This window comes from Streptomyces zingiberis (assembly GCF_012034935.1).
Classification (GTDB): domain Bacteria; phylum Actinomycetota; class Actinomycetes; order Streptomycetales; family Streptomycetaceae; genus Streptomyces; species Streptomyces zingiberis.
The window spans coordinates 115,343-170,685 of record NZ_JAATEN010000001.1; the positions used below are offsets into that span (position 1 = coordinate 115,343).

Here is a 55,343-nt window from a genome sequence, read left to right on the forward strand (position 1 = left end):
CCAGCCCGCGTGGTGCAGGATCCGGTCGATCACCCCGGCCGTGAAGCCCCACACGAGTGCCTCTCCGGCCAGGAAGGCCGGGCCCCGGTGGCCACTGGGGTGGACGGTGACCACCCGGTTGGCCGGGTCCGTGAGATGCGCCACGGGGACGGAGAACACCCGCGCCGTCTCGGCCGGGTCGACCGGGGCCACCGGCGACGGCTCCCGCCACCAGCCCAGCACCGGCGTCACGACGAAGTCACTCACCGGGATGTACAGCCGCGGCAGCACCCCGAAGATCCGCACCCCGTGGGGGTCGAGCCCGGTCTCCTCCTCCGCCTCCCGCAGCGCGGCCCGCAGCGGACCGTCGCCCTCCGGGTCCCCGTCCCCGGGGTCGACCGCGCCACCGGGGAAGGACGGCTGGCCGGCGTGCGAGCGGAGGCTGGTGGAACGTTCGATGAGCAGCAGCTCCGGGCCGCCCGGGGCACCCCCCTCGCCGGGCGCTCCGGGCGCGGCGGCGCCGCCTCCCTCGACGCGCCCCCCACCGGCCCCGTCGCCGAAGAGGACCAGCACGGCGGCGGGACGGCCGCCCGTCTCCGGGGGCAGGAACCGGCTGAGCTGGTGCGGCCGCACCGTCCGCGCCATCCGCGCCACCGGGTCGAGCCAGCCCGGGATCCCCTCCGCGGAGACGGCGGCACCGGTGAGGTCCCCGGGCCGGCCCACGGCGCCCCCGTCACCGGGGCCGCCCCCGGCCACCGGGCTCCCCGCGGTGCCGTAGCCGGGGTCCGCCCGGCCCGTCACTCCGCGCCCAGCGGCGGCGCGGGCGGTCCGGGGTAGTCGGCGGGGGGTTTCAGGCGCTGGCCGGGCTGCCCGCCCATCTCGTACTTGAGCAGCTTCCGCGCCTTCTCCGGGTCCGTCTCGCCCTCGCCGTAGGCCGGGCAGAGCTCCGCGATCGGGCAGGCACCGCAGGCCGGCTTGCGGGCGTGGCAGATCCGGCGGCCGTGGAAGATCACCCGGTGCGAGAGCATCGTCCACTCGCTCTTCGGGAAGAGCGAGGCGACCTCGGCCTCGACCTTCTCCGGGTCCTCCTGCTCCGTCCACTTCCAGCGGCGCACCAGCCGCCCGAAGTGGGTGTCCACGGTGATCCCCGGGACACCGAACGCGTTGCCCAGGACGACGTTGGCGGTCTTGCGCCCGACGCCGGGGAGGGTGACCAGGTCCTCCAGCCGGCCGGGCACCTCGCCGCCGAACCGGTCGCGGAGCGCCGCGGAGAGGCCGAGCAGCGACTTCGCCTTGGCGCGGAAGAAGCCGGTCGGCCGGATGATCTGCTCCAGCTCCTCGGGGTCGGCGGCCGCCAGATCCTCCGGGGTGGGGTAGGCGGCGAAGAGGCCCGGAGTGGTCTGGTTGACCCGCAGGTCGGTGGTCTGCGCGGAGAGAACGGTGGCCACCAGGAGCTGGAAGGGGTTCTCGAAGTCCAGCTCGGGGTGGGCGTACGAGTAAACCTCGCCCAGTTCCCGGTTGATCCGGCGGGCCCGGCGGACGAGGGCCAGACGCGACTCCGGCTTCGGCTGCTTCGCCGGCTTCGGCGCGGCCGCCCGCGCGGACGGCGCCGCGGCGGTACGGGCCCCTCGCGGGCTCCCGGTCTCCCCGGCCTTCCCGCTCGTCCCGTTCTCTCCGGTCGTCCCGGCCGGGGCGCCGGCACCGGCGCTCGTCGCGGCCTTCCGCCGGCGCGCGGGCCGCCGTTCGCCCACAGCGGAATCAGGCGCCTCTGTCACCCGTACGGCCCCCTTATCCTGTGCTCTCAAAGGCGTATTGGATACCCGGCCAGCCTACGGCCAGCCGCGACGGTCCGCTCCGGCCGCAAAGAATCAACCCCCAATCGGCCCCCTGCCGTATGGCTTGCGGCATCGATGCGCCACACTTGTGTTTGATCACACGGTTTTCGCCGTCCGGTATCAACGGCATCATGGGGACGACGGTCCCCTGAGCGTGTCGACAAGGAGAAACTCGTGGACGACGTTCTGCGGCGCGCCCCGTTGTTCGCGGCGCTCGACGAGGATCAGGCCGCTGAGCTGCGCGCCTCGATGACCGAGGCCTCCCTCGCACGGGGTGAGGCGCTGTTCCACGAGGGCGACCCGGGCGACCGCCTGTACGTCGTGACGGAGGGCAAGGTCAAACTGCACCGCACCTCCCCCGACGGCCGCGAGAACATGCTCGCCGTGCTCGGCCCCGGCGAGCTCATCGGTGAGCTGTCGCTCTTCGACCCGGGCCCCCGTACGGCCACGGCCACCGCGCTCACCGAGTGCAAACTGCTCGGCCTCGGCCACGGCGACCTCCAGCCCTGGCTGAACGTGCGCCCCGAGGTCTCGACCGCGCTGCTGCGCGCCATCGCGCGGCGGCTGCGCCGGACCAACGACACCATGTCCGACCTGGTCTTCTCCGATGTCCCGGGCCGCGTGGCCAAGGCGCTGCTGGATCTCTCCCGCCGCTTCGGCGTGCAGTCCGAGGAGGGCATCCACGTCGTCCACGACCTGACGCAGGAGGAACTGGCCCAGCTCGTGGGCGCCTCGCGGGAGACGGTCAACAAGGCGCTGGCGGACTTCGCGGGCCGCGGCTGGCTCCGCCTGGAGGCGCGCGCCGTGATCCTGCTGGACGTCGAGCGGCTCGCCCGCCGCTCGCGCTGACCCGGGAAGCCCGGCGCCCGGCCGCCCTCCGGCGCCGGGACCGCACCCGGCCCCTCCCCGACCCACGTCTCTCACCTGCGGGCCCTGCCCCCGTCGTCCCGGGGCGGGGCCCGTCGGCGTGCCGCGCCGCCGCCCCGGCCTCCCGGCCGCGCCGGTACCGCTCAGAGCAGCCCGCGCTCGCGCAGATACGCCAGCTGTGCCCGGACGGAGAGTTCGGCGGCGGGCCACAGGCTCCGGTCCACGTCGGCGTAGACGTGGGCCACGACCTCCGGCGCCGTCCGGTGTCCCGCCTCCACCGCCGTCTCGACCTGCGCCAGCCGGCTCGCCCGGTGGGCGAGGTAGAACTCCAGCGCTCCCCGCGCGTCGTCCAGCACGGGCCCGTGGCCGGGCAGCACGGTGTCCACCCCGTCGTCGACCGTCAGCGAGCGCAGCCGCCGCAGGGAGTCCAGATACTCGCCCAGCCTGCCGTCCGGGTGCGCGACCATCGTCGTGCCGCGGCCGAGGACGGTGTCCCCGGTGAGCACCGCCGCGTCGGCCGGGAGGTGGAAGGAGAGGGAGTCCGAGGTGTGCCCGGGGGTGGGGACGACGCGCAGCTCCAGCCCGCCGGTGGTGATCACGTCGCCCGCGGCGAGCCCTTCGTCCCCGAGTCGCAGCGCCGGGTCCAGGGCGCGCACCGCCGTGCCCGTCAGCTCGGCGAAGTGCGCCGCGCCTTCGGCGTGGTCGGCGTGGCCGTGGGTGAGGAGGGTCAGCGCGACGCGCTTCCCGGCCCGCTCGGCCACCGCCACCACCGCGGCGAGGTGGGACTCGTCCAGCGGCCCGGGGTCGATGACGACGGCGTGCGCGGAGTCCGGCTCGGCGACGATCCAGGTGTTGGTGCCGTCCAGCGTCATCGGCGAGGGGTTGGGCGCCAGGACGCACACGGCCCGTTCCGTGGCGGGGCCGGAGCGGACCGTTCCGCGCGGCTGTCCGGGCAGCGCCGCGGCGTCCGTCATGCCCCGGCCTCCTGACCGGGCGCGGGCGTCCCCTGCGGCCCCGCCGGGGGCGCCGGGACCGGTGCGGCCGCGGCGGGCCCGCGCGGGATGTACGTGGTGAACTCATCGTTCCCGGGCCACCGCAGCACGATCTCCCCCTCCCGCGGCTCGGCCCGGGCGAGCACCGGGGTCAGCTCCCGCCCGGCCGCCGCGGCCAGCGCCCCGGCCGCCGACCCGTAGGCGCTCAGCCGGCGCAGCGTCGCGACCGTCGGCGGCATCATCGACAGCTCGCCCCGGTCGAAGCCGGCGGCGGCCGCGGCCGGACGGATCCACACCGTGCGGTCCGCCTCGGAGGAGACCGCGCGCGTCCGCTGCCCCTCGGGGAGCGCGGCGGCGAAGAACCAGGTGTCGTAGCGGCGCGGTTCGAACTCGGGTGTGATCCAGCGGTCCCAGGGGGCCAGCAGATCACTGCGGAGCAGCAGTCCGCGCCGGGAGAGGAAGTCGGCGAAGGACAGCTCGCGGCTGACGAGCGCGGCCCGGTCGGCCTCCCAGTCCGGGCCGGTGGTGTCCGCCACCACCGTGCCGGGGCCGGGGCCGGCCAGCAGCACGCCCGACTCCTCGAAGGTCTCACGGACGGCCGCGCACACGACGGCCTGGGCACCGGTGTCGTCCGTGCCCAGCCACCGCGCCCAGGCGGCGCGGGAGGGTCCGGCCCAGCCGACGGGGCGCTCGTCACGGGCGTCCACCCCACCACCGGGGTAGGCGTAGGCGCCGCCGGCGAAGGCCATCGTGGTGCGCCGCCGGAGCATGTGCACCTCGGGTCCGCCGTCACCGTCGCGGAGCAGCAGGACCGTGGCCGCGCGGCGCGGCGTCACGGGCGTGAGCTCGCCGTCCACCAGGGCGCGGACGCGTTCGGGCCACTCGGGCGGGTACCACGGGGCATCGGTTGCGGACATGGCCGGATGCTATGCGCTCCCGGCCTCGTGTTCGAGGGCCCCGGGCCGCGGAGGCACCCCGCACGGACCGGCGGACCGCCCTGCCGTCACGGCGCCGGCCGCGCCGTCCGCCGGGGGCGCCGGGGTCCGGCCCCTCCCCCGGCGGCGGACGTCACGCGCCGGCACCGTCCGCGGCGTCGTCCTCGATCTCCACCTGGATCTCGACCTCGACGGGCGCGTCGAGCGGCAGCACCGCCACCCCGACCGCGCTCCGGGCGTGCACGCCCTTCTCACCCAGCGCCTGGCCCAGCAGCTCGCTGGCGCCGTTGACGACGCCCGGCTGGCCGGTGAAGTCCGGCGCGGAGGCGACGAATCCGACGACCTTGACCACCCGGGCCACCCGGTCGAGGTCCCCGACCACGGACTTGACCGCGGCCAGCGCGTTCAGCGCGCAGATCCGCGCCAGCTCCTTGGCCTCCTCCGCGGTGACCTCGGCGCCGACCTTGCCCGTCACCGGCAGGGTGCCCTCGACCAGCGGAACCTGGCCGGAGGTGTAGACGTAGCGGCCCGTCCGCAGGGCCGGGATGTACGCGGCGACCGGCGCGGCCACCCCCGGCAGCGTCAGGCCGAGTTCCGCGAGCCGGCTCTCGACGGCGCTCATGCCGTCTTCTCGCGCTTGAGGTAGGCCACCAGCTGCTCGGGGTTGGGCCCCGGCACGACCTGGACGAGCTCCCAGCCGTCCTCGCCCCAGGTGTCGAGGATCTGCTTGGTGGCGTGGACGAGCAGCGGCACGGTCGAGTATTCCCACTTGGTCATGGTGGTGACTGTAATGCCTGCGACACCCTCGCCCGTGCGTAGCCCGGGTCCCGACTGGTTAGGCTCCCAGGCATGAGCAGGCTCCACGTCGTCAGCGGTAAAGGCGGCACCGGGAAGACCACGGTCGCCGCGGCTCTCGCGCTGGCCCTGGCCGATCAGGGGCGGCGCACCCTGCTGGTCGAGGTGGAGGGCCGGCAGGGCATCGCGCAGCTCTTCGGCACGGAGGCGCTGCCCTACGAGGAGCGCAAGATCGCGGTCGGCCCGGGCGGCGGTGAGGTCTTCGCCCTCGCCGTGGACGCGGAGCGGGCTCTCCTCGACTACCTTCAGATGTTCTACAAACTCGGCGGCGCCGGCCGGGCGCTGAAGAAGCTCGGCGCCATCGACTTCGCCACCACCATCGCCCCGGGCCTGCGCGACGTCCTGCTGACGGGCAAGGTCTGCGAGGCGGTGCGCCGCCAGGGCCGGGACGGCCGGCCCGTGTACGACCACGTCGTCATGGACGCCCCGCCGACCGGCCGCATCACCCGCTTCCTCAACGTCAACGACGAGGTCGCGGGGCTGGCCCGGGTCGGCCCGGTGCACCACCAGGCGCAGGCCGTGATGCGGGTGCTGAAGTCCCCCGAGACGGCGGTCCACCTGGTGACGCTGCTGGAGGAGATGCCCGTCCAGGAGACGGTGGACGGGGTGGCGGAGCTGCGCGCCGCGTCGCTCCCGGTCGGCGGGATCTTCGTCAACATGGTCCGGCCGCCGCTGCTCGACGAGGACGACGTGCGCAGGGCCGCGGACGGCGAGCGGCAGGCCGTCACCCGCGCGTTCTCCCGGGCGGGTCTGGGCGGCGCCCGCCGCGGCGGCCCGGCCGAGCGGCTCGTCGGCCCGCTGCTGGACCAGGCGCGGGAGCACGTCGTACGGGTCCGGCTGGAGCAGGCGCAGCGCCGCGAGATAGCCGGGCTGGGGCTGCCGGCGCCGGAGCTGGAGTTCCTGGACGAGGGCGCCGACATCGCCGGGCTGTACCGGCTGGCCAAGGACATACGGAAGCAGGGAGTGCCGGGGGTGGCCGGATGAACGGCGGGCGACGACGGCCGGAGACGCCGGAGGGCGCCGGGGAAGCCGCGGGCGGCGCGCTCCCGGTGGCGCCCGCGGCCCCGGCGGCGCTGGACGGGGTGGCGCGGCTGGACACCGACGCCCTGCTGGACGACCCGGCCACGCGCATCGTCGTGTGCTGCGGCTCCGGCGGCGTCGGCAAGACGACGACGGCGGCGGCGCTGGGGGTGCGGGCGGCCGAGCGGGGCCGGCGGGTGGTCGTGCTGACCATCGACCCGGCCCGGCGGCTCGCCCAGTCCCTGGGGATCGCCTCACTGGACAACGTTCCGCGCCGGGTCGAGGGCATCACCGCCGCGGCGCCGGACGGATCCGGCGACGCCAGCGGTACCGACAACGGCGCCGAGGAATCCGCCGGGAGCCCTGGGACCGCTGACGGGCGGGGGCCCGGCGAACTCCACGCCATGATGCTGGACATGAAGCGCACCTTCGACGAGATCGTCGAGGCGCACGCCGACCCGGAGCGTGCCCGGGCTATCCTGGCGAACCCCTTCTACCAGTCGCTGTCCGCCGGTTTCGCGGGCACCCAGGAGTACATGGCCATGGAGAAACTGGGCCAGCTCCGGGCGCGGGACGAGTGGGATCTGATCATCGTGGACACCCCGCCGAGCCGTTCCGCGCTGGACTTCCTGGACGCGCCGAAGCGGCTGGGGTCCTTTCTCGACGGCACGTTCATCAAGGTGCTGATGACACCGGCGAAGGTCGGCGGCCGGGCCGGGATGAAGTTCCTCAACGCCTCGATGTCGATGATGACCGGGACCCTGAGCAAGCTGGTCGGCGGCCAGCTGCTGCGGGACGTACAGACGTTCGTGGCCGCGATGGACACCATGTTCGGGGGCTTCCGGACCCGGGCCGACGCCACCTACCGGCTGTTGCAGGCGCCCGGCACGGCCTTCCTGGTGGTGGCGGCGCCGGAACAGGACGCGCTGCGGGAGGCGGCGTACTTCGTCGAACGGCTCGCCGCCGAGCGGATGCCGCTGGCCGGTCTCGTCCTGAACCGGGTGCACGGCAGTGGTGCGGACCGGATCAGCGCCGAGCGGGCGCTGGCCGCCGCGGAGGAACTGGAAGCCGGGCTTCCCGACGGCCCCGACGACGGGCCCGCCACCGGCGGCGCCGAGTCCGCCGGCCCGTCCCCCACCTCGGCCGCTGCTTCCGGGGCCGCAGCTGCGGAGCACCGGTCCGTGGAGCACAGGCCGGTGGAGCACAGCTCCATGGACCGCACGGCCGACCAGCTCGCCGCGGGCCTGCTCCGGCTGCACGCGGAGCGCATGCGGACCCTCGACCGCGAGCGGCGCACGAGGGACCGTTTCACCGCGCTCCACCCGGAGGTCGCGGTGACGGAGGTGCCCGCGTTCCCCGGGGACGTCCACGACCTGGCGGGGCTGCGGGCCATCGGGGAACAGCTGGCGGACCGGGCGGATCAGCCCGCCGCCGCGTAGCTCCCGTAGCCGCTCTCGTACTCGTCGGGCTCGATCTCCACGGAGAGCAGGCCCGAGCTGCTCTGCTCGTACTCGGCGCGCGCCGTCTCCAGAAGGCGGCGCCACGAGGTGACCATCGGCCGCCGTCGCAGCAATGCCCTCCGTTCCCGTTCCGTCATGCCTCCCCAGACACCGAATTCGACACGGTTGTCCAGCGCGTCGGCGAGGCACTCCGTACGCACCGGACATCCGGTGCAGACTGCCTTGGCCCTGTTCTGGGCCGCGCCCTGAACGAACAGCTCATCCGGATCGGTCGTGCGGCAGGCGGCCTGCGCACTCCAGTCGGTTACCCAGCCCATGCTGGCGCCGTCCTCTCCCCAATCGAGGCTCCCCCACGGCGGCAGCGGCATATTCACCGTTGCCAGTTGAGGACGTTACGGAAGGTCGACAGAGCGCAACACCCCCAGCGGGCCCAATCTCGAATGGCCCGAAAGGACTATGCGTACGCGGCAGATCACCCAACGGAGTGACCCTGGGGCATCACGCAAGAAGCGGGTACAGCCGGGCAATTGGGGCGCGTCCCGGGGGAGGGGCCGGGAAAGGCGGACGGCATATGTCCGCAATGCCGCACCTATCCTGCCCGGCACGGCGAGGGGGAGCGCCCGCGCGGGACCAGGACGGCAGGACGGCAGGACCAAGGGGGGGGGAACCGTGCGTCCGAGCTTAGGCCAAGGGATGCGTACCTGTCCGGCGAATGAGAACGTAGGCTGCTTCCATGACGGACAAGCGCTCCGGCGGCGGCCGCCCGACCCCGCACTCGACCACACGGCAGGCCGCCAAGTTCCTCGGTGTCAGCCTGCTCTCCGGTGCCGTGCTGGCCGGCCTGGCGCTTCCGGCCGCCGGCGCACTGGGTCTGGCGGCGAAGGGGACGGCCCAGGGGTTCGAGGAACTCCCCGCCAACCTCAAGCGCCCCCCGCTGAGCCAGAAGACCAGCATCCTGGACGCCGAGGGCGGTCTCATCGCCAGCGTCTACTCGCGGGACCGGACGGTGGTGCCGCTCGACAAGGTCTCGCCGCACATGCGCAAGGCGATCGTGGCCATCGAGGACGCCCGGTTCTACGAGCACGGCGCCGTCGACCTCAAGGGCGTGCTCCGCGCCGTCAACCGCAACGCGCAGGCCGGCGAGGTCTCCGAGGGCGCGTCGACGCTGACCCAGCAGTACGTGAAGAACGTCTTCGTCGAGGAGGCGGGGAACGACAAGGAGAAGTTCCAGGCCGCCACCCAGCAGACCCTCGGCCGCAAGATCCAGGAGCTGAAGTACGCGATCCAGGTCGAGGAAGAACTGGGCAAGAAGAAGATCCTGGAGAACTACCTCAACATCACCTACTTCAGCCAGCAGGCCTACGGCGTCGAGGCCGCGGCGAAGCGTTACTTCAGCAAGTCCGCCAAGGACCTGGAGCTGGAGGAGGCCGCGCTGCTGGCCGGGATCGTCCAGTCGCCGAGCCGCTGGGACCCGATCCTCAACCCCGAGGCGGGGACCCAGCGGCGCAACACCGTGCTGGACCGGATGGCGCGGCAGGGGGACATCAGCACGGCGGAGGCGGCCGAGGCCAAGGAGAAGCCGCTGGGCCTGAAGGTCAGCAGACCGCAGAACGGCTGCATCACGGCGGTGAACGGCGCGGGCTTCTTCTGTGACTACGTCCGCGAGGTCTTCCTCGGCAGCGAGGAGTTCGGCAAGACCCGCGAGGCGCGCAACCAGCGGTGGAACGAGGGTGGGCTGACGATCCGCACCACCCTCGACCCGAAGTCGCAGAAGGCCGTGCAGGCCTCGATCAAGGAGCACGTCTACCAGGGCGACGAGGTGGCCGCCGCGATGTCCCTGGTCGAGCCGGGCACCGGCAAGATCCGCGGCATGGGCCAGTCCCGCCCGTACGGCATGGACACATCGAAGAACGAGAGCACGATCAACTTCTCCGTGGACGACGCCATGGGCGGCGGCGTGGGGTACCAGCCCGGCTCGACGTTCAAGCCGATCGTCGCGGCGGCGGCGATCGAGCGCGGCGTGAACCCGACGCGCTCCTACCCCTCCCCGTACGAGATGCAGTACCCGAGCCCCGTCCCCAAGTGCGAGGGACAGTGGTCGGAGCAGAACCCGCCCAAGGTCGCGAACGAGAACGAGAGCGAGGTCGGCCCGTACGGGATGCGGGAGGCCACCGCCAAGTCGGTCAACACCTACTACGTCTCGCTCATCAGTGACATCGGTATCTGCCCGGTGGTGGAACTGGCCGAGAAGATGGGCGCCACACCGGCCGCCGGCGGGAAGCTCAAGGAGGTGCCCTCCCTCACGCTGGGCGTCCAGGAGATGTCCCCGCTGACGATGGCCGCGGCCTACGCCACCTTCGCCAGCCGTGGCGTCTACTGCACGCCGGTCGCGATCGAGTCGATCAAGGACGCGAACGGCACGTCACTGAAGGTCCCGGAGGGCAAGTGCGCCCGGGCCATGAAGGAGCGCACCGCCGACACGATCAACACCCTGCTGAAGGGCGTCGTCGAGGACGGCACCGGCACCCAGGCCGGGCTGAGCGGCCGGCCGAGCGCGGGCAAGACCGGCACCACCGACTCCCGCTACGCCGCCTGGTTCGTGGGCTACACGCCCAACATGTCCGGAGCGGTCTGGGTCGGCGACCCGCAGCACAAGCGGAACATGGTCGACATCACCATCGGCGGCGACTACCACCCCAAGGTCTTCGGCGGCGGGGTGCCCGGCCCGATCTGGCGGGACGCGATGAGCGGCGCCCTGGCGGGCAAGGAAGCACCCGGCTTCACCGAGGTGCAGATCTCCGACCCGCCGAAGCCCGGCGGCAACGGCGGCGGCGACCGGGGCGGAGAGGGGAACGGCGGCCGGCCCGGGAACGGGAACGGCGGCGGTGGTGGTGGCGGCGGGAACGGCGGCGGCAGCCCGTTCCCGGACTTCAGCTTCCCGCCGGACGCCATCGGCGGAGGCGGCAACGGCGGGGGCTTCGGCGGGAACGGCGGCGGCAACGGCGGCTGGCGGCCGGGGAACCGCTGACCGGTCACCGCCAGGGGGCCTCACCGGCCCGGTCACCGGCCCGGCAGAGCCCTCCCCGGCGCGCGAACCAGGTGGTTCGCGCGCCGGGGAGGGCTCTTTCCCGTCTTCGGCATCCACGTGCCCGTGGGGAAGGGCGCCCGCCCGTCCGTGAGGCCGGCCCCCACCCCTGCGCGGCCGGAGCTCAGCCCGCCGCGAGACGCTTCTTGACCTGCGCGGCGACCCGTCCGCCCTCGGCCCGGCCCGCGACCTTCGGGTTCACGATCTTCATCACGGCGCCCATGGCGCGCGGGCCCTCGGCCCCACCGGCCACGGCCTCCCGGACGGCCTCGTCCACGATCGCGGAGAGCTCCTCGTCCGACAGCTGCCGCGGCAGGTACTCCGCCAGCACCTCGCCCTCGGCCCGCTCCCGCTCGGCCGACTCCGTACGACCGCCCTGCGCGAAGGCCTCGGCGGACTCGCGGCGCTTCTTCGCCTCGCGGGCGATCACCTTCCGCACCTCGTCGTCGGAGAGTTCACGGGACGTGGTGCCCGCGACCTCCTCCTTGGTGATCGCGGTGAGGGTCAGCCGGAGCGTGGAGGAACGCAGCTCGTCGCGGGACCTGATGGCCGCGGTGAGGTCCTCCTGCAGGCGGTTCTTGAGCGTGGTCATGCCGTGAGTCTGCCAGGAAGGCCCACGATCGGCCCAGCTCATTCCCCCCGGGCTCTCCGGGGGCGCACGGCACGCGCTCCGCGAGGGCCTCGCGGAGCGCGCCCCGCACCGGCTCCCGCGCGGACGGGCGGACGGGCGGACGGGCGGACGGGCGGACGGGCGGACGAAGGGGCGGACGGACGGACGGGCGGTAGGGGGCGTCCCGTCACGCAGCGCCCGCCCCGCCCCGTCCGCCGGGGCCCTACCCACCGGGGGGCCATGCCCCGTGGCCCGCTCCGTGGCCCGCTCCGGTGGCGGCTTCCCGGGACGGCTTCCCAGGGCGGTGTGGTACGGCTGCCGTGGCGTCGGCCGTACCCGGGAGCGCATGGGCCCGGGGCCCGGACCACGGCCCGCCCATGGTCACGCGCCTCCCGCGCCGGCACGTGCCCCCGGCCGGCACCCGGCACCCGGCACCCGGCACCCGGCACCCGGCACCCGGCCACATGATCACTACGTGCCGCCGCATCCCTCTCCCTCTGCGACGATGGACCCATGCGCGCGCGATACGCAGTACCCCTGGGAATCACGGCGGTGGGAGCGGCGGGCCTCGCCTACTCCGCCGGTTTCGAAGTCCGCTCGTTCCGGCTCCGGCGGGTGACGGCACCCGTCCTGCCCCGCGGGATGCGACCGCTGCGCGTCCTGCACGTCTCCGACATCCACATGGTCGGCGGCCAGCGGAAGAAGCAGCGCTGGCTGCGCGAACTCGCCGGTCTCCGGCCGGACTTCGTCGTCAACACGGGTGACAACCTCTCCGACCCGGAGGGCGTGCCGGAGCTGCTGGACGCGCTCGGGCCGCTGATGGAGTTCCCCGGCACCTACGTCTTCGGTTCGAACGACTACTACGCGCCCCGCCTGCGCAACCCCGCCCGTTACCTGCTGGAGAAGGCGCGCCGGCAGCACGGGCTCAACGGCAAGGACGACCCGGCGATGGGCGTCGACCGCAACCCGTGGGAGAGCATGCGGGACGCGTTCGACGCCGCCGGCTGGGTGGGGCTCTCCAACTCGCGCGGGCGGCTGAAACTGGACGGCGTCGAACTCGCCCTCACCGGCCTGGACGACCCCCACATCAAGCGCGACCGCTACGAGGAGGTCGCGGGCGGTCCCGAGCCCGACGCCGACTTCTCCCTGGCCGTGGTGCACGCGCCGTACCTGCGCGCGCTGGACGCCTTCACGGCGGACGGCTACCCGCTGATCCTGGCCGGCCACACCCACGGCGGCCAGCTCTGCGTCCCGTTCTACGGCGCCCTGGTCACCAACTGCGACCTGGACACCGCACGCGTCAAGGGCCTCTCCACCCACCGGACCGCCGGCCGGCGCGCGCACCTCCACGTCTCCGCGGGCTGCGGCACCAACCGCTACACCCCGTTCCGCTTCGCCTGCCCCCCGGAGGCGACACTGCTGACCCTGACGGAGCGGGAGGACTGAGGCGAGGAGTGGGGCGGGGACCCGGGCGCGTCGGCCGGTGACAGAGCCGCCCGGCCCGCCCGGCGCGCCCTGGACAACCCCTCCCACCTGCGTCTCCCCGCCCCGGACGGCCACCCCGCCGGCCCCCGGTTATCGGATTTCGCCTGGAGCCGCGGGTCCGCTAAAGTAGAGCTCGTTGCTTCGGGGTGTGGCGCAGCTTGGCAGCGCGCTTCGTTCGGGACGAAGAGGTCGTGGGTTCAAATCCCGCCACCCCGACAGAGAAGTACCAGGTCAGGGGCCTGATCCGCTAGCGGGTCAGGCCCCTGAGTGGTTCCGGGGGCCATTCTGGGAGCCATTGGGGAGCCGACTTCGAAATCCGGCTCCCCGGGAGCGCTGGTGACGCCCCTCAGAAGCCCGACACCTCCGAGCGCAATCGACTCACCTTCAGTTCAAGCGGCCGACTCCTGCCCCCGGCCGACTTCCTCCGGTGGATCGAGAAGCCTGAAGTCACAGTCGCCCGGCCGACGCCCCAAGCGCTGCGCTGGTTCCGCGAACGCGGCTGCGTGCATTGCCCGGCCCGCGATGCCGGCACCTCACAGGCCGCCGGCTACCGCTATCCACCAAGACATTGATATCCCCGCCGCCCCCGACAAGCACCTCGCTGTGGGTCTCCGACACCGACCCTGGCTCCACACCCGACATCACCGCCGCCCGCATCCACACACTTCCGGCAGCGTGCAAGTCGGCGGCCGACCGCCTGCCCACCCTGGCCGACAAAGGCCACGTCGGCGCCACGGACGCACCTCCGCACGGGCGGCGGACCTTGACCGTCAGACGGCGCGTGCGGCCGGGGGGCGGCGGCGCAGGGTGGGGTCCTGCAGAGCGGGTGGCTGGTAGTCCTGGTCGAGGACGCCTACGTCGGTGCCAGGTGGGACGATGTGGTCGATCCTGTCGAGGAGGTCGTCGCTCAGCCGCACGTCGAAGCCCGCGATGAGATCGTCGAGGTGAGCCATCGTGCGAGCGCCCGCCAAGGCGCTGGTGACGCCTGGATGGGTGATGGCGAACGCCATGGCGAGGTGGGTCAGCGGCAGGCCCGCCTCCTCCGCGAGGGTGATGAGCTGCTCGACGGTGTCGACGCGGCGTTCGTCGTTGAGATGACTGAAGAAGCCTCCGCGGCTGAGGGGGTTCGGCCGGTTCCTGCGTACGCGGCCGGTGAGCATCCCCTGGGCGAGGGGACCCCAGACCATGACGCCCATACCGTGGCGCTGGGCAACGGGCAGGACCTCACGCTCGGCGCCACGGTTGAGCAGGGAGTAGGGCGGCTGCTCGGTGTGGAAGCGCTCCAGGTTCCGGCGCTCCGCCACCCACTGGGCCTCGACGATCTCGGAGGCGGGGGTGGTGGACGAACCGATGGCGCGAACCTTGCCGCTGCGGATGAGGTCGGTGAGCGCCGACAGGGTCACCTCGGTGTCCGTGGAGGGGTCCAGGCGATGCACCTGGTAGACGTCGATGTGGTCCGTCTGAAGCCTGCGCAGCGAGTTCTCGACGGCCTGCATGATCCAGCGACGCGAGGTGCCCCGCTGATTGGGGAACTCGCCGGCGGGCAGGCCGAACTTCGTCGCCAGGACGACCTGGTCGCGGCGCCCCTTGAGGGCCCTGCCGACCACCTCCTCCGAGTCGCCGTACGCGTCGGCGGTGTCGAGGAAGTTGATGCCGGCGTCCAGAGCCCTGTGGATGATGCGCGCCGACTCCCCGGGCTCGTTGCCCATGCGGGTGGCGTACATCAACGTCCCGAGCGCGTACGGACTGACCCTGATTCCGGTGCGGCCAAGGGCGCGGTACTGCATGGATCCTCCGGTTGCGATCGGGGTGCCGATCGGCACCGTAGACTCGGAGCAAGCGGAAAGCTCTTCCGGAACCAGGATACGGAAAGCCTTTCCGGATAACAATCGGAGTCACCATGCCTGATACATCCCCGTCCGGAGGGGGGCGCCGCCGCCGGGTCGACGCGCAGCGCAACCTGCACGCTCTCGTCGACGCCGCGCGCCTGGTCTTCGACACCACCGGCGTGGACGCGCCCGCCAAGGAGATCGCGGACCTCGCCGGCGTCGGCGTGGGCACGCTCTACCGGCACTTCCCACTCCGCTCCGACCTGGTCAAGGCGGTTGTGGAGACCGGGATCGACGGCATTGCCGACCTGGGACCCCAGCTCTCCGCCGAGCGCGAGCCGGCGGACGCCCTCACCGAGTGGCTGCGGCGGTACGCGGTCTTCCTGGAGACCAAGCGGGGCCTCGCCCCGGCTCTGCACTCGGGCGACCCCGCCTACAAGGAGCTTCCCGGCTACTTCCTGGAGAAGGTCGGCCCCGCCCTTGCCGCGCTGCTCGACGCCGCCGTGGCCGCGGGAGTGGCCCGCGAGGACGTCGGCGCCCACGACGTGCTCCACGCGATCGCCCACCTGTGCATGCCCGTGCCGGTCGAACGCCCCGCATACCAACCGCAGCGGATGGTGGCCGTGTTCGCCGACGGCCTGCTCACCCGGGAGCGGTGACGGCCCGGCCCCGGTGCTTCGGGCGAACCGGGGTGTGTACCACCGTCACCCCGGTCGCGCATCGTCACAGCCCGGCGCGTGCGACCAGGTGCCGAAGGCGGTCGTCCAGCGCCTTCTCTCCCTCCGGCGTGATCGACGCGAGGGCGACCATGCTCGTCACGATGACGTCGCACAACTCCTTCTCCACGTCCCCCCACGAGTGGCTCGCGCCCTTCCTCGGATTCGCGCCGAGAGCGCCGTGCACGGCCTCGGCGACCTCTCCGAACTCCTCTCCGATCTTCAGCACCCGCAGCAGCCTCCGGTCCTGCCGGGCCGACGGGCCGGCCTGGTCGTCCAGCCACTGCCGGAGCTTGTCGATCGAGGTCCAGGTGTTCGCGTCCATCGGGTCTCCATCGGTGCGGTGGGAGATCGGAAGAGGGGAGGGACCGGCCGGCCCGGGAGCATTCGAGGACGTCCGGGCCGTCGGCACCTCCGCCCAGACCGTCTTGCCCGTCGGGTGACGGGGCTCGGAGCCCCGGCGTGCGGCCAGGGAGTCCACCAGGAGCAGGCCGCGGCCCGACTCGCCGTCCGGGCCGGGCGGGGGTGGTGTGGCGGGGAGGCGTCTCGCGCCGGCCGCGTCGGTGACCTCGATCCGGACCAGCCCTGCCGCCTCGTCCAGGCGGAGCTGGAGGCGGAAGTCGCGCCCCGGGACGCGGCCGTGCCGCACGGCGTTCGCGGCGAGTTCGCCGACGACGAGGGCGACCGCGCATGACACGTCCGTCGACGGCGGGTGTCCCCACTCCGCCATGCGCCGCACGGGAGGCGCCGGGCGAGCCGCGCGCCCCGGGGCGACGAGGCGAAGCGCGCGGAGAACCGCGTTACGGGCGGCGGGGGTCCGCCGGTCTCGCCGCCGGGCGGTGCGGGGGCGGCCACCGGGGTTCCGGTACTCCTCCGGGATTCTTCGCCTGACGCGGTTGCTCCTGTGGGCACAGCGGTCCGTCCTTGCCTGTCGGTTCTTGAGACGTCTCACGGTGTACGCGGATCGTCACGTTCGGTGCCCAAGCATGGCCCGCCGGATCTAGGCTCAGGAAGGTGATTCATCCATATCCTTCCGCACGTAAGGAACGGGAGTAGCGCCATGGCCAAGGAAATTGACCCCAGCGCGTCGATGGCGGCCCTGTTCGGCGCGCGGGTGCGGCGGCTCCGTACGGCGGCCGGGCTGACCCAGGCCGAACTCGGCGCGCGGACCCACGTGGTCAGCTCCCGGATCACGCAGATCGAGCGAGCCTCCGGCGCGAAACCGACGCCGGCACTGGCCCGGGCCCTCGACGCCGCCCTCGGCGCGGACCACCTGCTGGTGGACCTGTGGCCGTATGTCTACCGGGAGGCGTTCCCCGACTGGTCGCGGAAGTTCATGGCGTACGCGGAGCGGGCGGTGGCCATCCGGCAGTACGCGGCCCATGTGGTGCCGGGGCTGTTGCAGACCGAGCGCTACGCGCGGGCGGTGCTCAGTCTGGATCCGCTGCTCGACAGCGAGGAGCAGCTGGAGGAACGGGTCGCGGCGCGCATGGGACGGCAGCGCCGGCTGGATCTGCCGGAGCGACCGGATCTGTGGGCGATTCTGGACGAGGCGGTATTGAGACGTCCATCGGCGGCAGCGCCGTGATGCGGGAGCAGTTGGAACGGCTGATCGAGGCAGCGGAGCAGCGCCACATCACCGTGCAGGTACTGCCGTTCGAGCAGGGCGGGCACGCGGCGATGGGTGGATCGCTGACGGTCCTGACCCATCCGGACGGCTCGGAGGTGGCCTACACCGAGGGCGCGGATTACGGCCAACTCATCGAGGAAACGACCGAGGTCGACCGGTACAGCGTGATTTACGATCGGCTGCGGGCGGCAGCCCTGCCCCCGCTCATGTCGCTCGGCATGATCCGATCCGTGATGGAGGACCGCCACCGTGGAGCCGATGTCCCGTCCCGATCTGAACGGCGCCGCCTGGCGCAAGAGCAGCTACAGCAATCAGGCGGGCGGCGACTGCGTGGAGGTGGCCGACGGATTCCCCGGCGCCGCGCCCGTCCGTGACAGCAAGATCCCCCACGGCCCCGCACTCATCTTCACACCCGACTCCTGGGCCGCATTCATAGCCGAGATGAAGGCCGGACCGCACCGCCTCTGAGCCGGTCGGCCGGCCGTCTCCTGGACCCGCATTCTCGGTCGCCGCGGGCGGCAGCCCTGCCCCCGCTCATGTCGCTCGGCATGATCCGATCCGTGATGGAGGACCACCACCGTGGAGCCAATGTCCCGTCCCGATCTGAACGACGCCGCCTGGCGCAAGAGCAGCTACAGCAATCAGGCGGGCGGCAACTGCGTGGAGGTGGCCGACGGATTCCCCGGCGCCGCGCCCGTCCGTGACAGCAAGATCCCCCACGGCCCCGCACTCATCTTCACACCCGACTCCTGGGCCGCATTCATAGCCGAGGTAAAGGCCGGACCGCACCGCGCCTGAGCTTGACGTTCAACGTCGGTGGGTTGGGTGCTCCTTGATCGACTCGCCGCGCTGGACCGTCACGCCGACGTTGTGGTGTCCGGCCCGGTGTTTCTCCTCCGAGCCGGGAGACCGTCCGGGCCCTGGCCGGGACGGTTTCGGTGCGGTCGCCGGGCGGGCGGTGGTCGCAGAGGGCGTGAGCGCCGCTCAGGGGCCGGCACTGTCAGTCCACGATCTCCTTCGCGGCGCGGATTCCCGACAGATAGGCGCCGTGGACGGTCTGGTAGGACGCGCGATGCGTCGCCTCGCCGGCGAAGTGCACACGCTTGCCGACGCTCGCGGCGAGATGGTCGCGCATGGCTGGCGTGGAGCCGATCTTGTTGTACGAGTACGAGCCTCGCGCGTACGGATCGGACGCCCAGCGGGTGATCTGGTGGTCGACGGGCGCCGGGATGTCGCTGCCGAAGATCGTCTTGAGCGTTCCCATGGCGCTGTCCACGATCCGGGCGTCGCTCCAGCCTTCGATCGTGCGGCCGAAGTCGGCGGCGTTGAAACCGAGCAGCACCGGCTTGCCGGTAGGGCGGGTGATGTTGATCCACTGCTCCCACTGGCCGAACCTCTCCAACTCCGGGATGTACGTCATCCAGTCGGTGTCGGGCCAGAACACTGTGGGGAAGCGCAGATAGCACTTGTTGAGCACGCCCATGCCGAGCGTGGCGATGGCGGTGCGCTTGGCCTTGGGCAGGCCGGGGCTGAAGGTGACGCTGCCGCTCTGCAACACGCCGAGCGGCAGCGTCACCACCACGTGGCCGGCGTCGAAGGTGTCCTTGCCGGTGGTGACGGTCACGCCGCCGGAGTCCCGGTCGATGCGCTTCACCACGTGCCCGGTGCGGATGGACAACCCTCGTGCGAGCAGATCGGTGATCTGGTGGTAGCCGCCGGGGAACAGCACGTCCTTGCCCTTGATGTCGGCGTCACTGTCGAAGTACCAGGCAGACATCTGGTTCACGCTGCCCGAGTACTCCTGCTCGTACTCGTTGAGCCCGAACGAGACCAGGGTCTTGTCGGTGCCGGACAGCGAGGACCAGTTCAGGGCGCCTTCCACGATTCCGCGTACCGAAGCGTCCTTGTCTGCCTTGTTCTGGTATGCGGCGAGCGCGTCCTCCGTCTTCGTCTGCCAGTCCCCGAGCGCCTCGGCCTGGGCGTCGTCGACCTCGTTGCCGTCGGGAAGGTAGTCGGTGGAACTCTCCGGATCGGTCACGACCGTCCGCGCCTCGGCCTTCGCGGCCAGTGCGGCGATCGGGTTGTTGTCGATGCCGTGGATCCAGGAGGCACCGAGGTCGAGCGGCGTGCCGGCCCACTTCTCGCTGGTCCAGATGCGTCCGCCGATCCGGTTGCGCGCCTCGAGGACCACCACATCCACCCCGCGGCCGGCGAGGTGACGGGCCGCGGCCAGGCCACTGATCCCGGCACCGACGACGATCACCTTGTCGCGGCCGGACGAGGAGGACGTGGAGCCCGTACCGGTCCGGCCGACCCGACACGCGGCGGGAGAGGTGAGCGCGACGCCAAGGCTCGCGCTCTGGAGGAAGCGTCGACGGCGCATGGTCATGAGTGGTCCACCGATCTGTGATCTGTGATCTGCCTCCACAAGAATCACGGCAAAGGGGTGTGACCCGGATACGCGTCGAAGGGGCAATGGGTTGATCTTGAAACCCTGAACGTCTGGCCCGTCACTCGTTCGGCTCAGCGTCGTTGGTGGTGATGCTGACCATCGTCCTGGGGCCCTCGGCAAGAGGGGCTCGACGGGCATCCCGTCACTGAAGCGGCACCGCGCCGACGGGCTCACGCCCTCGGCAAAGCGGCTGGAGCAGGAGATCAAGGCGAGGATGCCGGAGCCCACGCCGGTCGGGATTCTGTCGAGGACCGCGTACTGGGTGGAGTGGTGGCGCCGCTTCGGCCCGGCATCCGGCAACGAGCCGAAGCTGGACGACCCGTTCGGCCGCTACGTCATCACGACCTTCGTCAAGAGCACCAACATGGGCCCGTGCGAGGTCGACCGGCTCGTCCTGCTGGTTCTCGCGGCCGGGGTCATGGTGGCGGCGCCGTACGTGCTGCTGCGGCCCGTCCGGAATCGGGGGCGGGGACGTTGAGGAGCGAGAGCCCTCCGCGCAGAGCTGACGTGTGGTACCAAGCGGCAGGTGCAAGGGCGGGGGCCCGGTCAGCCGGGCCCCCGCCCTTGTGGCGCTGCAGATCAGCGGCTGCGCAGCTCCGCCAGCGTGCGGTCGAGGTCGAGGGCACGGGGACGGTTGTACGGGAGCTTCGCGAGGATCGCGGCCATGCCGCAGGTGTGGGTGAGCGCGGAGAAGACCAGTCCACCAGCGATGCCGGCCGACAGGATCTGGAAGGCCGGGTGGAGGAGAGCACCGAGTACAAGGCCGAGCAGGACGAGGGCACCCGCAGTGAGACGGACCTGGCGCTCCATGCCCCACACGGTGCGGGCCGAACCCTGCGGACGGTGGAGTTCATTGCCGCTGTCAGCCCAGGCTCCGGTGCCGCCGGAGAGGGTCGTGGTGGTGATGTTGTTCTCAGCGAGGATCTTGCAGGCGTTCTCGGAGCGGGCACCGGATGCGCAGACGACCAGTACGTCGTGGCGGTGTGCCGCGTCGCGGATGTCGGGCAGGGCGCTCTGGATGCGGTCCAGGGGGATGTTCAGGGCTCCGGGCAGGTGACCTGCAGCGTATTCGCCGGGGGTGCGGACGTCGATGACGGTCAGTTCGTGCAGGCGGGTGCGGGCTTCACCGGTATCAAGGGCGGTGGGCGTGGTCATGACGGGTGTCATCCTTTGCTGTCGGCAGGGCTCCCACACGGGGGGTACATTTACCCGTGGGGGTATGTCATGAGGAGTGATGATGGAGCTAGATCTGGCGGGTGCAGAGCTGAAAGCGGTTCTGAACCGATTGCGCCGTGCGCAGGGACAGATCTCCGGGGTGATCCGGATGATCGAGGAGGGGCGGGACTGCGAGGAGGTCGTGACGCAGCTGGCGGCTGCGTCCCGGGCTCTGGACCGGGCAGGCTTCGCGATCATCGCCACCGGGCTCCAGCAGTGCCTCACCGCGATGGAGGACGGCAGTCGCTCCGGCGAGGACCGGGATGAGATGCGCGCCCGACTGGAGAAGCTGTTCCTGTCCCTGGCCTGATGAGGCCGGCTGGAGCGCGGCGGTGGTGATGCTCACCACTCGGCTCAGATGACGACGTCTATGAGCATCCAGAGCGCCACCGCCAACAGAACGTAGGCGAAGATGCGCTGGAGGCCCTGCCCGCTGATCTTGGTGGACAGGCGCTTTCCGTCCCAGGCGCCGAGGATCGCCGCTCCGGTGAAAGGGGCGATCACTTCCCAGCGCACGTCTCCTCCAGCTCCTGTTCTGGCGGTGAGGGCGGCCAGGGTGTTGACGGTGATGACCAGCAGACTGGTGCCCACTGCCTGCTTCATCCGCAGCCCGAGAACGCTGACCAGGGCGGGGACGGCGAGGAACCCCCCGCCGACGCCGAGGAACCCGGTGACGGCACCGAGCCCGGCTCCCGTGGCGGCCGCTTTGGCCGGACGTATCCGCTCAGGCGGCGCCGATGCGGTTGGGCGCAGCATGCGCAGGGCAGCCAGGGCGGCGATGGCTGCGAACGCTGTGGTGAGTACGGCGGAGGGCAAGTGCCCGGCGGCGGCTCCGGCGAGGAAGGCGGGGACGATGCCCGCGAGCGCGAACGGCGCGCCGGCCTTCCATGCGACGTTGCCGTCGCGGGCATGGGCGTACAGGGCGGTGGCAGAGGTCGCGGTGACAATGATCAAGCTGGCGGTGGTGGCCGAGGCCGGGGAGAAGCCGAGCAGGTAGATCAGGGCGGGGACCGCGAGGAGGCTGCCGCCACCGCCCAGGGCGCCGAGGGCCAGACCGATGACGGCCCCTGCGATGAGCGCGAGGGCGAGAGTGCTCACGCTATCGCGCCGCTGTTCCCGCGCTCGTCGACGACCGGATACCCGGCGGCGGCCCACGCGTTCATGCCGCCCTCCACGTCCACCGCGTCCGCGCCCCGTTCGGCCAGGAGCTTCGCGGCCTGCTGCGAGCGGTGCCCGCTACGACAGATCACCACCAGCGCCCGACCCTGCGCGGTCGCGGGCAGTGCCCTACCCGCGACCAGGCCGGTCAGCGGGGCGTGCACGGCGTCGGGGGCATGCCCGGACTTCCACTCGTTTCCCTCTCGCACGTCCAGCAGAACGGCATCGGATTGATCACCTTCGGTGATGGCCTGCGCCTCGTCGACGGACACCCGCTTCTGGCTCTTGCGGAAGAGGAACATCAGATACTCGCCTCATCTTTCGTCGGCGCCCCGTGCAGGAGCGCCGGCCTGGTGCCGGGTCAGCCTGTCAGGACGGTCAGCCCGGCCTTCCCGGCAGCGTCGAAGCCCTCGTCCACAGCCACCACCCGCCGACCGGCGGCATCCAACACGGAGGCGGCGATGCCCGCGCGCATTCCGCCCGCGCAGTGCACCCACACCGTCCCGTCCGGTACCTCACCGATGCGGCGGTGCACCTGGTGGATCGGGATGTGAACCGAGCCGGCTATCCAGCCTTCGGCGCGCTCGGAATCACGGCGCACGTCCAGCACCACGACCTCGTCCATGTCCTGACCTGCCAGCTCGGCAAAGGTGGCGCGAGCGAACGAGGCAGGACGCTCCCCTTCGCGCAGCCATTGCGCCGGGCCACCGGTCGCGGCGGAGGCGGGCCGGTCAATGCCGACGCGGACCAGCTCCCGTTGGGCCGCCGCCAGCTGCTCGGCGCTCTCGGCGAGCAGGGTGACGGGCTTGCCCCACGGAATCATCCAGGCCAGATACGTCGCGAGCTTGCCGTCCAGTTCAAAGTTGAACGAGCCCGCGACATGCCCCTCGGCGAAGGCGATCCGGCTACGCAGGTCCACGACCCACTCCCCGGCCGCTAGCCGGGTGGCGATCTCCTGCGGATCGGCGACCGCGGGCGGAGTCATGTCGACCGGATCGGGCCCGCCCGCGTTGGCCGGTCCCATGTGCGCGTAATAGGCGGGCACGTCCTCCAGGCCGGCGAGCAGGTCGGCGACAAATGTATCCACATCCACCGTCAGGGCCGCGTTCGCCGTCTTCTCCTTGCCGATCGTCGTGCTGTCGCCGTCGGCCTGCGCGGAGGAACAGAAGCTGCCGAACCCGTGGGTGGGCAGGACGGCCGTCTCGTCGGGCAGCGCTTCAGCCAGGCGGTGCGCCGAGGCGTACTGGGCGCGCGCCAGCTCCTCGGTCAGACGGGGCTCGACGAGATCGGGACGACCGACCGTACCGATCAGCAGGGACCCACCGGTGAACACGGCCACCGGCCGGCCCGCCTCCCGCAGCACGTACGCGGTGTGGTGCGGAGTGTGTCCGGGAGTCGCAATCGCCGCCAGGTCCAGGTCGGCGGTGCTGTCGATGTCGACCGCGTCCCCGTCGTGCACGGGAGTGCGGGCGAAGGAGACGTGCGCACCGGCGGGCACCAGGTAGACGGCGCCCGTGATTCGGGCCAGCTCCAGTCCGCCGGTGACGTAGTCGTTGTGAATGTGGGTCTCCACCACGTGCGAGATACGCACCCCGCGCCGGGCGGCCGCTGCCAGCACCTGATCGATGTCCCGGGGCGGATCGACGGCCACAGCAGCCGCCGGACCGCCTGCGAGATAGCTGCGATTGCCCAGACCCTCCAGCTCGATCACGTCAACGAAAAACACCGTGATGCTCCTTCCGCACGGAAATTACCCCCCGGGGTATGTGTATTCACCGTAACACTCTTACCCCCGGGGGTATATTTCGACTCAGGTGGCAGCAGTCATCCGTACTGCGGACCGGCCGTTTCTCCGGCCGACCGCTCCCGCAAACGAGGAGGCAGGCAATGGGCTACGACCGCACCGTGAGCGTGAAGGGGTCGTTCGAGCAGGTTCAGAGCGAGGTCCGTGACGCACTGGCCGAGCAGGGGTTCGGGGTCCTGACGGAGATCGACGTGCAGGCCACGCTGAAGGCGAAGCTCGGGCATGACATGGAGCCCTACCTGATCCTCGGCGCCTGTAACCCACCCCTCGCACACCAGGCCCTGGAAACCGACCGCTCGATCGGTCTGCTGCTGCCGTGCAACGTCGTCGTGCGCGCCGACGGCGACCAGGTGGTCGTGCAGGCCGTCGATCCCGGCACCATGGTCACGCTGACCGGACTCGATGCGATGGCGCCCGTGGCCCGGGAAGCCACCCTCCGCCTGGACGCCGCCCTCGCCTCCCTGAAGGGGACCGACACGGAGAACCACGCACAGACGGAGCACTGATCGGCTCCCGGCCCGGGCCGCGCCCGGGCCGGGGCGGCCCGCAGGGTGAGGCGGTGCCGGCCGTGCGACAACGGGGGCCGGCTACGCCGGCCGGGGCCCCGGGCGCCGCGCACCTCGTTCGTGAGCCGGTGAATCCCCACATCGGGGCCGCCGACGCCACCCCGCGCCCCGCGCCCCGTGCCCAGGCGCAACAGCTTCAGCCGTGCCGGGCCGCCCGCCGGTACGCCGACGGCGTGGTCGCGAACAGATCGGCGAAGGCCTGCCGCAGCGTCTCGGTGGTTCGCAGTCCGCACTGGCGGGCGATGGCGGTGAGCGGCAGGCTGGTGGCGGCCAGCAGCTGGGCGGCGGCTTCGGCGCGCACGGCGCGCACGTGCCGGGCGGGCGTGGTGCCGAGTTCCGCGGCGAACAGCCGGGTGAGGTGACGCGGGCTCACCCCGGCGAATCGCGCCAGCGTGGCAGCGCCGAGGTCGGCGCCCGGGTGGGCGGTGATGTGTTCGCAGACCTCCCGGACCAGCCGGTGGTCGGGCGGCGGCGCCGCCACGTGCATGCTCACCTGCGCCTGGTTGCCCGGCCGCTGCAGGTACGCGACCAGCAACCGGGCCACCTCGCGGGCCGGCGCCGGGCCGTGGTCCTGCTCCACCAGGGCGAGCGTGAGGTCGATCGCGCTGGTGACGCCCGCCGAGGTATGGACATTGCCGTCGGAGACGAACAGCGACGCGGGGTCCACGGTGACGGCCGGGTACCGGGCGGCCAGCTCCGCCGCCCACGTCCAGTGCGTGGTCGCCCGGCGCCGGTCCAGCAGGCCGGCCGCGGCCAGCAGGGTGGCGCCCGTACACACCGAGACCACCCGGCGGCTGAGCCCGGCCAGCCGGCGCAGGTGGAGGAGCAGCCGGGCGTCCTCGGCAGCGGTCTGATGCCCCGGCCCGCCCGCCACCACCACGCTGTCCAACCGGCCGCCGACCCGCTCCAGGGCGTCGGCGGCGAGGGTGAGGCCGCAGCTCGTCCGCACCGGCAGGCCACCGAGCGAGACCAGCTCGACCCGGTATCCGGGTTCCGCGCCCCAGCGCGTGGCCGTGTCGAACACGCCTGTCGGGCAAGAGATGTCGAGCAGCTCGGTGTCCGGGTAACCGATCACGACCACACGGCGCATCAGCGACTCCTGGCGTCCGGAAGACAGGGATCACAGGATTCCAGACACGCTCCGCGCGACGGCCGTTCACCCCGGCAAAGCTGGTGGCATGACAACGACCAGGACCATCGCGTTCGTGCTCTACCCCGGCCTGACCACCCTCGACTTCGTCGGGCCGCTCCAGGTCATCAGCAGCTTGCAGGGACTCGGACTCGGCTTCGAGGCCGTCACGGTGGCAGCGGCCCGCCAGCCGCTGCCGACGGACAGCCCGGTGTCCGTAACCGCCTCCCACACCTTCGAGCAGGTGCCCGCGCCGTACGGCCTGATCGTCCCGGGCGGCGGTGCCCCGACCTTCGCCGCCCTCGCGGACGAACAGCTGACCGGCTACGTCCGGCAGGCGGCCCGCGACGCCGAGGTAGTGGCCTCGGTCTGCACCGGCTCGCTGATCCTCGGGGCCGCCGGTCTGCTCGAGGGCCGTGAGGCGGTCACCCACTGGGCTGCCATGCCGATCCTGCGCGCCTTCGGCGCGACACCCGTGTCCCGGCGCTGGGTCGCGGACGGGCGCGTGCTCACGGCCGCCGGAGTGGCGGCGGGCATCGACATGGCCCTGCACCTGGTCACCGAACTGGTGGGCGAGGATGCCGCCCGGATGATCCAGGCCGCCATCGAGTACGACCCGCAGCCGCCGCTCGGCCCGATCGACTGGGATCGCGTGGACCGCGCGTTCATGGAGTCCGCGATCAGGTCGGCGGCCGAGAAGGGCCTGGCAGACCATCCGGAGCTGCTCGCCCGCCTCGCTACGGCCGACGGGGCCCGGAGCGTGTCCCCCTGATGGCCCGGTGTTCCCTGTCTCGCGCTCCGCGGCCGGCCGTCACGGCGCCTTGAGCACCGCCGCCACGATCGGCCCCGCCGAATCGCCGCCGTGGCCGCCGTGAAGGACCAGGCCGGCGGCGGCCACGCCGCCACGGGAGGCGGTGAACCAGCCGTTGGGTGTGGCCTGGCCGTCGGCCTCGGCGGAGCCGGTTTTCGCGCGGTACGCGCACACGGCCGGCGTTGACGCACTCCACGAACGGCTCCGAGCCGCCGGCTGAGGCTCCGCCACCGGCTTCCGGCTCACCGAGTTGCCGACCACGGGGCTTCCCGACCGTTTCCCTGCCCGTCCGGCCGGCATCCTCGGCTTCCGTCTCCGTGAGACGCCCCGGCCGGCGCCGGCCCCGGACCCACCGTCACCGGCGCATGCCGTGGGTCGTGTGGTCGTCCAGCCGTTCCAGACCTGCGACGACTGCGAGCGGGCCTTCCGCGCCCCGCGCCCCGGGCTCTGCCGGGACTGCCGCTCCGGACACGATTTCCTCGCCGCCGGTTGAGGCGGGGACGGAGGGGGGCATCGATGTCCTCGTCCACAATCGGCGGGAGCTCCGCGTTCAGGCGCTGCCGCACCCGTCAACTACGCCACCAGGCACAGGAATTGAGACACCCCGGAACAACTGGAAGGACTGCGCCGGGCCCTTGGGGGCAGATGATCAACGCGATACCGACCCGAGGATGTGAAGAACCTTGAACGACAACCCGCAGCGGTTCGCCGGTCGCCCTGTGCCGCAGTCCCGCACCCGCGCCTGGGTGATGCTCGGCGTTTCCCTTGCCATCCTGGCGTTCCTGGTCTGGGCGGTCGCCATGGGCGGCGCCGACGATGGAGCGGCCACTGTCGTTCAGTTCGTCGCGGCCTTCGCTCTCGCCGCACTCCTGGGATGGCGAGCCCTCATCGCCCTGCGCCGCCCCCGCTCGGGCTCGCCGGGCTGATCGTCACCGTGCGCCGACGCGGCAGGGGCCGGGAGCGATCCCGGCCCCTGCCGCCGCCGTGATCGCCACGGTCGTGGACGGGAGGAAGCGGCCGGGACACGCGAACTGGCCCGTCCGGTCCACGCACCCCGGCTCACGGGCGTACCCGGGCTCACGGGCGTACCCCGGCTACCGCCGCGGTCCCGCCACCGCGTAGGCCGTGGTCCCGGCGACGGTGAGGGCAATGGCCGTCCAGGTGGCCGCCGGTGTGCCGGGGGGCAGCATCATCCAGGCGCCCACCTCGGCCGGCGTGCTCGTCGGCGGTGGGGCGACGAACGAGAACGCCAGCCAGCCGAACGGCAGCGTCCACGCGTAGTGGCCGCCGGAGAGCGCCGCGCCCAGGGCGGCCAGCCCCATCAGGCCGGCACTGTCCCGGATGACGAACTCGACGAACTCCGCGGTGAGCACGGCCCCGTCCGCACCCCCGTCCGCCGCGCCGGTCACCGCTCCGCCCACGGCCGGTACAGCGAGTGGCACCGCGCCGGTGACCGCGGCGGCGAACAGCACGTGCGCCGTCCTGCGGGGGACCCAGCGGATCGCGGCGGTCCGGTCCAGCGCGAGATCCTGGCCGCTGAGCCCGATCGAGGCCGCCACCGCCCCCGCGCCCAGGACGAGCACGTGCAGCCGCGGATCGCCGGGCCCCTCGTCCCCGCCCCGGGTCAGCGCCCACACCAGCACCGCGCCGATCACGACCGTGGCGAGGGATGCGGGCACCTGCCGCGAACGGGCGTACAGCGTCAGCCGGCGCACCGGAACCCGCCTCATCATCGGGCCTTTCACGGGGCCTTTCACCGGGCCGCCTGCCCCCGGGGGCGCATCCCCCGGGAGCCCTCCCGTCAGGAGTCCGCTCACCGGGACTCACCCCCGGTCAGCACGTCGAGCGGGTCTCCTTCGCAGGTGAGCGCGGCGGCGCGCATGGCACTGATCCGGGAGAGCTGTTCGGCCCGGGGCAGCGCCGTGAGCTCCTTCCAGACGTCGTCGACCCCGGGGCCGCCGTAGCCGCGCAGGTCACCCGAGGAGCCGGGGAGCGGCTTGACCTCCCCGACGACCCAGGCCACGGCGACGGCCGCCGCGATGTCGGTGCCTCCCGTGCTGCTCCAGCCCGCGGGCACGCACCCCGGCGCCATGCTCTGGGCGATCAGGGCCCGGGTCAGCTCCACGCCATCGGCGGAGGAGGCGATGACGCCGTCGTCGAAGGTGAAGAGCACGGTCTCGCGCGACCACTGGGGCGTGGCGCCGCCCGGCGGCACGGTGCTCTTCTCCCGGACCGAGTCCGGTGCACGGTCGCCGAGGGCGTCCCGCAGCAGGCTCAGCGCCTTCTTGCCGGGGCCCACGAGCTCCGCGAGCCGGGCCTCGTGCGTCTTCGTCACGCACACCGGGCCGTCGCACACCAGTTCCGCGGCGGCCCGGTCGACGACGTAGATCTGGCGCGGGTCCGAGGGGAGGACGAGCAGGGCCGTCACGGCGCCCGCCAGGAGAGGCGTCAGGGCGATCAGCCGGGCGCGGGGGGTCTCGGCGATCAGCAGGGCGAAACCGGTGGCGGCCAGCCCGAGGAACCAGATCGTCTGCCCTGCGTGTACGGCGCCCGAGAGCGTGACGAGTACGTGGCGCACCTCTTCCACGGCCGGTGACAGGAGCGAGATCCCGTTGGGCTCCGAGGCCGGGAAGCCGGATGCCGTGGTCGTCTCCGTCCGGCCCAGCGACATGTGCATGAGGGCCGTGAAGACGAAGGCCGTCATGGCCAGCGCGGGTGGGGTCAGCGGTGACGGCAGGGCCCGCCCGGCCCCCATGCCCAGCACGGCCCCCGCGACCAGGGAGAGCGCCCCCACCACCGCGATGGGCAGCCATCCCAGGTGTGGGTACGCGCTCCCCGAGAGCACATGGACCGCGCCCACGAGGACGAGGAGCGCGGAGGCCGAGGCGAGCGTGATCACCGACGCGCCCGCCGTCGTGGCCGCGCGGTGCCATGCCGGCCGGGACGTGCTCGTCAGCAACTCGGGGATGCGCGACCGGTGGTCGCGCAGCCCTTGCAGCGCCCCGAGCCCCACGACCAGCGGCCACAGGTAGAACAGCAGGCCGCGGAGCCACAGCGCCATGGGCGTCCACTGGGCCGTCCAGGCCGTGGTGCCCTCCCACCACCCACCGTTGATCAAGTACAGGAACGCCAGAGCCGCCGTCAGGACCACGGCGCCGGCCGGCAGGGCGACGGAGCGCCTCAGCTCGGTGCGCAGAACACGGAGGTTCACCAGGATCCCTTTCCCTGACCGGTGCCCTGCAACAGCGCCGAGTAGCCGCGCTCCAGGGGGCTGTCGCCCACATGCTCGGGACCGCCCGCGGCGGCCAGGTCGTCCGGGGTGCCCTGGAAGACCAGGCGCCCCTCGGTGACGAGCACCACGTCGGTGCAGGCCGCGGCCACGTCCTCCACCAGGTGGGTCGAGACGACCACGCAGGTGTCCTGGCCCACGTCCTGCAGCAGCTCGCGGAAGCGCAGCCGCTGCGCCGGGTCGAGGCCGACCGTCGGCTCGTCCAGCAGGAGGACCGACGGGTCGTTGACGATGGCCTGCGCGATGCCGACCCGCCGGACCATGCCGCCGGAGAGGGCCTTCATCCGCTCGTCGGCCCGGTCCGCCAGCCCCACCCGCTCCACGGCGCGCTGCACCGCCGCGGGGACGTCCGCCTTGGGGACCTCCTTCAGCCACGCCATGTACTCGACGAACTCGCGCACGGTGAAGCGCTTGTAGTAGCCGAACTCCTGGGGCAGGTAGCCGATCCGGCGGCGCAGGGCACGGAGTTCACCGCTGCCGCGCACGGGCTCCCCGAACAGCTCCAGGCTGCCCTCGGTGGGGCGGAGCACCGTGGCCAGGGTGCGGATGAGGGTGGTCTTGCCGGCCCCGTTGGGCCCGAGAAGACCGTGGACGCCGGTGCCCAGCGACAGGTCGAGCCCGTCGACGGCCATGCGCTTCCTGCCGACCCGGACCTTCAGGCCGGACGCCCGGATCTCCCAGGCGTACGTCCTCGGGGCGAGGTCGGCCGCGTTCACCGCGGAGGTCATGGCTGATTCCTTTCCTGTGTTCACCGATGGGCTCCCAGCTCGGAGTACGCGCCCCTGCGGGCGATCACGACACCGATGGCGAGGGCGAGGATCAGGCCCCACACGGGCAGGCCGCCCGTCTCCAGGGCTGCGGCCGTCCGGCTGGTCGCCACCGTCGGCGCCACGATCACGGCGGCCCACACGGCGGCCAGCCAGAGCGCCGCCCGGGTCACGCCGACGGCACCGCCGAGCGCCAGCGTCGCCACCGTGAAGGCCAGGCAGGGCACCAGCCACTGGGCGACCATCACCCCCGTCGCCCAGCCGCCCACCAGCAGCGCGGGAACGACCGCGGCGAGCACCGACGCGGTGCGCCGCAGCACCAGGGGGAGCCCGGCCCGGGGCACCGAGGCCGTCAGTTCGTACGCCGGGTCCAGGCCGCGCGACCAGGAGGCGGCGACGCCGAGCACCGGCAGCACGGGCGCGCACAGCAGCACGAGCGACGCCTGCCGGGAGCCCGCGTCGACCAGGTCGAGCAGCAGGGCCGCCAGCGTCACCGCCACGACCATGGCCAGCCACGGCACCATCGCGGGCGTCAGCCACTTCGACAGCCGGGCCGTCCGGCGCCGGCGGTGCGGCATCACCGCAGCGATCGCCACCTGGGGTTCGAGGTCGGTCCACACCGTCTCGACCAGGGCCACCACCTCGGGCACCGAGTCCCGGACGGCGGCCGACAGCCGGTCGCGGCACTCCCGGCACGCCTCCAGGTGGGCCTCCACGGCCCACATCTCGTCGATCGGGAGGCCGGCGCCGCCGCGCGCGTACCCCTCGATGATCCGTTCCGACGCGTGTTCCACCGTCACGCCAGCGTCCTCCGCATCGCGATCCTGGCCCGGCGGGCACGGGTCTTGACCGTGCCCTCGGGCAGCCCGAGCAGCATGGCGGTCTCCCGGACGGTCATCCCGTCGAGCACCATGGCCTGAAGTACCTGTCTCAGCTCCGGCGCGAGGCGGCGCAGCGCGTCCCCGACGTCACCGCCGACGGTCGCCGCGAGCGCCTCCTCCTCGGCGGCGGGCGCCGCGCCGGGCAGCGCGGCGGCCGGTGGGGGCGTGGCGTGGTGGGCCCGGCGCCGGAACGCGTCGACGAGGCGGCGCGCCGCGATCGTCCACAGCCAGCCGGTGGCCGTCCCGCCGACCGCGGACCCGGCGAAGGCACCCGCCGCGCGCCACACCGCCAGGTAGCTCTCCTGCATGACCTCGGCGACGATCTGCTCGTCCGCGCACCGGCGGCGCAGCCGCACCGCCAGCCACGGCGCCGTGCGCCGGTACAGCTCCTCGAACGCGGCACGGTCGCCCTTGGCGACGAGCCGGACGAGGCGTTCCTCGTCCAGCTCGTACAGCGCTGTTCTGACTGATCTCACACCCGCTAGACGCCGGGGGCGGGACCGGGGTTTTCCGCGAGATGTGACCTGCGCCACACAGGCCGGGAGCCGGGACCCGGCCGGGCGCGGCGCCACCGGACGCCCCACCCGCGCCGGGGAGCGGGAGGTGCGCGGGTCAGATCCCCAGGACCGCTTTCGCCGTGACGAAGTAGAGGATCAGACCCGTGGCGTCCACGAGGGTGGTGACCATGGGGGCGGAGACGACCGCCGGGTCGATCCGCAGCCGCCTGGCCAGCAGGGGCATGGTGCCGCCGATGGTCGCCGCCCAGCCGCAGATGAGCACCAGCGTGATGCCCACCACCAGGGCGACCTTCGCGCTGACGAAGACCGTGCCCACCACCAGGCCGAGCACGGCGAGCATCGAGCCCAGCACCAGGCCCACCCGGAATTCGCGCCAGATCACCTTCAGCAGGTCCGAGCCGCGCACCTCCCCGACCGCCAGCGCGCGGACGCAGGCGGTGGCGGCCTGGGCGCCGGCGTTGCCACCAGCCCCGATGAGCATCGGGATGAAGAGCGCGAGGGACGCGGCCTGCTCGAGGGTGGCCTCGAACGCCTGGGTCACCCCGACGGTGAGGGTCGCCGCGACCAGCAGCAGGCTCAGCCACAGCGCCCGGTAGCGGGCGAGCTGCCACACGGTGGTGGCCATGTAGTGCCCGGCCCACGGCGCGGAACCGGACTGGCGGGCGACGTCCTCCGTGTCCGCCGCCTCGATGACCTCGACCGCGTCGTCGATGGTGAACAGCCCGACGAGCCGGTTCTCGCTGTCGATGACCGGCAGGTTGATGTCGTTGGTCTCCCGCATCAGCCGGGCGGCGGACTCCGCGGAGTCGGTGGCGTACGCGGAGGCCGGCTCGGTGACGACCAGCTCCGACACCGGCGTGTCCAGCGGGTTGAGCACCAGCTCGCGCAGTTCGACGACGCCGGTCAGCCTGCGCCCGGAGTCCACCACGGGCAGCGTGTACACCGTCTCGGCGTCCGCCCCTTCCGCCCGTACGGTCCGCAGCGCCTGCCGGACCGTCACGTCCTGCGGAAGGGCCACCAGTTCAGGGGTCATGGAGCGGCCGACGGAGCCCTCCGGATAGCCGAGCAGCGCGGAGGTCATCCGCCGTTCGTTCGGGCTCAGCCCCTCCAGCACCCGGCGCACGATCGTGGCCGGGGCCTCCTTGAGCATCCTGGCGCGGTCGTCGGGGTCCATGCCCTCGACGAGGTCCAGGAAGGAACGGTCTCGCAGCCCCTCCAGGATCTGCTGCTGGTCGACCGGCTCCAGCTCCTCGAACACCGCCAGCGCCCGGTCCTTGGGCAGCAGCCGGAAGGCCACCCCGGCGTCGACGGCGTCCATCCGCGCCAGCTCGTCCGCGATCACATGCGGGGGGTACGACTTCAGGCGTTCCTGGGCGGCTTCCAGCCCCTGGTTCTCGATGATCTCCCGCAGGGACTCGGCGGGCCCGGTGCCGGGCTCGGCAGGGAGAAGGGTCTTCGGCATGACGAGATCCTCACCACACGTGTCGTCGGGTCGGGGGCCGGGGTCGGGGCCGGACGTGACCGGCGCGCGCCCCGGGCGCCGCCGCCGCTCCCGTGCGGCGGCGGGCTCGCGCTACGCGCCGTACCGACTGGGAGGTTCACCGCGCATCACGGCACCACCTCCCGCCCTTCCGCCGCCGGCGTTCCCGGCTCGCTTCCCGCTCCACCTCGGCCTCGCCGCACGGCACCCGGCCGCCGGCACCGGCGCTCCGCGCGGTCCCGCCGCGACCGGCCACCCGGGGGCGGTTCCGGCCGCTGCCCGCCACGGCGAGCGTTCCCCGGCGCGGGCCACCGTCGCGGCTCGTCCAACGAGGGCCGGCGCCCGGCTCGTGCGGCGCCCGGTGTCACCGGCCACCTCCGGCCCGTTCGGTCCACGGGGGCGGCTACCCCGTCCGGACCAGGACACACACCGGAGCGATCACAGCGGGCCGCGGGCACCGCCGCCCGCTGAAGCCCCGGCACCCTGCCGCCCCGCCACCCCGGCGTCCGCCGTCCCGCCGCGCCCGTCCCTCACTCCGGTGGCGTCCCTCCCAGCGCGCGCAGCCCCCGGTCGGCGAAGGTGATCAGCCACTCGAAGCTCTCCTCGACGTCGGTGTTCCACCGGAAGCCGTTGCCCCCCTCCAGCGTGGCGAAGCCGTGGCAGAGGCTGCGCAGCACGCGGAGGGCGTGGTCCACGTCGGGCCCGGCGATCGCGTAGCCGCGCAGCGCCGCCATGAATCCGCCGAGCAGCCGCTCCGCCGCGACGGCCAGGGGATCCTCCGGACCGGACGGTTCCACGCCGATGGTCGCCGCGTACCGGCCGGGGTGAGCCAGGACGAAGGCCCGGAACGCGCGCGCCGCGGCCGCCAGGGCGTCGCGGCCGGCGATCCCCTGGACCGCGTGGCCGACGGCGTCGGCGGCCTCGTTCAGCGCGAGGGCCGCTATCCGCCGGTTGAGGTCGTCCTGGCCGGACACGTGCTTGTACAGGGACGGGGTGCGCACGCCCACCCGCTCGGCCAGCGCGCCCATCGTCAGGCCGGCGAGGCCCCGTTCGTCGGCGAGGGCGGCCCCTGCCGCGACCACGGCCGCGCGGTCCAGGCCCGCCCTAGGCACGAGGGGCCTCCCGGCGGAGGAAGGGGAGCACGAGCGAGACCACCTCGCCGGGGAACTGGTCGTGCGGGTAGTGCCCCGCGCCCTCGATCGTCTCCAGCCGTCCGAGGCCGGGCGGCAGCGCCTCGACGATCGCCGCCCCCTCCGCACGCGGGTCGGCCCAGTCGGGGTCGAGCGTGCCCATCACGACGAGCACCGGGCAGCGGACGTTGCCGAGCTGGGCGCCCGCGTCGGCCGGGGAGACCCGGCCCATGCCCTGGAGCGCCTTCATCCGGCCCGGTTCGCGCAGCAGGGCGTCGACGCGGCCGAGCCGCTCCGCCCAGTCGTCCGGCCGAACGCCGGGGTAGGCCACGTCGAGGTACGAGCGCCAGAGCCGCACGCTGCCGAAGACCGCCGCGCCGAGCAGCCGCGCCATGCCCCGCCGGACCCGCCGCACCCGCAGGTCACCGAGGCGGACCGCCTGCTTGCGGGTGAACGGCGCCAGTTCGACGACCGCGGTGACCAGCGACGGTTCCTGAGCGGCCGCGATCGTGGCGGCGCCGCCGGAGATCGAGTGGCCGACGAGCACGGCCGGGCCGCCCAGATGGCGGATCACGGCGAGCAGGTCCCCGGCGATGGCGGTGCGGCTCCACTCCGCCCGGCCGGCGGAGGACTCGCCGCAACCGCGCAGGTCGACGGCGGCGACCCGGTAGCCCGCGGCCACCAGCGGCGGGATCACGGCGCGGTACGCGTGCCGGCTGTCCCCCATGCCGTGCGCGAGCACGACCAGCGGGCCGGATCCCGTCACCTCGTAGGCGATGGTGCCGTCGTCGACGGCGAGGAACTCGGTCATGACGCCTCCCGGGCGTGGCTAATTTCGTTAGCTCAAAGCTAATGCTATTAGCCATGCCCGTCAAGGACCGCCCGCCCCGGCCCCCGGCCATGGGCCTCCACCGACCGGATCCCGGCCGGTGTCAGCCGCCGAAGACGCCCGCGCCCGGGGTGAGGATGGCGGACGGGTCGTAGCGGCGCTTGGCGGCGCGGAAGGCCGGCCAGCGGTCGCCGTAGTGGGCGCGCCAGTCGCCGGGGGTGAAGGGGACCGAGCCGATCGGGTAGAGCGTCCCGCCGAAACGTTCCCTGGTGCGGGCGAAGAGGCGCACGTTGCGGGCGAGCATCTCCTCGGCGAACGCCGGGTCCGGGCCGGGGGCGGGGGAGACGGTGTTGATGTCGACGACGAACGCCCACGGCGAGCCGTCCCGCCGGGGCAGCCGGGGGAAGGGGCGGGTGGTGTGCGCCCGCCGCTGCGGGTAGATCAGCCCGGCGCCGAAGGCACCGATGTCGCGCGGGGTCAGCCTCGGCATGAGGTCGTGGAAGAAGTCCTCGACGGTGGAACCGGGCAGCCAGACGTCGAACCACGGTTTGACGTACTCGTCCCACCGCTCCGTTTCCCGGAGCGCGTCGATCGCCCGGTCGATCGAGAAGGCGTAGTCGAGATATCCGGCGTCCGCGATCTCCGGTTCGGCGGACAGCCCGGCGGCGATTCTCCCGTCGTCGGGCGGCGCCCCGGCGTCGTGGAAGACCGTTGCGTGGATTGTGTAGGTCGGCGCGGTGCCGGGGGCCACGAATTCCGCGTAGATGTGATCGATTCCGGGGCGCTCGACGAGCGTGCGGAAATCCCGGAAGAAAGCGGCGGTGCCGGTGTACCCGAAGGCGTAGGTGCGGGTCTCCTCCCGGGCGGGGACGAGGTCCACGACCGCCTTGGTGATGACGCCGCACTGGCCGAGTCCGCCGAGCACCGCCTCGAACAGGTCGCTCCGGCGGTGGCGGGAGCAGCGCTCCACGGCGCCGGTGCCCGTGACCACCTCGAGTGCCCGGACGTGATCGACCTGCAGTCCGGTGTGGAGGCCGCCGACCAGGCCGCCGATACCGCCCACGGACAGCGTGCCGCCCACGGAGAGACCGGTGTACCCGGTGAGGACCGGCGGGGTCAGCCGCGGCGACCGGGCGTACGCGGCCTCGGTCAGGTCCATCCAGCGGATTCCGGCGTCGACCTCGGCGGTGCGCGGGCCGAGCGCGTGGACGCGGTCGAGGTGGCGCATCTCGATGAGCAGGCCGGCGGAGAGGCCCTGGCCGTAGGTGGTGTGCGCCTGGCCGCGGGGCGCGACCGCGATGCCGTGCGCCCGGCAGAACCGGATCATCTTGGCGATGTCGGCCACCGAGGCGGGGCGCAGCACGGCGCGGGGAGCGCGGCGGACGATGTTGCCCAGATCGGTGGTGACGGCCTGCCGGGACACCGCGTCGAGCAGGAGTTCGCCGTCCAGCGCGGGCGCGGCGGCGAACGACGGGCGGCCCGCGGCTGCGGCCTCCGTGACCCAGCCGCGCCCGGAGGGGTCGAACCCCACCACCACGGCGGCACCGGCCGCGGAAACGCCGAGGAATTGACGGCGGCCGATCATGTCGTCCCCCGGCGGGTCTCCCGGGCGGCGAAAAACCGGCGGGTGGCGCCGTTCCGGGAAATCCGGTGGACATCGTTCCCCGAATTTCCGGGAAGAGGGAGCGGTTCGGTGGGGAGCGGTCCGGGCATGGCGAACTCCTTTCGGACCGTCGCTGAGGCATCAGGACCGTCGCTGAGACGTTTTCACCAATGCGTCGCACCTTAGCCAGGCCGGAACACCGGGCACCATCAGACGTTTCTCAAGTTACTGTCAGAGATCGTCAATTCGGCCCGGCCGGCACCGGCCGCCCCGGATTCCGGCCCGGCCGCCGCGGACTCCGGTGCGCGGCCTCCCGGCTGCTGCCCCGGGCTCGGGCCCGGCAGCCCACGCGCGGCGGCGCGCACACACCCCCAGGGCGCGGCAGCACCCCGGCGCGCGCCGGTCCCGTCAGCCCGGCGGCCCGGCTCAGGTCCGTGCCGGGTGGTCCGGCGCGGTGCCGGCCGGGGTGGTGGCGGGGTCGCCGGTCTCGCCGAGCCAGCGGGCCAGCCGGCCGTGGCGGCCCACGGCCCGCAGCCGGCGCTCCGCGGCCTCACGGACGTCCGGGGTGGTGACCAGCAGCAGTTCGTCGCCGGCCCGCAGCACCGTCTCCCGCTGTGGCATCACCGTGGTGGAGTCGCGGACGATCAGTGTCACGACCGTCGGCGGCGGCAGCCGCAGCTCGAAGACGGCGACGCCCTGCAGCCGGGAGCCCGCGGGGACGGTGAGGGTGAGCAGGTCGGCGTCGAGGACGTCCAGGGGCGCGGTCTCCACCTGGACCTCGTTCAGTGCGCCCGGCCGGATCAGCCCCAGCCGGCGCGCGAAGGCGGGCAGGCTCGGCCCCTGGACCAGGGTGAAGATGACGACCAGCACGAAGACGATGTTCAGCAGGGACCGGGCCCCCTCCACTCCCCCGACGATCGGGAAGGTGGCCAGGACGATCGGCACCGCGCCGCGCAAGCCCGCCCAGGAGACGAAGGTCTTCTCACGCCAGGGCATCCGGAAGGGCAGCAGGCAGCCGAAGACCGAGATCGGCCGGGCGACGAGCAGCAGCACCAGCCCCACCACGACGGCCGGCAGCACCGCCGAGGAGAGCTCGCTGGGGTTCACCAGCAGGCCCAGCATGACGAAGAGGCCGATCTGCGCCAGCCAGCCGGCTCCCTCGGCGAAGGAGCGGGTGGCGGCGCGGTGCGGCAGCTTGGCGTTGCCGAGCACCAGTCCGCCCAGGTAGGCGGCGATGATGCCGCTGGCGTTCACGGCCCCCGCCGCGGCGAAGGCGATGATCCCGAACGCGACGGTCGCCAGGGGGTACAGGCCGGAGGCGGGGAGCGCGATCCGGCGCAGCCCGAAGACGCCGATCCACCCGATGGCGAGCCCCAGCGCGCCGCCCACCACGAGCTGGTACACGACGTTCCCGAGGACGAACGCGGGCCCCGGCAGGTCCGCGGCGGCCGTGCTGAAGACCAGCACCAGGATGATCGTCGGCGCGTCGTTGAAGCCGGACTCCGCCTCCAGCAGCCCGGAGACCTTCTGCGGCAGCGGCAGGGAGCGCAGCACCGAGAACACGGCGGCCGCGTCGGTCGAGGAGACGATCGCGCCCAGCAGCAGCGCCAGGTGCCAGTCCATGCCCAGCAGGAAGTGCGCGCCGGCGGCCGTGACCACCACGGACACCGCCACCCCGGCGGTGGCCAGTACCCCCGCCGGCAGCAGCAGCCGGCGGACGCCCTGCCACTGCGTGGTCAGCCCGCCCTCGACGAGGATCACCGCGAGCGCCGCCGTGCCCAGGGACTGCGCCAGCGCCGCGTCGTCGAACTTCAGCCCGATCACGTCCTCGCCGAGCAGCACCCCGACGGCGAGGAAGAGCAGCAGACTGGGAAGGCCGATGCGGTGGGCCGTACGGGCGGCCATGATGCTGGCCAGCAGGACGGTGCCGCCGATCAGCAGGGCGGTGTACAGGTCTTGCAGGGTCATCGGGCCGCCTCCGGGTCCGGCCCCGGCACGTGGAGCGGGCGCGGGTCGCGGACACCACGGTAGGACGGCGCGGGCGCGGGGCGCGGACCCGGGGGCGGCGCGCCGGTGAGGCCGGGGGGGCCGGTGTGAACCGTGCGGCCCGCGTGACCGTCCGGCTGCCGCGGGGGACCCACCCGGGCAGCCGTCACCATCCGGCCCGGCCCGGGACGCCCCGCACCGGCCTCAGGAGGTCTCGCACCGGCCTCAGGAGGTCTCGAAGAAGTGCGCCGCGACCCCCACCAGCACCAGCCCCGCCGCGATGAGCAGGCCGTCCTCCATGATGATCCCGGCGGACAGGGCCGGCATGGCGCAGAGCAGCAGCCCCCACGCGACCCGGCGGCGGCGTTCGGGCCTCCGGTGCGGGCACGCCCCGGCGCCCCGCCCCGCGCAGACCGCGCAGAACCGCCCGGCGGCCAGCATGCGCGGGCACCGGGCCACCTCCGCGCCGGTACGGGGACCGGGGTCCGGCCGGTCACCGCGGAACTCGGGTGATCCCTGGTCGAACCGGTCCATCGCTCCTCCTCCGCCGGCCCACTCGCCGTGCGCCGGCTCGGCCGCCGGTGGGCGGCCGTTCTCGTCCCGCGGGTCACGGATCCCTCCCTGTCGCCGGTCCGGCCCGGGCCGGCCGGTGCCGTCGACCGCTGCCGTGGGGCGGTCCGGGGCCGTGCCCGGGACCGCGCCGGCGGTGTGGTGGGGCGCGTACGGCCGGCGGTGTGTCCGTGCCGCCCCGCACCCGGCCCGTCCGGCCCGGGTCCGTGATCCCGCGTCGTCCCCTCCCATGATCACCGCCCCGGGCCCCCCTGACCATCGGGTCCACCACCCATACGGCGGGGGCCCGGACCTGTAGACGCGGACCTCCCCCACCGGGCACTCCGTCCGGAATGGGTGCCGTCCCCGATGGACAACGGGGCCGCCGCACCGACACCCTTGCTGGTGACGGAGAGCGCCGGGGCCCGGGCCGGCGGAGGAGAGCAAGGACAGCCAGCCCATGACGAGCACCGACGACGCGGCTCCCATCGAGACGCACCGGATGCCGCTCTTCTGGCGGGTCTTCCTCATGAACGCCGCGGTGCTGATCGCGGCGACGGCGCTGCTGCTGCTCGGGCCGGTCACGGTCTCCACCCCGGTGCTGCTCACGGAGGCCGCGGTGCTGGCCGTCGGGCTGGCCGTCCTGCTCGTCGCCAACGCGGCACTGCTCCGGTTCGGACTGGCGCCGCTCAGCCGGCTGGCCCGCACCATGGCCACCATCGACCTGCTGCGGCCCGGCCCCCGCCCCTCGGCGAAGGGCCACGGCGAGATCGCGGAACTCGTCCGCGCCTTCAACAGCATGCTCGACCGGCTGGAGGCCGAACGCGCCGCCTCCACCGGGCGGGCCCTCTCCGCGCAGGAGGCCGAGCGCCGGCGGGTCGCCCAGGAACTCCACGACGAGGTCGGGCAGACGCTCACCGCCGTGCTCCTGGAGCTCAAGGGGGTCGCCGACCGCGCCCCCGGCCCGGTGCGCGAGGAGCTGCGCCAGGTGCAGGAGACCACCCGCACGGGCCTGGACGAGATCCGCCGCATCGCCCGGCGGCTCCGCCCCGGCGTGCTGGAGGAACTCGGTCTGGTGAGCGCGTTGAAGGCGCTGGCGGGGGAGTTCTCCGGCCCGGTGCTCACCGTCCGCCACCGGCTCGACCCGAAGCTGCCGTCCCTGGACCGGGAGGCGGAACTCGTCCTCTACCGGGTGGCCCAGGAGAGCCTGACCAACACCGTCCGCCACGCGCGCGCCCGCCACGCCGACATCGAACTGCGGCGGGTCGCAACCGGGGTGCTGCTGGCCGTCCGGGACGACGGCCGCGGCACCGGCGGGGCGCCGGAGGGGGCCGGCATCCGCGGGATGCGCGAGCGGGCCCTGCTCATCGGCGCCGCCCTCGCCATCGGCCCCGGACCGGACGGCGGTACCGAGGTGTGTCTGACCGTGCCCGTGCCCCAGGGGAGCCCATGACCACGACCGAGACGCCCGTGACCCGCATCCTGCTGGCGGACGACCACGCCCTGGTCCGGCGGGGGGTCCGGCTCATCCTGGACTGCGAGCCGGACCTGACCGTCGTCGCGGAGGCCGGTGACGGGGCCGAGGCCGTCGCCCTGGCCCGCGCCGAGCGGCCGGACCTGGCGATCCTGGACGTCGCCATGCCCCGGCTGACGGGCCTGCAGGCCGCCCGGGAACTCTCCCGCTCCCTGCCGGGCCTGCGCATCCTCGTCCTCACCATGTACGACAACGAGCAGTACTTCTTCGAGGCGCTGGCCGCGGGGGCGTCCGGCTACGTGCTGAAGTCCGTCGCCGACCGCGATCTGGTGGAGGCGTGCCGGGCCGCCATGCGCGGCGAGCCGTTCCTCTACCCCGGGGCGGTCAACGCGCTGATCCGCAACTACCTCGAACGGAACCGGCAGGGGGAGAACCTGCCCGCCCGGGCCATCACGGACCGCGAGGAGGAGGTCCTGAAGCTGGTCGCGGAGGGGCACACCTCGCGGGAGATCGCGGACATGCTCGTCATCAGCGTCAAGACCGTGGAGCGCCACCGTGCGAACCTGCTCCAGAAGCTGGGCCTGCGCGACCGCCTCGAACTCACCCGGTACGCGATCCGGGCGGGGCTGATCGAACCGTAGGGGGCGGGGCGGGCCCCGGCGATGCGCCGGCCGCGACCGGCGGCGTCGCCCGCGGCCTGGCGGGAGGCACGGCGCACGGGGAACCGGGTCGGCCCGGTTCCCCGTCCCGCCGGCCGGGCCGCTCCCCGCGGGGTCAGCTCTCCGCGAGCAGGCGTTCGACGCGCTCGACCTTGGACGTCAGGCCGTCGGTGACGCCCTCGCGGATGTCCGCCTTGAGCACGACGCTGACGCGTCCCGCGCGGGCCCGCACGGCGTCCACGGCGCGCTTGACGACGTCCATCACCTCGTCCCACTCGCCCTCGATGCTGGTGAACATCGCGTCCGTGCGGTGCGGCAGCCCGCTCTCCCGTACGACGCGCACGGCCTCGGCGACCTCCTCACCCACGTCCTCCCCGGAACCGATCGGGGTCACCGAGAACGCGACGATCATGTGGATCACTCCCTGGTGTCGTTCGGGCTGCCGCCCGTCTGCTCGGGCGCTGGTCCACCCCCATGATCCCGCGCGCCGCCCCCGGGCGGCGGGCCGCCGGGCCGGGGGCCGCCCGGCACGCCGGGGAACGCGCCCGGGGAACGCGCCCCCGGAGCACCTCAGACGCGGGTGGCGCGCAGGGTGTAGAGGAGCGGGACGCGGATCGGCCCGGCGGGACGCCGCGGCGACGGGCTGCGGGGCTCCAGGGAGCCGAAGCGCCGGAAGCGGGTGATGTCGTGCTCCCGCAGGAGGTCGACGCGGAGGCCCGTCGCGGCGACGGCGGTGACCACCTCGCCCAGGGGGTGCCGGATGGCCTGGGTGTCGAAGTCGGGGTGGACGTCCGGCCCTTGCTCGTGCTCGTAACGGTCGCGGGCGAAGTGGTCGCGGACTATGCGCGCGCCCGTCTCGTCGTCGAGGACACCGGTGAGCGGGTGGAACTCGGTCAGGTGGAGGATGCCGCCGGGAGCCACCAGGGAGGCGGCGGTCTCGGCCCAGCGGCGCAGGTCGGGGAGGCGGGAGAGGGTGCCGGCCCCGGTGTGCACGATGTCGTACGCGGGATCCGGGACGGCCTGGGCGGCGTCGTAGAGCGGCGCGGTGACGAAAGCGGCGCGGTCCGGGCCGAGGCCCAGGTCCGCGGCGAGTTCCCGGGCCGCCTCCACCGCGGCCTCGGAGCTGTCGAGGCCGACGACGTGCCGCGCGCCGTGCCGCGCCCAGGAGAGGGTGTCCAGACCGCTGCGGCAGCGCAGGTGCAGCAGGGTGCGGCCGGTGACGTCACCGGCGCCGGAGACCTCGATCTCCCGGATGGTGTCCTGCCCGTACCGGAAGGTGTCGAGGTCGCCGGAGTCCTCCGGTTCGGGCCAGTCGTCGGACGGAGCGGGTCTCGCATGCATGCCGGGCACGTTATCCACAGGCCGGGGACCACACCAGCGGCCCGGGCCCCGCCTCCCGCAGAATGGGGGCATGACCGACTCGACCGACGCGACCGGCCCCGCCGGGAACGCGCAGCCCGCCGGGCCCGCCGGGAACGCCGCGCCCGCGGAGAACGCCCCGCCCGCCGGAACGACCGGGACCACCGGGTCCGCCACCGGGTCCACCGCCGAGACCACCGCCGAGACCGCCACCGGGTCCGCCACCGGGCCCACCGCCGAGGCCGCCACCGGGGCCGCCGTGCCCGACTGGGAGCTGCGGTTCCGCGCCCCGCGGGCCGGGCTGCCCGAGTGGGCGGAGGACGCCCCCGACCGCTCGCTGTTCGTCTCGAACGCCACGGGCGTCTTCGAGCTCTACGCCTGGGACCGGTCCACCGGCGCGCAGCGCCAGGTCACGGACCGCCCGAACGGCACGACGGACGGCGTGCTGACGCCCGACGGCGAGTGGATCTGGTGGTTCGCCGACACCGACGGGGACGAGTTCGGCGTGTGGATGCGCCAGCCGTTCCACGGCGGGAAGGACGAGCCCGCCGTCCCCGGCCTGGCCCCCTCCTACCCGTCCGGCCTGGCCCTCGGCCGGGACGGCACGGCGGTGATCGGCCGCTCGGTGGACGGCTCCGCGGCGGAGGAAGGCGGTTCCTCGGTCCATGTGGCGCGGCCCGGCGGCGAGCCGGTGGAGATCTACCGCCACGCCGAGTCCGCGGGCGTCGGCGATCTGTCCCACGACGGCACGCTGCTGGCCCTGGAGCACACCGAGCACGGTGACGCGATGCACTCCGCCCTCCGCGTCGTCACGCTCGACGGGGAAACGGTCGCCGAGCTGGACGACACCAAGGGCGGCACCGAGGAGCTCGGGCTGACGGTGATGGGCTTCGCCCCGGCCGCGGGCGACCCCCGGCTGCTCGTCGGCCACCAGCGGAACGGGCGCTGGGAGCCCATGCTGTGGAATCCGCTGACCGGTGAGGAGACGGCCCTGGAGATCGATCTCCCCGGCGACATCGGGGCGGGCTGGACGCCGGACGGATCGGCGCTGCTCATCGACCACAGCCACCAGGCCCGGGACGAGCTGTGGTGGTACGACCTCACCCGCCGGGAGCTCTCCCGCGTCGAGACCCCGCCCGGCACGGTCTCCGGGGCCACCGCCCGGCCCGACGGCAGCGTGGAGTACCTGTGGTCCTCGGCGGCGCGTCCCCCCGAGATCCGGTCGACCACGGGGCGGACCGTGCTCGACCCGCCGGGGCACAAGGCACCGCCCTCGGTACCGGTCACCGACGTGTGGGTGGACGGGCCGGGCGGCCGGGTCCACGCGCTGGTGCAGAAGCCGGCCGGGGACGGCCCCCACCCCTGCGTCTTCGACATCCACGGCGGTCCCACCTGGCACGACAGCGACGCCTTCGCCTCGGCCACGGCCGCCTGGGTGGACCACGGCTTCGCCGTCGTCCGGGTCAACTACCGCGGTTCCACGGGCTACGGCCGGGAGTGGACGGACGCCCTGAAGCACCGGGTGGGCCTGATCGAGCTGGAGGACATCGCGGCCGTCCGGGAGTGGGCCGTGGAGTCGGGGCTCGCCGATCCGCGGCGGCTGGTGCTCTCCGGCGGCTCCTGGGGCGGTTATCTCACCCTGCTCGGCCTGGGCACCCAGCCGGACGCCTGGTCACTGGGGCTGGCGGCGGTTCCCGTGGCCGACTACGTCACGGCCTACCACGACGAGATGGAGGCGCTGAAGGCGATGGACCGCACCCTCCTCGGCGGCACGCCGGAGGAGGTACCGGAGCGCTTCGAGGCCTCGTCCCCGCTCACCTACGTCGACCACGTACGGGTGCCGGTCTACATCTCGGCCGGGGTGAACGACCCCCGCTGCCCGATACGCCAGGTCGAGAACTACGTCCGCCGCCTGGAGGAGCGTGGCGTGGTCCACGAGGTCTACCGCTACGACGCGGGGCACGGCTCCCTGGTGGTGGAGGAACGGATCAAGCAGATACGGATGGAACTCGACTTCGTCCGGCGTCACCTGGGGAGCTGACCAGCGCCGGGGCCAGGGGCCTGCCGGCCCTCATGCCCCGGAGCACAGAGGTCGCAGGCTCCGGGGCACGAGGGCCGGCAGGCTCCGGAGCACCAGGGCCGGGCCCGCACGGGGTCCGGTCCCGGGGGCCTGGGGGCCGGATCTCATGGGCGCTGAGTTCGAGTCCCCTCCGGGGTTCGAGTCCCACAGCGTCCCGGGCCTGGAGTTTCGGGGCCTGGTGGCCCGGGTCCTGGGCCGGGGGCCGATTCGGGTTCCGGTGGTCAGGTCCCGGGGCGGAGCGGAGCGCCGGACGGGCCGCTCGCCGGATCGGACGCCGAAGGGGCCCCGCCCGACGGCCCGGGGACGGACCCCGGACCGGGCCCGGTCGCGGCTGCGGCTGCGGCTGCGGTCGAGGCCGCGGGCACGAGCGCGGGCGTGAGCGTGGGTCCGTCCGGGGGCAGCCCGAGGGCGAGGTCGCGCTGGGTCTCCACCTCACGGCGGAAGAGACGGAACCACATGAAGACCACGAACCCGGCGAAGACGAACCACTCACCGGTGTAACCGAGGTTCTGGAACGCCTTCAGGTCGAGCCCGCTGTTCTGGGCGACGGCCGGCGGCACCGGACGGAGACCCGCGGGGCTCTCGACCAAGGTGATCCAGGCGTTGTGAACGTCGTAGGGCACCACGTTGACGAGGGCCGCCGCGCTGATGATGCCGATCTGCCCATCCGGCAGGCCGCCGGCGAGCGCGCCCTCGGTGCGCCGGTTCTCCGGTGCCTGCAGCGCGCCGGTGACGGTGACCTCGCCCTTCGGGGGCGGGGGTGCGTCGGCGGTGCGCGCGTCACCGGGGTGCCAGCCCCGGACGACCGGCAGGGCCTTGCCGTCTCCCGTGCGCAGCAGGGTGAGGACGTAGAAGCCGTCCCTCCCGTCCAGCCGGCGGTCGGGGACGAGCAGCTGGTCCTCGTACGTCCCGGTGGCCTCGGCGAGGCGGCCGGTGGTCCGCTGGTCCACCGGCACCATCTCGTTCAGCGGCTTCGCCGGTTCACGCTCCGCCGCCGTGGCGTACTGCTGCTGCTCCTGGTGAAAGGCGGCGCGCGCCTCGAACCTGCTGAGCTGCCAGCTGCCCATGAACAGGCAGAAGGGAATGGCGAGTGCGGCGAAGAGGTTGATCCCCCACCACCGGGGGGTCAGCAGGAACCGGTACACCCCTCCACGGTACGGGGAGAGCGCCACCGCCCGGGGCCCGGGGCCGGGTGTGGGCTCCCGGGAGCGCTTCCCTCATGGAGTCGCGCCACCCGTCACGGGGCGGGACGGCAACGGGGCGGGACGGACCTCTCGGCCGTCCCGCCCCGCTCTCCTCCCCTCCCGAGGTCTTGCCGGCGCGCTCGCACCGGGCCGGGCCCGGCGGCGCGCCGCGCGTGCCCTGGCCGGGGGCCACCGGCTCAGGGCGTCCACCCCACCTCACAGGATTCCGGGGCGGAGCGTCCCCCGCGCCACCCGGGTCCCGGTACGCGCGCGGCGCGGCGGGGCGCCCGGCCTCCGGCCCCGCGGCTCCCGTCAGGCGGCGAGCACGCCCGTGCGGTAGACCGTCCCCGAGCAGACGCCGGTGATGACCGTCGAGGCGGCCACGGGCTGTCCCGTCTCCGGGGTGTAGCTGAGTTCCACGCTGCCGGTCTCCGGGGTGGTGTCCTCCGTGGGCTGTCCCAGCGTCTGGCTGCCCTCGGTCCCCTCGCCCTCACCGCCGGAGCCACCCGAACCACCGGAGCCGCTGCCCGGGTCGGGGGAGGTGCCGGGGGACGGACAGCCTCCCGAACCGCTCGCGGGGACCCACGCGAACCTCACCTCGTAGGCCTGGCCGGGTTCGAGGACGAGCTGTCTGGTCTCGGCGGCCGGGTCCGGCAGGGCGGTGGCGGCGTTCCCCAGGGTGTGGTCGATGACCGGGACCGGGGCCGCCGCGCCCTGGTGCACGGCGGTGACGGTGCCGGGACCCGACACCGTGCACGTGGTCGAGGAGGTGTTGACGACGCGGAAGCTGCCGTAGATCTTGCCCTCGGCGTCAGGTTCGCCCTTGGCCGCCGTACCGCCGCCGAGCTGCGCGCGTTCACACCGGGGCGAGCTCGCGGCCATGCTCCCCTGGGAGGGGGTGGCGCCCGTGCCGCCCACGGTGCTGCCCTGCCCCTCGCGGCTCAGCTCGCCCTTCCCGCCGTCCTCCGCCGCCTTCTCGTCCTTCTCCTGCTCGGCCACGCGTCCCGGATGCCGTTCCGCGACCTTGTCGTCCCCGGGACCGGACCGGGGGCCCTCGGCCTCCCCCGCCGTGTGCTGGCTGCTGGCCGCGTTGGCCGAGGGGTCCTGGGATGTGCCTCCGGAGGAGGTGACGTGGATGAGACCCGGTACGGCGGTACCCGCGAGAAGGACGGCCGCCGCGGCGCCGACCAGCGCCTGTCGTTTGCGGGCCCGGCGGGCGGGCACGGCGTGACGCAGTTGCTCCAGCGCGTCGCGGGAGGGCTCCAGGTCGTCCACGACCGTGTGCAGCAGACGCCGCAGCGCCTGCTCGTCCATCGCCCCGTCCGGGCCGGCGGTCTGCCTGCGGTCGCTCCCGGCGCTGTCGGTGTGCTCGGTTTTGCCGGTGTGCTCGGTGTTGCCGGAGCCGCCGCGCGCCGGGTGGCCGCCGGGTGCGGCCCGGCCGCCGGATCGGGCGGGCCCGCCGGAACAGGCGCCCGATCCACCGGGCTCACCGGCCTCACCGGCCTCACCGGCACGTCCCGCCCCGTCGGCGCTCGCGGACGCGTCGGCTTCTGCGGCCCCCTCGGCGCTCGCGGAGCCGTCCGCCTCCGCGGGGCCGTCCACGATGCCGGGGCCGTCCAGGAGCGGCCTCAACTTGCTGAAGAGTTCACGGACCTCGGATGCCTCGTCCCGCTGATCCCCGGGCCGCTCCCCGGGTTGTTCCCCGGCCCCTTCCGCCTCGGCCGCTCCGCGCACCTCCGCCTCGCCGGCCGCCTCCGGTGGCCCGTCCGCGGGGACGGTGTCCGGCGGCGGCCCGGCGGGCTCGGGCCCGCCGGGGCGCGACGTATCGGCGGAACGGTCCGGCCGCCGGGGGCCGTCCGCTCCCTGCTGCAGATCTTTCATGCCGGGGCCTCCATGGCGACGCGCAGCGCCGCGATCCCCCGTGATCCGTATGCCTTGACCGAGCCGAGTGATATGCCGAGCGTGTCCGCGACCTGGGCCTCGGTCATGTCGGCGAAGTAACGCAGCACCAGTACCTCGCGCTGCCGGCGTTGCAGTCCGCGCATCGCGCGGATGAGCTGGTCGCGCTCCAGCTGCTCGTAGGCGCCTTCCTCGGCGCTCGCCATGTCGGGCATGGGCTTGGAGAGCAGCTTGAGCCCGAGTATGCGGCGGCGCAGCGCGGAACGCGAGAGGTTGACCACCGTCTGCCGGAGGTAGGCCAGGGTCTTCTCCGGTTCGCGGACCCTGCTGCGGGCGGAGTGCACCCGGATGAAGGCCTCCTGGACGACGTCCTCACAGGAGGCCGTGTCGTCGAGCAGCAGTGCCGCGAGACCCAGCAGCGAGCGGTAGTGCGCCCGGTAGGTCTCGGTGAGGTGGTCGACCGTGGTGCCTGCCGCCATCCCGTCCTCAGAGCTCTCGCGCTGCGACGGAATATGAGCGGGCCGGGCGGCGGGCATCGGGGCGATCACCGGCATCCCGCCGAGCGCACGCACGCGGGGCGGGCGCAGAACCGCCGCGCCGCCTCCGGGGATTGATGCCATACCGATCGCCTCTGCCACGCCTGTTTGACGCGCGGCCCCCCGCCAAGGTTGTACGGGCGCCCCACCTTGTCCCCCGCTTCATCGCCTGCCCTTGTGTGCACCGTTCGTCCCCAATCCCCCGTGAGCTGAGCGCCTCCGAGGGACGGCCGCAAAGACGCTCCCCGTCCCGCAGTGGTTGCAGAGGGCGGGGAGCGCATCGTCGGACAGAACGATGTCCCAGTTCAAGACCTCTTGATCAGCAAATTGATCACAGAGCCTTCACAGGAGCCGCAAACTGTTCACATCTTAGTGAAGAAGGGAATCCCGTCACAGGCTTTCAGCGCCCGAGTCCGGGTGCGTGACGGGCCCGGTGCGGCCACGCACGGGAAGGGCCGGACGCGAGGAGGGCGTTCGCGGAAGCCGCCGGCGCGGACGGTCCGGCACCCGGCCGCCCCGACGGCCAGGACGGCCCGGGCGGCCGGACCACCCGGGCGTCCGGGCCGGGGCCGGGCCCGCCTGCGCTTCAGGCGGCGGATTCCGCCGCGACCAGCTCCGCGATCTGCGCGGTGTTGAGCGCGGCGCCCTTGCGGAGGTTGTCCCCGCAGACGAACAGCTCCAGGGCGCACGGATCGTCCATCGAGCGGCGCACCCGGCCGACCCAGGTCGGGTCCGTGCCCACCACGTCGGCCGGGGTCGGGAAGTCCCCGGCGGCCGGGTCGTCGCAGAGGACGACGCCGGGGGCGGCCCGCAGGATCTCGTGCGCCTGGGCGACGGTGACCTCGTTCTCGAAGCGGGCGTGGACGGTGAGGGAGTGCGTGGTGACCACCGGCACCCGTACGCAGGTCGCGGTGACCCGCAGCTCCGGCAGGCCGAGGATCTTCCGCGACTCGTCGCGGACCTTCAGCTCCTCGGAGGTCCAGCCGTCCTCCTTCAGGGAGCCGGCGAACGGCACCACGTTGAGCGCGATCGGGGCCGGGTACGGTCCCAGATCGCCCACGGCGCGGCGGATGTCGCCGGGCTGGGTGCCCAGCTCCGTGCCGGCGAGCTTGCCGAGTTGCTCGCGCAGGGTGTCGACGCCCTCCTTGCCCGAGCCGGAGACGGCCTGGTACGAGGAGACGATCAGCTCGCCGAGGCCGAACTCGGCGTGGAGCGCGCCCATCGCGACAATCATCGACAGTGTCGTGCAGTTGGGGTTGGCGATGATGGAGCGCGGGCGGTTGCGGACCGCGTGCGGGTTCACCTCCGGGACCACCAGCGGCACGTCCGGGTCCATCCGGAAGGCCCCCGAGTTGTCCACGACGACCGCGCCCCGGGCGGCGGCCACCGGCGCCCACTGCGCGGACACCTCGTCGGGCACGTCGAACAGGGCCACGTCGACGCCGTCGAAGGCCGCCTCGCCGAGCGCGACGACCTCGACCTCCTCACCGCGCACGGTGAGCTTCCGCCCCGCCGAGCGGGGTGAGGCGATCAGCCGGATCTCACCCCAGATGTCCTTGCGCTCGGAGAGGATGGAGAGCAGCACGGTGCCGACGGCACCCGTGGCGCCGACGACGGCGAGCGTGGGCCCACGGTCACCGCCGCCGGCGCCGGCGGGGGTCATCGTCCGGTACCCCCGTAGACGACGGCCTCGTCGCTGTCGCTGTCCAGTCCGAAGGCGGTGTGCACGGCGCGCACGGCCTGGTTGACCTCGTCGGCGCGGATGACCACCGAGATGCGGATCTCGGAGGTCGAGATCAGCTCGATGTTGACCCCGGCGTCGGAGAGCGCCTCGAAGAAGGTCGCGGTCACGCCCGGGTTGGTCTTCATGCCGGCGCCGACCAGCGAGACCTTGGCCACCTGGTCGTCGTAGCGGAGCGACTGGAAGCCCACGGCCTCCTTGGTCTTCTCCAGGGCGGAGATGGCCTTCTTGCCGTCGGTCATCGGCAGGGTGAAGGAGATGTCCGTGAGGCCGGTGGTGGCGGCCGAGACGTTCTGCACGACCATGTCGATGTTGATCTCGGCGTCCGAGACGGCGCGGAAGATCTTCGCGGCCTCGCCCGGCTTGTCGGGCACCCCGACGACCGTGACCTTGGCCTCGGACGTGTCGTGCGCGACTCCGGAAATGAGCGCCTGCTCCATCGGCTGGTCCCCTCGCGGTTCGTTGCTGACCCAGGTTCCTCGCAGTCCGGAGAAGGAGGACCGGACGTGGATCGGGATGTCGTAGCGGCGGGCGTACTCCACACAGCGGTGGAGCAGCACCTTGGAGCCGGAGCTGGCCAGCTCCAGCATGTCCTCGGACGAGATCCAGTCGATCTTGCGCGCCTTGGGCACGACCCGGGGGTCGGCAGTGAACACGCCGTCGACGTCGGTGTAGATCTCGCACACCTCGGCGTCGAGGGCCGCGGCGAGGGCGACGGCCGTGGTGTCGGAGCCGCCGCGGCCGAGGGTGGTGATGTCCTTCTTGTCCTGGGAGACGCCCTGGAAGCCCGCGACGATGGCGATGTTGCCCTCGTCGACGGAGCTGCGGATGCGGCCGGGCGTGACGTCGATGATGCGGGCCTTGTTGTGGACGGAGTCCGTGATCACCCCGGCCTGGCTGCCCGTGAAGGACTGGGCCTCATGGCCGAGGTTCTTGATCGCCATGGCCAGCAGCGCCATGGAGATCCGCTCCCCGGCGGTCAGCAACATGTCGAACTCGCGCCCCGAGGGCATCGGGGACACCTCACTGGCGAGATCGATCAGCTCGTCCGTCGTGTCACCCATCGCGGAAACCACGACGACCACCTTGTGGCCGTTCTTCTTGGCTTCCACCACGCGCTTGGCGACCCGCTTGATGCCCTCGGCATCGGCGACGGAGGAGCCTCCGTACTTCTGCACGACAAGGCCCACGTGCGCTCCTCGAATCTGTCTTCCGCGGACCCCGCGGGCGGCGGAGCCCTTCGGCCGGCTCAGTTTATCGAGTGGGCGAAAACGGACGCCCGGGTCTCACATCCCGGAACGCCGTCCCGGGACATGATCACCGGGCGGGCGTCGCCACCCGCTCCAGCGACCACCCCTGCCCGGTTTCCCGCAGCTCACACGGGAACGAGACGCAGCTCACCCGGCGGAGCCGCGCCGGGGCCGTGGCTGGGGCGGCGGACGGGCCCGTACATCCGGCGCCCGTCCGCCGGGCGCTCCCTTGCCGGACGCCCGTGCCCCGCCCGTGTTCAGCCGGCTGTGCGCCGCCCGGCCGCGAAGGCGACGAAGGCCGACCACGCCGCGGGCTCCAGCGCCAGGGCGGGCCGGGCGAGATCCTTGGAATCCCGCACCCGGACACCCCTCGGCGCACGGGCGACCTCGACGCAGTCACCACCTTCGGTGTTGCTGTAACTGCTCTTGAACCACTTCATACCGTCACGTTCACTCGGCTGCCTGTTCATGCCTCTCCAGCAATCGCTCGATGAATCGGGCTGAGGGGTTGACGTCCGTGCGTCTTCCGCTCAGGCGGCTATCAGCGGGCTCCCGGTCGCGAAGGCGAGAAAGACCGACCACGCGTCGCCGCCAACCGCCAGGGAGGGACGCGCGACGTCCTTGGAATCGCGCACATGGATCAGAGGAGAGCGACCCACGGTTCCGAGGGAACGGTCAGGCCCCATGCCGCCACGACCGCCACTGCGCGGTTCACCCGCAACTTCGACGCAGTTGCCGCCCTCGGTGTTGCTGTAGCTACTCGTGAACCAGGTCAGGCCGCCCGGCTCTCTGTCTTGCTCCGTCCTCATAGCTCTCCCACCACCCGCTCGATGAAGCGTGCCGACTCTTCGGTGTTGAGCGCCTGCGTCCGGAGCATGGCATAGCGTTCGGCGATCAGGGCCACGTCATCCGGATCCGACAGCAGTTGGCTGCCCACCTGCGCTTCGACGTAAGCGAAGCGGTGGTGGTCGGCCGTCTCCAGGAGCGCCATGGGCCCGTTGAGACCGGCGTGCGCCCCGATATCGGTTGGCATGACCTGGATGGCGACATGGCGCATCGCGCCGATCGTCAGCAGATGCCGCAGTTGGTCCCGCATGCACTGCGCTCCTCCAACGGGCCGCCGAAGCGCGATTTCCTCGATGACGAAGCACAGGGCGACAGGCGGTTTCCGCGTCAGCACGGTCTGCCGTTCGAGGCGGGCGGCCACCCGCTGCTCGATGGTCTCGTCGTCCAGTGGTGGGCAGTGGGCAGCCAGGAGAGCCCGGGCATAACCCTCGGTCTGCAGCTGACCGGGAATGAAGTGGCTCTCATAGCAACACAGGCTCACCGCGTCCGCCTCGTGCTGGACAAAATCCACCGCGTACACCGGATACCGGTCCCGGTTCAGGAACACCGCTCCGGCCTTGAGCATCCCGTCCGCGCGGAGCAGGTCGTCCACCCGCTCGATGACCTTCGGCTGCGGGATCCTCCGGCCCTGCTCGACCGAGCGGATCATCTCCGCCGAGTAACCCACCTCCTCGGCCAGTTCCTCGCGGCTCATACCGGCCCGCTGCCGCCACAGCCGCATCTGGCTCCCGAAGTAGCGCAGCGTTCCCGAGGATCCGTACCTCTTCGCCATGTCCGTCACCCGCTTTCCGCGCCGATCCGTGCGGCGCCCAGATGGCTTTCGGGGTTCCGGCAGTGCCGCGCCCCCGCCCCGGCGGTGAGGAACTTATCCGCTTCTCCCACCTATGGAGCGGTCATCGAATACCTGGTCACTACTTGGGGTTAATTGCGCCAAATTTACGCATCCTGTCGGCAGTTGGACGCCGTCAAGTCCCCATGCGAGTGAATCCGTCGTCCCGGCCGCCGCATGCCGTAACCCCAACGCCCGCGGCGGCTCTCCGTGACGTGACCGGGCACGTACGCCGTGGCGCGGTACCCCCGGGCCGGTGCCGCGTCCGCCCCTCCCCGCCGGGCACTCGTGGTGCCCGGCGGGGGCCTACCGGGAACGGTGGGGGCGGGGGAGACACACCAGCGGCGGCGGGACGCCGATCAGCGCTGCCGGCCTCGACGGCTCCTCCTCGTGGCGGGGACCGGGGTCAGGGGCGTCCCGCCGGGGGGATCTCCTCGGCGGGGGGCGGCGGGCCCGGTGGGGTGCCGTCGCCGAAGGGGCGGCCGCCGAGCTGTTCCCGGTGGTGCGGGGTGAGCCACCCGGAGAGATCGGGGCCGGCGGGGACGATGCCGGTGGGGTTGATGCCCGTGTGCACCAGGTAGTAATGGCGCTTGATGTGGTCGAAGTCGACCGTGTCGCCGAAACCGGGCGTCTGGTAGAGGTCGCGGGCGTAGGCCCACAGCACCGGGTCCTCGGAGATCTTCCGCCGGTTGCACTTGAAGTGGTTGTGGTAGACGGCGTCGAAGCGGACCAGTGTGGTGAACAGCCGGATGTCGGCCTCGGTGACGGTGTCGCCGACGAGGTAGCGGCGGTCCGCCAAGCGGGCGGAGACCTGCTCCAGCCGGCGGAAGACATCCCCGTACGCCCGTTCGTACTCCTCCTGGGAGGAGGCGAAACCGGCCCGGTACACGCCGTTGTTGACGTCCCGGTAGACGCCCTCCATGACCTCGTCGATCTCCTCGCGCAGTGGCTCGGGGTAAAGGTCAGGGGCCCCCGGCCGGTGCAGCGCGGCCCACTCGGTCGCGAGGTCGAGAGTGAGCTGCTGGTAGTCGTTGGTGACGAGCTGACCGCTCGGGATGTCCACGAGGGCGGGCACGCTCACCCCGCCCGGGTAGTCCGTCTCGCGCGCGTCGTACGCCTCGGCGAGGTGGCGGATGCCGAGCACCGGGTCACGGCCGTCCGGGTCGAGGGTGAAGCGCCAGCTCCGCTCGTCCTGGATCGGGTCGGCGACGGCCAGCGACAGCGCGTTCTCCAGGCCCAGCAGGCGGCGGGAGACCAGTGCCCGGCTCGCCCAGGGGCAGGCGCGGCTCACCACCAGCCGGTAACGCCCGGCCTCCACCGGCCAGCCGTCCCGGCTGTCCGCGGTGACGCGGTCGGCGAAGTGGCTCTTCGAGCGCTTGAACGGGCGGTGCCCGTAGGCGGCATTGGGGTCGGCCGCGCCGCCCGTGGCGTCACCGGTGGCGCCCGCCGTGTTGTCCGTGCTGCTTCCCGCGGGCTCCGCACGGCCGTCGCCGTCGTCCGTGCCGGTCTCCGTGCGGCCACTCATCCGCCGGCTCCTCCCGAAAGGCCCGGGGCCGGGCCGGGCCGGGACCCGCCGCCGTGGACGGGAGCCCGCCGCCGTGGACGCCGGCCGCACCGGGCGGTGTACGTGTCGGTCCTGGTACACCTGCCCCGAATCCGCCGTGATGTACGTCCGCGGCGGACGGTGTAATCCATCCGGGTCCCTCCGGGACGCTCCGGCCGCTCCGGGCACGCGAGGGGAACCGGGAAGGGGACCGGGACCGGGATCCACGGCGGGCCGCCCTGCGGCGGCTCCCGGCCCCGGGGCCGTCCGGGAGCCGCGCCGCCCCACGACCACGGCGCCCCGCGACCACGGCGCTCCGCGCCCGCTCCGCTCCGCGGCCTTCCGTGCCGGCCGGCGGCGGGTTCAGCCCCGGCCGGGCTCCGTGGACACGCCCAGCGGGATGCCGATCTCGGCGGCCATCACGCGGCCCGCCTCCTCCTCCAGCGAACCGTCGTCGGAGGCGGCCTCCGCGTCCAGG

At 73.1% G+C, this 55,343-nt stretch carries 55 protein-coding genes, 1 tRNA gene and 2 pseudogenes (2 of these 58 running past the window's edge); 18 read left to right on the forward strand and 40 right to left on the reverse strand.

All coding sequences use genetic code 11. From position 1 onward, the window contains the following. Together HCK00_RS00465 and nth are read right to left on the reverse strand one after the other, a co-directional pair. Positions 1–624: the 5' portion of an NUDIX hydrolase gene (locus tag HCK00_RS00465; RefSeq protein WP_168099991.1), read on the reverse strand. The gene continues 51 nt to the left of window position 1, outside the view; 624 of the gene's 675 nt are visible here — the first part of the coding sequence; its start codon is at positions 622–624; its stop codon lies off the left edge, out of view. Positions 625–776: 152 nt separating this feature from the next. Next, on the reverse strand, positions 777–1,730 hold the full coding sequence (gene nth, locus HCK00_RS00470; protein ID WP_311765086.1) for an endonuclease III: 954 nt from the start codon (positions 1,728–1,730) through the stop codon (positions 777–779). 258 nt (positions 1,731–1,988) lie between these two features. Between nth and HCK00_RS00475 the strand changes: the two genes are divergently transcribed. Continuing rightward, the gene (locus HCK00_RS00475; RefSeq protein WP_168099705.1) at positions 1,989–2,663 is read left to right on the forward strand and encodes a Crp/Fnr family transcriptional regulator; all 675 of its coding nucleotides are present in this window, start codon (positions 1,989–1,991) and stop codon (positions 2,661–2,663) included. A 161-nt stretch (positions 2,664–2,824) separates the two neighbouring features. On the opposite strand, the gene HCK00_RS00480 is transcribed toward HCK00_RS00475, so the two are convergent. From HCK00_RS00480 to sp36, 4 genes are all read right to left on the reverse strand, one after another. After that, the gene (locus tag HCK00_RS00480; protein WP_168099706.1) at positions 2,825–3,655 is read right to left on the reverse strand and encodes an MBL fold metallo-hydrolase; all 831 of its coding nucleotides are present in this window, start codon (positions 3,653–3,655) and stop codon (positions 2,825–2,827) included. Then, positions 3,652–4,590: an NUDIX hydrolase gene (locus HCK00_RS00485; protein WP_240965135.1), complete on the reverse strand. Its 939-nt coding sequence runs from the start codon at positions 4,588–4,590 to the stop codon at positions 3,652–3,654. Before HCK00_RS00485 ends, HCK00_RS00480 begins: the two co-directional genes overlap by 4 nt. A 151-nt stretch (positions 4,591–4,741) precedes the next feature. Further along, positions 4,742–5,230 (reverse strand): RidA family protein, encoded by a 489-nt coding sequence (locus HCK00_RS00490; protein WP_168099707.1) that lies wholly within the window; start codon positions 5,228–5,230, stop codon positions 4,742–4,744. Next, positions 5,227–5,385 carry a Sp36 family protein gene (sp36, locus tag HCK00_RS00495; protein ID WP_003956809.1) on the reverse strand — a complete coding sequence of 53 codons (159 nt, stop codon included), beginning with the start codon at positions 5,383–5,385 and terminating at the stop codon, positions 5,227–5,229. The genes HCK00_RS00490 and sp36 overlap by 4 nt, the downstream gene beginning before the upstream one ends. A gap of 72 nt (positions 5,386–5,457) precedes the next feature. Between sp36 and bagA the strand changes: the two genes are divergently transcribed. Continuing rightward, the gene (bagA, locus tag HCK00_RS00500) at positions 5,458–6,447 is read left to right on the forward strand and encodes an ATPase BagA (protein WP_168099708.1); all 990 of its coding nucleotides are present in this window, start codon (positions 5,458–5,460) and stop codon (positions 6,445–6,447) included. Continuing rightward, positions 6,444–7,922: an ArsA family ATPase gene (locus HCK00_RS00505; RefSeq protein WP_168099709.1), complete on the forward strand. Its 1,479-nt coding sequence runs from the start codon at positions 6,444–6,446 to the stop codon at positions 7,920–7,922. The genes bagA and HCK00_RS00505 overlap by 4 nt, the downstream gene beginning before the upstream one ends. Here HCK00_RS00505 and HCK00_RS00510 read toward each other — a convergent pair. Next, positions 7,904–8,260, reverse strand: a complete 357-nt coding sequence (locus HCK00_RS00510) for a WhiB family transcriptional regulator (RefSeq protein WP_206319781.1) — start codon at positions 8,258–8,260, stop codon at positions 7,904–7,906. The two genes, HCK00_RS00505 and HCK00_RS00510, sit on opposite strands and share 19 nt — an antisense overlap. Before the next feature lie 416 nt (positions 8,261–8,676). Here HCK00_RS00510 and HCK00_RS00520 point away from each other — a divergent pair, with 416 nt between their 5' ends. After that, positions 8,677–10,971, forward strand: a complete 2,295-nt coding sequence (locus tag HCK00_RS00520; protein WP_168099711.1) for a transglycosylase domain-containing protein — start codon at positions 8,677–8,679, stop codon at positions 10,969–10,971. Positions 10,972–11,152: 181 nt separating this feature from the next. Here the strand turns inward: HCK00_RS00520 and HCK00_RS00525 are convergent, their stop codons facing one another. Then, positions 11,153–11,620, reverse strand: coding sequence for a GatB/YqeY domain-containing protein (locus HCK00_RS00525; RefSeq protein ID WP_168099712.1), 468 nt, complete (start codon positions 11,618–11,620; stop codon positions 11,153–11,155). Positions 11,621–12,151: 531 nt separating this feature from the next. On the opposite strand from HCK00_RS00525, the gene HCK00_RS00530 reads away from it, so the two are divergent. Both HCK00_RS00530 and HCK00_RS00535 read left to right on the forward strand, forming a co-directional pair. Beyond that, positions 12,152–13,084, forward strand: coding sequence for a metallophosphoesterase (locus tag HCK00_RS00530; protein ID WP_168099713.1), 933 nt, complete (start codon positions 12,152–12,154; stop codon positions 13,082–13,084). Positions 13,085–13,265: 181 nt separating this feature from the next. Next, positions 13,266–13,339 (forward strand) — tRNA-Pro (locus tag HCK00_RS00535). A 554-nt stretch (positions 13,340–13,893) separates the two neighbouring features. On the opposite strand, the gene HCK00_RS00540 is transcribed toward HCK00_RS00535, so the two are convergent. Next, entirely contained in the window at positions 13,894–14,910 is a 1,017-nt protein-coding gene (locus HCK00_RS00540; protein WP_168099714.1) for an aldo/keto reductase, read from the reverse strand. 113 nt (positions 14,911–15,023) lie between these two features. Here HCK00_RS00540 and HCK00_RS00545 point away from each other — a divergent pair, with 113 nt between their 5' ends. Next, positions 15,024–15,611, forward strand: coding sequence for a TetR/AcrR family transcriptional regulator (locus HCK00_RS00545; RefSeq protein WP_168099715.1), 588 nt, complete (start codon positions 15,024–15,026; stop codon positions 15,609–15,611). Positions 15,612–16,077: 466 nt separating this feature from the next. Here HCK00_RS00545 and HCK00_RS27145 read toward each other — a convergent pair. Beyond that, positions 16,078–16,523 (reverse strand): annotated as a pseudogene (locus tag HCK00_RS27145) (ATP-binding protein); the annotation flags it as partial. A 235-nt stretch (positions 16,524–16,758) separates the two neighbouring features. Here HCK00_RS27145 and HCK00_RS00555 point away from each other — a divergent pair. The 3 genes and pseudogenes from HCK00_RS00555 to HCK00_RS00565 form a co-directional block, all read left to right on the forward strand. Further along, positions 16,759–17,465, forward strand: a pseudogene (locus HCK00_RS00555) (helix-turn-helix domain-containing protein); the annotation flags it as partial. A gap of 91 nt (positions 17,466–17,556) precedes the next feature. Next, a complete protein-coding gene (locus tag HCK00_RS27150; protein ID WP_240965136.1) occupies positions 17,557–17,766 on the forward strand; it encodes a DUF397 domain-containing protein in 210 nt (69 codons plus the stop codon). A gap of 120 nt (positions 17,767–17,886) precedes the next feature. Next, a complete protein-coding gene (locus HCK00_RS00565; RefSeq protein ID WP_168099718.1) occupies positions 17,887–18,096 on the forward strand; it encodes a DUF397 domain-containing protein in 210 nt (69 codons plus the stop codon). A 202-nt stretch (positions 18,097–18,298) separates the two neighbouring features. On the opposite strand, the gene HCK00_RS00570 is transcribed toward HCK00_RS00565, so the two are convergent. Beyond that, on the reverse strand, positions 18,299–19,687 hold the full coding sequence (locus HCK00_RS00570) for a flavin monoamine oxidase family protein (protein WP_277348146.1): 1,389 nt from the start codon (positions 19,685–19,687) through the stop codon (positions 18,299–18,301). A 277-nt stretch (positions 19,688–19,964) separates the two neighbouring features. Here HCK00_RS00570 and HCK00_RS00575 point away from each other — a divergent pair, with 277 nt between their 5' ends. Further along, positions 19,965–20,228 (forward strand): transposase, encoded by a 264-nt coding sequence (locus tag HCK00_RS00575; protein WP_168099719.1) that lies wholly within the window; start codon positions 19,965–19,967, stop codon positions 20,226–20,228. A gap of 101 nt (positions 20,229–20,329) precedes the next feature. Here HCK00_RS00575 and HCK00_RS00580 read toward each other — a convergent pair whose 3' ends face one another. Further along, entirely contained in the window at positions 20,330–20,905 is a 576-nt protein-coding gene (locus HCK00_RS00580; RefSeq protein WP_168099720.1) for a rhodanese-like domain-containing protein, read from the reverse strand. 82 nt (positions 20,906–20,987) lie between these two features. Here HCK00_RS00580 and HCK00_RS00585 point away from each other — a divergent pair, with 82 nt between their 5' ends. After that, the gene (locus tag HCK00_RS00585; RefSeq protein WP_168099721.1) at positions 20,988–21,275 is read left to right on the forward strand and encodes a metal-sensitive transcriptional regulator; all 288 of its coding nucleotides are present in this window, start codon (positions 20,988–20,990) and stop codon (positions 21,273–21,275) included. 44 nt (positions 21,276–21,319) lie between these two features. On the opposite strand, the gene HCK00_RS00590 is transcribed toward HCK00_RS00585, so the two are convergent. The 3 genes from HCK00_RS00590 to HCK00_RS00600 are packed head-to-tail and all read right to left on the reverse strand — an operon-like array spanning position 21,320 to position 23,849. After that, the gene (locus tag HCK00_RS00590; protein ID WP_168099722.1) at positions 21,320–22,063 is read right to left on the reverse strand and encodes a sulfite exporter TauE/SafE family protein; all 744 of its coding nucleotides are present in this window, start codon (positions 22,061–22,063) and stop codon (positions 21,320–21,322) included. Next, entirely contained in the window at positions 22,060–22,425 is a 366-nt protein-coding gene (locus HCK00_RS00595) for a rhodanese-like domain-containing protein (protein WP_168099723.1), read from the reverse strand. Before HCK00_RS00595 ends, HCK00_RS00590 begins: the two co-directional genes overlap by 4 nt. A gap of 59 nt (positions 22,426–22,484) precedes the next feature. Beyond that, complete coding sequence (locus HCK00_RS00600; RefSeq protein ID WP_168099724.1) at positions 22,485–23,849, reverse strand: MBL fold metallo-hydrolase; 1,365 nt, start codon at positions 23,847–23,849, stop codon at positions 22,485–22,487. A gap of 161 nt (positions 23,850–24,010) precedes the next feature. Between HCK00_RS00600 and HCK00_RS00605 the strand changes: the two genes are divergently transcribed. Beyond that, positions 24,011–24,433: a DUF302 domain-containing protein gene (locus HCK00_RS00605; RefSeq protein WP_168099725.1), complete on the forward strand. Its 423-nt coding sequence runs from the start codon at positions 24,011–24,013 to the stop codon at positions 24,431–24,433. 196 nt (positions 24,434–24,629) lie between these two features. Here the strand turns inward: HCK00_RS00605 and HCK00_RS00610 are convergent, their stop codons facing one another. Further along, positions 24,630–25,583, reverse strand: coding sequence for a GlxA family transcriptional regulator (locus HCK00_RS00610; RefSeq protein WP_168099726.1), 954 nt, complete (start codon positions 25,581–25,583; stop codon positions 24,630–24,632). 88 nt (positions 25,584–25,671) lie between these two features. Between HCK00_RS00610 and HCK00_RS00615 the strand changes: the two genes are divergently transcribed. Beyond that, entirely contained in the window at positions 25,672–26,394 is a 723-nt protein-coding gene (locus HCK00_RS00615; RefSeq protein ID WP_168099727.1) for a DJ-1/PfpI family protein, read from the forward strand. A 39-nt stretch (positions 26,395–26,433) separates the two neighbouring features. Here the strand turns inward: HCK00_RS00615 and HCK00_RS00620 are convergent, their stop codons facing one another. Continuing rightward, entirely contained in the window at positions 26,434–26,694 is a 261-nt protein-coding gene (locus HCK00_RS00620) for a hypothetical protein (protein WP_168099632.1), read from the reverse strand. Positions 26,695–27,116: 422 nt separating this feature from the next. Between HCK00_RS00620 and HCK00_RS00630 the strand changes: the two genes are divergently transcribed. Beyond that, entirely contained in the window at positions 27,117–27,359 is a 243-nt protein-coding gene (locus HCK00_RS00630; protein ID WP_168099728.1) for a hypothetical protein, read from the forward strand. 168 nt (positions 27,360–27,527) lie between these two features. Here the strand turns inward: HCK00_RS00630 and HCK00_RS00635 are convergent, their stop codons facing one another. From HCK00_RS00635 to HCK00_RS00685, 11 genes are all read right to left on the reverse strand, one after another. Next, positions 27,528–28,148, reverse strand: a complete 621-nt coding sequence (locus HCK00_RS00635; RefSeq protein WP_168099994.1) for a hypothetical protein — start codon at positions 28,146–28,148, stop codon at positions 27,528–27,530. 98 nt (positions 28,149–28,246) lie between these two features. Further along, a complete protein-coding gene (locus HCK00_RS00640; protein WP_168099729.1) occupies positions 28,247–29,644 on the reverse strand; it encodes a hypothetical protein in 1,398 nt (465 codons plus the stop codon). Then, positions 29,641–30,450 (reverse strand): ABC transporter ATP-binding protein, encoded by an 810-nt coding sequence (locus tag HCK00_RS00645; RefSeq protein ID WP_206319744.1) that lies wholly within the window; start codon positions 30,448–30,450, stop codon positions 29,641–29,643. The genes HCK00_RS00640 and HCK00_RS00645 overlap by 4 nt, the downstream gene beginning before the upstream one ends. A 20-nt stretch (positions 30,451–30,470) precedes the next feature. Continuing rightward, the gene (locus HCK00_RS00650; RefSeq protein WP_168099731.1) at positions 30,471–31,289 is read right to left on the reverse strand and encodes a cupin domain-containing protein; all 819 of its coding nucleotides are present in this window, start codon (positions 31,287–31,289) and stop codon (positions 30,471–30,473) included. Then, entirely contained in the window at positions 31,286–31,846 is a 561-nt protein-coding gene (locus HCK00_RS00655; protein WP_168099732.1) for an RNA polymerase sigma factor, read from the reverse strand. The genes HCK00_RS00650 and HCK00_RS00655 overlap by 4 nt, the downstream gene beginning before the upstream one ends. A 136-nt stretch (positions 31,847–31,982) precedes the next feature. Beyond that, positions 31,983–33,350, reverse strand: coding sequence for a magnesium transporter (gene mgtE, locus HCK00_RS00660; protein ID WP_168099733.1), 1,368 nt, complete (start codon positions 33,348–33,350; stop codon positions 31,983–31,985). A gap of 548 nt (positions 33,351–33,898) precedes the next feature. Next, on the reverse strand, positions 33,899–34,450 hold the full coding sequence (locus HCK00_RS00665; RefSeq protein ID WP_168099995.1) for a TetR/AcrR family transcriptional regulator: 552 nt from the start codon (positions 34,448–34,450) through the stop codon (positions 33,899–33,901). Between the two features lie 22 nt (positions 34,451–34,472). Next, a complete protein-coding gene (locus tag HCK00_RS00670) occupies positions 34,473–35,309 on the reverse strand; it encodes an alpha/beta fold hydrolase (RefSeq protein ID WP_168099734.1) in 837 nt (278 codons plus the stop codon). A gap of 121 nt (positions 35,310–35,430) precedes the next feature. Then, positions 35,431–36,912, reverse strand: coding sequence for an FAD-binding protein (locus tag HCK00_RS00675; protein WP_168099735.1), 1,482 nt, complete (start codon positions 36,910–36,912; stop codon positions 35,431–35,433). A gap of 444 nt (positions 36,913–37,356) precedes the next feature. Beyond that, positions 37,357–38,898 carry a potassium/proton antiporter gene (locus HCK00_RS00680; protein WP_168099736.1) on the reverse strand — a complete coding sequence of 514 codons (1,542 nt, stop codon included), beginning with the start codon at positions 38,896–38,898 and terminating at the stop codon, positions 37,357–37,359. Between the two features lie 243 nt (positions 38,899–39,141). Then, positions 39,142–39,450, reverse strand: coding sequence for a hypothetical protein (locus HCK00_RS00685; RefSeq protein WP_168099737.1), 309 nt, complete (start codon positions 39,448–39,450; stop codon positions 39,142–39,144). 517 nt (positions 39,451–39,967) lie between these two features. Here HCK00_RS00685 and HCK00_RS00690 point away from each other — a divergent pair. Together HCK00_RS00690 and HCK00_RS00695 are read left to right on the forward strand one after the other, a co-directional pair. Continuing rightward, positions 39,968–40,918, forward strand: coding sequence for a HAMP domain-containing sensor histidine kinase (locus HCK00_RS00690; protein WP_168099996.1), 951 nt, complete (start codon positions 39,968–39,970; stop codon positions 40,916–40,918). Further along, positions 40,915–41,580 carry a response regulator gene (locus HCK00_RS00695; protein ID WP_168099738.1) on the forward strand — a complete coding sequence of 222 codons (666 nt, stop codon included), beginning with the start codon at positions 40,915–40,917 and terminating at the stop codon, positions 41,578–41,580. The genes HCK00_RS00690 and HCK00_RS00695 overlap by 4 nt, the downstream gene beginning before the upstream one ends. A gap of 133 nt (positions 41,581–41,713) precedes the next feature. Here the strand turns inward: HCK00_RS00695 and HCK00_RS00700 are convergent, their stop codons facing one another. Together HCK00_RS00700 and HCK00_RS00705 are read right to left on the reverse strand one after the other, a co-directional pair. Further along, complete coding sequence (locus HCK00_RS00700) at positions 41,714–42,010, reverse strand: MTH1187 family thiamine-binding protein (protein WP_168099739.1); 297 nt, start codon at positions 42,008–42,010, stop codon at positions 41,714–41,716. A 158-nt stretch (positions 42,011–42,168) separates the two neighbouring features. Beyond that, the gene (locus tag HCK00_RS00705) at positions 42,169–42,939 is read right to left on the reverse strand and encodes a class I SAM-dependent methyltransferase (protein WP_168099740.1); all 771 of its coding nucleotides are present in this window, start codon (positions 42,937–42,939) and stop codon (positions 42,169–42,171) included. A 277-nt stretch (positions 42,940–43,216) separates the two neighbouring features. Here HCK00_RS00705 and HCK00_RS00710 point away from each other — a divergent pair, with 277 nt between their 5' ends. Then, positions 43,217–44,998, forward strand: coding sequence for a S9 family peptidase (locus HCK00_RS00710; RefSeq protein ID WP_311765103.1), 1,782 nt, complete (start codon positions 43,217–43,219; stop codon positions 44,996–44,998). A 260-nt stretch (positions 44,999–45,258) separates the two neighbouring features. Here the strand turns inward: HCK00_RS00710 and HCK00_RS00715 are convergent, their stop codons facing one another. From HCK00_RS00715 to HCK00_RS00760, 10 genes are all read right to left on the reverse strand, one after another. Then, a complete protein-coding gene (locus HCK00_RS00715; protein ID WP_168099742.1) occupies positions 45,259–46,182 on the reverse strand; it encodes an SURF1 family protein in 924 nt (307 codons plus the stop codon). A gap of 351 nt (positions 46,183–46,533) precedes the next feature. Next, entirely contained in the window at positions 46,534–48,102 is a 1,569-nt protein-coding gene (locus HCK00_RS00720) for a hypothetical protein (protein ID WP_168099743.1), read from the reverse strand. Continuing rightward, positions 48,099–48,674 (reverse strand): SigE family RNA polymerase sigma factor, encoded by a 576-nt coding sequence (locus HCK00_RS00725; protein WP_168099997.1) that lies wholly within the window; start codon positions 48,672–48,674, stop codon positions 48,099–48,101. The genes HCK00_RS00720 and HCK00_RS00725 overlap by 4 nt, the downstream gene beginning before the upstream one ends. A 568-nt stretch (positions 48,675–49,242) precedes the next feature. Beyond that, on the reverse strand, positions 49,243–50,319 hold the full coding sequence (locus HCK00_RS00730; RefSeq protein WP_168099744.1) for an aspartate-semialdehyde dehydrogenase: 1,077 nt from the start codon (positions 50,317–50,319) through the stop codon (positions 49,243–49,245). Next, a complete protein-coding gene (locus HCK00_RS00735; RefSeq protein ID WP_168099745.1) occupies positions 50,316–51,587 on the reverse strand; it encodes an aspartate kinase in 1,272 nt (423 codons plus the stop codon). The genes HCK00_RS00730 and HCK00_RS00735 overlap by 4 nt, the downstream gene beginning before the upstream one ends. A 317-nt stretch (positions 51,588–51,904) precedes the next feature. Beyond that, positions 51,905–52,087: a DUF397 domain-containing protein gene (locus tag HCK00_RS00740; protein WP_240965139.1), complete on the reverse strand. Its 183-nt coding sequence runs from the start codon at positions 52,085–52,087 to the stop codon at positions 51,905–51,907. 90 nt (positions 52,088–52,177) lie between these two features. After that, a complete protein-coding gene (locus tag HCK00_RS00745) occupies positions 52,178–52,456 on the reverse strand; it encodes a DUF397 domain-containing protein (RefSeq protein WP_168099747.1) in 279 nt (92 codons plus the stop codon). Next, complete coding sequence (locus tag HCK00_RS00750) at positions 52,453–53,265, reverse strand: helix-turn-helix domain-containing protein (RefSeq protein WP_168099748.1); 813 nt, start codon at positions 53,263–53,265, stop codon at positions 52,453–52,455. Before HCK00_RS00750 ends, HCK00_RS00745 begins: the two co-directional genes overlap by 4 nt. A gap of 463 nt (positions 53,266–53,728) precedes the next feature. After that, a complete protein-coding gene (locus HCK00_RS00755) occupies positions 53,729–54,847 on the reverse strand; it encodes a glutathione S-transferase family protein (protein WP_168099749.1) in 1,119 nt (372 codons plus the stop codon). A 381-nt stretch (positions 54,848–55,228) separates the two neighbouring features. Next, on the reverse strand, positions 55,229–55,343 hold the final stretch of the coding sequence (locus HCK00_RS00760; RefSeq protein WP_168099750.1) for a DUF5063 domain-containing protein. It continues 560 nt past the right edge of the window; 115 of the gene's 675 nt are visible here — the last part of the coding sequence; the start codon falls outside the window, past its right edge; its stop codon occupies positions 55,229–55,231.

Coding starts and splice junctions, on each gene's coding strand:
- HCK00_RS00605 (WP_168099725.1), top strand. CDS start 24,011: ATGGGCTACGACCGCACCGTGAGCGTGAAGGGGTCGTTCGAGCAGGTT.
- bagA (WP_168099708.1), top strand. CDS start 5,458: ATGAGCAGGCTCCACGTCGTCAGCGGTAAAGGCGGCACCGGGAAGACC.
- HCK00_RS00575 (WP_168099719.1), top strand. CDS start 19,965: ATGCCGGAGCCCACGCCGGTCGGGATTCTGTCGAGGACCGCGTACTGG.
- HCK00_RS00745 (WP_168099747.1), bottom strand. CDS start 52,456: ATGAGGACGGAGCAAGACAGAGAGCCGGGCGGCCTGACCTGGTTCACG.
- HCK00_RS00580 (WP_168099720.1), bottom strand. CDS start 20,905: ATGACCACGCCCACCGCCCTTGATACCGGTGAAGCCCGCACCCGCCTG.
- HCK00_RS00585 (WP_168099721.1), top strand. CDS start 20,988: ATGGAGCTAGATCTGGCGGGTGCAGAGCTGAAAGCGGTTCTGAACCGA.
- HCK00_RS00480 (WP_168099706.1), bottom strand. CDS start 3,655: ATGACGGACGCCGCGGCGCTGCCCGGACAGCCGCGCGGAACGGTCCGC.
- HCK00_RS00680 (WP_168099736.1), bottom strand. CDS start 38,898: ATGACCCTGCAAGACCTGTACACCGCCCTGCTGATCGGCGGCACCGTC.
- HCK00_RS00685 (WP_168099737.1), bottom strand. CDS start 39,450: ATGGACCGGTTCGACCAGGGATCACCCGAGTTCCGCGGTGACCGGCCG.
- HCK00_RS00690 (WP_168099996.1), top strand. CDS start 39,968: ATGCCGCTCTTCTGGCGGGTCTTCCTCATGAACGCCGCGGTGCTGATC.
- HCK00_RS00595 (WP_168099723.1), bottom strand. CDS start 22,425: ATGTTCCTCTTCCGCAAGAGCCAGAAGCGGGTGTCCGTCGACGAGGCG.
- HCK00_RS00725 (WP_168099997.1), bottom strand. CDS start 48,674: ATGCCGGTGATCGCCCCGATGCCCGCCGCCCGGCCCGCTCATATTCCG.
- HCK00_RS00485 (WP_240965135.1), bottom strand. CDS start 4,590: ATGTCCGCAACCGATGCCCCGTGGTACCCGCCCGAGTGGCCCGAACGC.
- HCK00_RS00730 (WP_168099744.1), bottom strand. CDS start 50,319: ATGACCCCCGCCGGCGCCGGCGGCGGTGACCGTGGGCCCACGCTCGCC.
- HCK00_RS00570 (WP_277348146.1), bottom strand. CDS start 19,687: ATGACCATGCGCCGTCGACGCTTCCTCCAGAGCGCGAGCCTTGGCGTC.
- mgtE (WP_168099733.1), bottom strand. CDS start 33,350: ATGCCGAAGACCCTTCTCCCTGCCGAGCCCGGCACCGGGCCCGCCGAG.
- HCK00_RS00700 (WP_168099739.1), bottom strand. CDS start 42,010: ATGATCGTCGCGTTCTCGGTGACCCCGATCGGTTCCGGGGAGGACGTG.
- HCK00_RS00490 (WP_168099707.1), bottom strand. CDS start 5,230: ATGAGCGCCGTCGAGAGCCGGCTCGCGGAACTCGGCCTGACGCTGCCG.
- HCK00_RS00670 (WP_168099734.1), bottom strand. CDS start 35,309: ATGACCGAGTTCCTCGCCGTCGACGACGGCACCATCGCCTACGAGGTG.
- HCK00_RS00565 (WP_168099718.1), top strand. CDS start 17,887: ATGTCCCGTCCCGATCTGAACGACGCCGCCTGGCGCAAGAGCAGCTAC.
- HCK00_RS00510 (WP_206319781.1), bottom strand. CDS start 8,260: ATGGGCTGGGTAACCGACTGGAGTGCGCAGGCCGCCTGCCGCACGACC.
- HCK00_RS00750 (WP_168099748.1), bottom strand. CDS start 53,265: ATGGCGAAGAGGTACGGATCCTCGGGAACGCTGCGCTACTTCGGGAGC.
- HCK00_RS27150 (WP_240965136.1), top strand. CDS start 17,557: ATGTCCCGTCCCGATCTGAACGGCGCCGCCTGGCGCAAGAGCAGCTAC.
- HCK00_RS00720 (WP_168099743.1), bottom strand. CDS start 48,102: ATGAAAGATCTGCAGCAGGGAGCGGACGGCCCCCGGCGGCCGGACCGT.
- sp36 (WP_003956809.1), bottom strand. CDS start 5,385: ATGACCAAGTGGGAATACTCGACCGTGCCGCTGCTCGTCCACGCCACC.
- HCK00_RS00505 (WP_168099709.1), top strand. CDS start 6,444: ATGAACGGCGGGCGACGACGGCCGGAGACGCCGGAGGGCGCCGGGGAA.
- HCK00_RS00610 (WP_168099726.1), bottom strand. CDS start 25,583: ATGCGCCGTGTGGTCGTGATCGGTTACCCGGACACCGAGCTGCTCGAC.
- HCK00_RS00705 (WP_168099740.1), bottom strand. CDS start 42,939: ATGCATGCGAGACCCGCTCCGTCCGACGACTGGCCCGAACCGGAGGAC.
- HCK00_RS00695 (WP_168099738.1), top strand. CDS start 40,915: ATGACCACGACCGAGACGCCCGTGACCCGCATCCTGCTGGCGGACGAC.
- HCK00_RS00675 (WP_168099735.1), bottom strand. CDS start 36,912: ATGATCGGCCGCCGTCAATTCCTCGGCGTTTCCGCGGCCGGTGCCGCC.
- HCK00_RS00525 (WP_168099712.1), bottom strand. CDS start 11,620: ATGACCACGCTCAAGAACCGCCTGCAGGAGGACCTCACCGCGGCCATC.
- HCK00_RS00740 (WP_240965139.1), bottom strand. CDS start 52,087: ATGAAGTGGTTCAAGAGCAGTTACAGCAACACCGAAGGTGGTGACTGC.
- HCK00_RS00545 (WP_168099715.1), top strand. CDS start 15,024: ATGCCTGATACATCCCCGTCCGGAGGGGGGCGCCGCCGCCGGGTCGAC.
- HCK00_RS00540 (WP_168099714.1), bottom strand. CDS start 14,910: ATGCAGTACCGCGCCCTTGGCCGCACCGGAATCAGGGTCAGTCCGTAC.
- HCK00_RS00530 (WP_168099713.1), top strand. CDS start 12,152: ATGCGCGCGCGATACGCAGTACCCCTGGGAATCACGGCGGTGGGAGCG.
- HCK00_RS00755 (WP_168099749.1), bottom strand. CDS start 54,847: ATGAGTGGCCGCACGGAGACCGGCACGGACGACGGCGACGGCCGTGCG.
- HCK00_RS00615 (WP_168099727.1), top strand. CDS start 25,672: ATGACAACGACCAGGACCATCGCGTTCGTGCTCTACCCCGGCCTGACC.
- HCK00_RS00520 (WP_168099711.1), top strand. CDS start 8,677: ATGACGGACAAGCGCTCCGGCGGCGGCCGCCCGACCCCGCACTCGACC.
- HCK00_RS00645 (WP_206319744.1), bottom strand. CDS start 30,450: ATGACCTCCGCGGTGAACGCGGCCGACCTCGCCCCGAGGACGTACGCC.